At 72.9% G+C, this 57,385-nt stretch carries 51 protein-coding genes and 1 pseudogene (1 of these 52 running past the window's edge); 5 read left to right on the top strand and 47 right to left on the bottom strand.

Annotation, left to right across the window (positions count from 1 at the left end; translation table 11 throughout):
- Positions 1 to 133 precede the first annotated feature (133 nt).
- The 5 genes from ACIRVF_RS36240 to rpsB all read right to left on the bottom strand — a co-directional run bounded on the left by ACIRVF_RS36240 (position 134) and on the right by rpsB (position 5,172).
- Positions 134 to 1,381 carry a phosphatidate cytidylyltransferase gene (locus ACIRVF_RS36240; RefSeq protein ID WP_402828039.1) on the bottom strand — a complete coding sequence of 416 codons (1,248 nt, stop codon included), beginning with the start codon at positions 1,379 to 1,381 and terminating at the stop codon, positions 134 to 136.
- A gap of 299 nt (positions 1,382 to 1,680) precedes the next feature.
- Complete coding sequence (gene frr / locus ACIRVF_RS36245; protein WP_380417258.1) at positions 1,681 to 2,238, bottom strand: ribosome recycling factor; 558 nt, start codon at positions 2,236 to 2,238, stop codon at positions 1,681 to 1,683.
- Between the two features lie 96 nt (positions 2,239 to 2,334).
- Positions 2,335 to 3,099: a UMP kinase gene (gene pyrH, locus ACIRVF_RS36250; protein WP_030056790.1), complete on the bottom strand. Its 765-nt coding sequence runs from the start codon at positions 3,097 to 3,099 to the stop codon at positions 2,335 to 2,337.
- A 261-nt stretch (positions 3,100 to 3,360) separates the two neighbouring features.
- The gene (gene tsf / locus ACIRVF_RS36255; RefSeq protein WP_402827898.1) at positions 3,361 to 4,200 is read right to left on the bottom strand and encodes a translation elongation factor Ts; all 840 of its coding nucleotides are present in this window, start codon (positions 4,198 to 4,200) and stop codon (positions 3,361 to 3,363) included.
- A gap of 129 nt (positions 4,201 to 4,329) precedes the next feature.
- Positions 4,330 to 5,172, bottom strand: a complete 843-nt coding sequence (rpsB, locus tag ACIRVF_RS36260) for a 30S ribosomal protein S2 (RefSeq protein WP_402827901.1) — start codon at positions 5,170 to 5,172, stop codon at positions 4,330 to 4,332.
- A 1,041-nt stretch (positions 5,173 to 6,213) separates the two neighbouring features.
- Between rpsB and ACIRVF_RS36265 the strand changes: the two genes are divergently transcribed.
- Complete coding sequence (locus tag ACIRVF_RS36265) at positions 6,214 to 6,558, top strand: peptidoglycan DD-metalloendopeptidase family protein (RefSeq protein WP_402827903.1); 345 nt, start codon at positions 6,214 to 6,216, stop codon at positions 6,556 to 6,558.
- 117 nt (positions 6,559 to 6,675) lie between these two features.
- Here the strand turns inward: ACIRVF_RS36265 and ACIRVF_RS36270 are convergent, their stop codons facing one another.
- The 18 genes and pseudogenes from ACIRVF_RS36270 to proS form a co-directional block, all read right to left on the bottom strand.
- Entirely contained in the window at positions 6,676 to 7,260 is a 585-nt protein-coding gene (locus ACIRVF_RS36270; protein WP_402828042.1) for a TetR/AcrR family transcriptional regulator, read from the bottom strand.
- Between the two features lie 111 nt (positions 7,261 to 7,371).
- Positions 7,372 to 8,127, bottom strand: a pseudogene (gene whiG / locus ACIRVF_RS36275) (RNA polymerase sigma factor WhiG); the annotation flags it as partial.
- Positions 8,128 to 8,901: 774 nt separating this feature from the next.
- A complete protein-coding gene (gene dprA, locus ACIRVF_RS36280; RefSeq protein ID WP_402827905.1) occupies positions 8,902 to 10,161 on the bottom strand; it encodes a DNA-processing protein DprA in 1,260 nt (419 codons plus the stop codon).
- Positions 10,158 to 11,864 carry a YifB family Mg chelatase-like AAA ATPase gene (locus tag ACIRVF_RS36285; protein ID WP_402827907.1) on the bottom strand — a complete coding sequence of 569 codons (1,707 nt, stop codon included), beginning with the start codon at positions 11,862 to 11,864 and terminating at the stop codon, positions 10,158 to 10,160. The genes dprA and ACIRVF_RS36285 overlap by 4 nt, the downstream gene beginning before the upstream one ends.
- Before the next feature lies 1 nt (position 11,865).
- Positions 11,866 to 12,369 (bottom strand): YraN family protein, encoded by a 504-nt coding sequence (locus ACIRVF_RS36290; protein WP_402827910.1) that lies wholly within the window; start codon positions 12,367 to 12,369, stop codon positions 11,866 to 11,868.
- 168 nt (positions 12,370 to 12,537) lie between these two features.
- Complete coding sequence (locus tag ACIRVF_RS36295; RefSeq protein ID WP_030056781.1) at positions 12,538 to 12,864, bottom strand: DUF2469 domain-containing protein; 327 nt, start codon at positions 12,862 to 12,864, stop codon at positions 12,538 to 12,540.
- A 55-nt stretch (positions 12,865 to 12,919) separates the two neighbouring features.
- Positions 12,920 to 13,393 (bottom strand): NUDIX hydrolase, encoded by a 474-nt coding sequence (locus tag ACIRVF_RS36300; RefSeq protein WP_402827913.1) that lies wholly within the window; start codon positions 13,391 to 13,393, stop codon positions 12,920 to 12,922.
- A gap of 112 nt (positions 13,394 to 13,505) precedes the next feature.
- Positions 13,506 to 14,258, bottom strand: a complete 753-nt coding sequence (lepB, locus tag ACIRVF_RS36305) for a signal peptidase I (RefSeq protein ID WP_402827916.1) — start codon at positions 14,256 to 14,258, stop codon at positions 13,506 to 13,508.
- 145 nt (positions 14,259 to 14,403) lie between these two features.
- Complete coding sequence (gene lepB / locus ACIRVF_RS36310) at positions 14,404 to 15,408, bottom strand: signal peptidase I (RefSeq protein ID WP_402827918.1); 1,005 nt, start codon at positions 15,406 to 15,408, stop codon at positions 14,404 to 14,406.
- Between the two features lie 242 nt (positions 15,409 to 15,650).
- The gene (lepB, locus tag ACIRVF_RS36315; RefSeq protein WP_402827921.1) at positions 15,651 to 16,403 is read right to left on the bottom strand and encodes a signal peptidase I; all 753 of its coding nucleotides are present in this window, start codon (positions 16,401 to 16,403) and stop codon (positions 15,651 to 15,653) included.
- A gap of 265 nt (positions 16,404 to 16,668) precedes the next feature.
- Positions 16,669 to 17,634, bottom strand: a complete 966-nt coding sequence (gene lepB, locus ACIRVF_RS36320) for a signal peptidase I (RefSeq protein WP_402827924.1) — start codon at positions 17,632 to 17,634, stop codon at positions 16,669 to 16,671.
- A 77-nt stretch (positions 17,635 to 17,711) separates the two neighbouring features.
- Positions 17,712 to 18,062, bottom strand: coding sequence for a 50S ribosomal protein L19 (gene rplS, locus ACIRVF_RS36325; protein ID WP_030243502.1), 351 nt, complete (start codon positions 18,060 to 18,062; stop codon positions 17,712 to 17,714).
- Positions 18,063 to 18,216: 154 nt separating this feature from the next.
- The gene (trmD, locus tag ACIRVF_RS36330) at positions 18,217 to 19,035 is read right to left on the bottom strand and encodes a tRNA (guanosine(37)-N1)-methyltransferase TrmD (RefSeq protein ID WP_402827927.1); all 819 of its coding nucleotides are present in this window, start codon (positions 19,033 to 19,035) and stop codon (positions 18,217 to 18,219) included.
- Positions 19,036 to 19,178: 143 nt separating this feature from the next.
- Positions 19,179 to 19,739, bottom strand: coding sequence for a ribosome maturation factor RimM (rimM, locus tag ACIRVF_RS36335; protein WP_402827929.1), 561 nt, complete (start codon positions 19,737 to 19,739; stop codon positions 19,179 to 19,181).
- A gap of 209 nt (positions 19,740 to 19,948) precedes the next feature.
- Positions 19,949 to 20,188, bottom strand: a complete 240-nt coding sequence (locus tag ACIRVF_RS36340) for an RNA-binding protein (protein ID WP_030056773.1) — start codon at positions 20,186 to 20,188, stop codon at positions 19,949 to 19,951.
- A gap of 2 nt (positions 20,189 to 20,190) precedes the next feature.
- On the bottom strand, positions 20,191 to 20,619 hold the full coding sequence (gene rpsP, locus ACIRVF_RS36345) for a 30S ribosomal protein S16 (protein WP_196946892.1): 429 nt from the start codon (positions 20,617 to 20,619) through the stop codon (positions 20,191 to 20,193).
- A 462-nt stretch (positions 20,620 to 21,081) separates the two neighbouring features.
- On the bottom strand, positions 21,082 to 21,660 hold the full coding sequence (locus tag ACIRVF_RS36350; RefSeq protein WP_402827933.1) for a hypothetical protein: 579 nt from the start codon (positions 21,658 to 21,660) through the stop codon (positions 21,082 to 21,084).
- A 412-nt stretch (positions 21,661 to 22,072) separates the two neighbouring features.
- A complete protein-coding gene (gene proS / locus ACIRVF_RS36355; RefSeq protein ID WP_402827936.1) occupies positions 22,073 to 23,485 on the bottom strand; it encodes a proline--tRNA ligase in 1,413 nt (470 codons plus the stop codon).
- A gap of 382 nt (positions 23,486 to 23,867) precedes the next feature.
- Between proS and ACIRVF_RS36360 the strand changes: the two genes are divergently transcribed.
- Entirely contained in the window at positions 23,868 to 24,572 is a 705-nt protein-coding gene (locus ACIRVF_RS36360; RefSeq protein WP_402827938.1) for a class I SAM-dependent methyltransferase, read from the top strand.
- A gap of 264 nt (positions 24,573 to 24,836) precedes the next feature.
- On the opposite strand, the gene ftsH is transcribed toward ACIRVF_RS36360, so the two are convergent.
- The 7 genes from ftsH to ACIRVF_RS36395 form a co-directional block, all read right to left on the bottom strand.
- Positions 24,837 to 26,759, bottom strand: a complete 1,923-nt coding sequence (gene ftsH / locus ACIRVF_RS36365; protein ID WP_402827940.1) for an ATP-dependent zinc metalloprotease FtsH — start codon at positions 26,757 to 26,759, stop codon at positions 24,837 to 24,839.
- A gap of 209 nt (positions 26,760 to 26,968) precedes the next feature.
- Entirely contained in the window at positions 26,969 to 27,493 is a 525-nt protein-coding gene (locus tag ACIRVF_RS36370) for a GNAT family N-acetyltransferase (protein WP_402827943.1), read from the bottom strand.
- A gap of 113 nt (positions 27,494 to 27,606) precedes the next feature.
- Complete coding sequence (gene ffh, locus ACIRVF_RS36375; protein ID WP_402828045.1) at positions 27,607 to 29,172, bottom strand: signal recognition particle protein; 1,566 nt, start codon at positions 29,170 to 29,172, stop codon at positions 27,607 to 27,609.
- Between the two features lie 169 nt (positions 29,173 to 29,341).
- Positions 29,342 to 31,798, bottom strand: a complete 2,457-nt coding sequence (locus ACIRVF_RS36380; protein WP_402827945.1) for a [protein-PII] uridylyltransferase — start codon at positions 31,796 to 31,798, stop codon at positions 29,342 to 29,344.
- Positions 31,799 to 31,929: 131 nt separating this feature from the next.
- Complete coding sequence (locus ACIRVF_RS36385; RefSeq protein ID WP_270143771.1) at positions 31,930 to 32,268, bottom strand: P-II family nitrogen regulator; 339 nt, start codon at positions 32,266 to 32,268, stop codon at positions 31,930 to 31,932.
- The gene (locus ACIRVF_RS36390; RefSeq protein ID WP_402827950.1) at positions 32,265 to 33,665 is read right to left on the bottom strand and encodes an ammonium transporter; all 1,401 of its coding nucleotides are present in this window, start codon (positions 33,663 to 33,665) and stop codon (positions 32,265 to 32,267) included. The genes ACIRVF_RS36385 and ACIRVF_RS36390 overlap by 4 nt, the downstream gene beginning before the upstream one ends.
- A gap of 288 nt (positions 33,666 to 33,953) precedes the next feature.
- Positions 33,954 to 35,450: a tetratricopeptide repeat protein gene (locus tag ACIRVF_RS36395; protein ID WP_402828048.1), complete on the bottom strand. Its 1,497-nt coding sequence runs from the start codon at positions 35,448 to 35,450 to the stop codon at positions 33,954 to 33,956.
- 571 nt (positions 35,451 to 36,021) lie between these two features.
- Here ACIRVF_RS36395 and ACIRVF_RS36400 point away from each other — a divergent pair.
- A complete protein-coding gene (locus tag ACIRVF_RS36400) occupies positions 36,022 to 36,696 on the top strand; it encodes a bifunctional DNA primase/polymerase (protein ID WP_402827953.1) in 675 nt (224 codons plus the stop codon).
- A gap of 268 nt (positions 36,697 to 36,964) precedes the next feature.
- On the opposite strand, the gene ftsY is transcribed toward ACIRVF_RS36400, so the two are convergent.
- The 5 genes from ftsY to ACIRVF_RS36425 form a co-directional block, all read right to left on the bottom strand.
- Positions 36,965 to 38,176, bottom strand: coding sequence for a signal recognition particle-docking protein FtsY (gene ftsY, locus ACIRVF_RS36405; protein ID WP_402827956.1), 1,212 nt, complete (start codon positions 38,174 to 38,176; stop codon positions 36,965 to 36,967).
- A gap of 252 nt (positions 38,177 to 38,428) precedes the next feature.
- A complete protein-coding gene (gene smc / locus ACIRVF_RS36410; RefSeq protein WP_402827959.1) occupies positions 38,429 to 42,040 on the bottom strand; it encodes a chromosome segregation protein SMC in 3,612 nt (1,203 codons plus the stop codon).
- 157 nt (positions 42,041 to 42,197) lie between these two features.
- A complete protein-coding gene (locus tag ACIRVF_RS36415; RefSeq protein WP_270143783.1) occupies positions 42,198 to 42,401 on the bottom strand; it encodes a hypothetical protein in 204 nt (67 codons plus the stop codon).
- Positions 42,402 to 42,814: 413 nt separating this feature from the next.
- Positions 42,815 to 43,114: an acylphosphatase gene (locus ACIRVF_RS36420; protein ID WP_030288010.1), complete on the bottom strand. Its 300-nt coding sequence runs from the start codon at positions 43,112 to 43,114 to the stop codon at positions 42,815 to 42,817.
- Positions 43,115 to 43,234: 120 nt separating this feature from the next.
- Positions 43,235 to 44,578 carry a hypothetical protein gene (locus ACIRVF_RS36425; protein WP_402827962.1) on the bottom strand — a complete coding sequence of 448 codons (1,344 nt, stop codon included), beginning with the start codon at positions 44,576 to 44,578 and terminating at the stop codon, positions 43,235 to 43,237.
- A 305-nt stretch (positions 44,579 to 44,883) separates the two neighbouring features.
- Here ACIRVF_RS36425 and ACIRVF_RS36430 point away from each other — a divergent pair, with 305 nt between their 5' ends.
- The gene (locus ACIRVF_RS36430) at positions 44,884 to 45,804 is read left to right on the top strand and encodes a hypothetical protein (RefSeq protein WP_402827964.1); all 921 of its coding nucleotides are present in this window, start codon (positions 44,884 to 44,886) and stop codon (positions 45,802 to 45,804) included.
- A gap of 11 nt (positions 45,805 to 45,815) precedes the next feature.
- On the opposite strand, the gene mutM is transcribed toward ACIRVF_RS36430, so the two are convergent.
- From mutM to ACIRVF_RS36480, 10 genes are all read right to left on the bottom strand, one after another.
- A complete protein-coding gene (mutM, locus tag ACIRVF_RS36435) occupies positions 45,816 to 46,694 on the bottom strand; it encodes a bifunctional DNA-formamidopyrimidine glycosylase/DNA-(apurinic or apyrimidinic site) lyase (RefSeq protein ID WP_402827966.1) in 879 nt (292 codons plus the stop codon).
- 54 nt (positions 46,695 to 46,748) lie between these two features.
- Entirely contained in the window at positions 46,749 to 47,537 is a 789-nt protein-coding gene (gene rnc, locus ACIRVF_RS36440; protein ID WP_033354224.1) for a ribonuclease III, read from the bottom strand.
- A 20-nt stretch (positions 47,538 to 47,557) separates the two neighbouring features.
- Positions 47,558 to 47,731 (bottom strand): 50S ribosomal protein L32, encoded by a 174-nt coding sequence (rpmF, locus tag ACIRVF_RS36445; protein ID WP_030056747.1) that lies wholly within the window; start codon positions 47,729 to 47,731, stop codon positions 47,558 to 47,560.
- A gap of 2 nt (positions 47,732 to 47,733) precedes the next feature.
- Positions 47,734 to 48,402, bottom strand: coding sequence for a YceD family protein (locus tag ACIRVF_RS36450; RefSeq protein ID WP_402827970.1), 669 nt, complete (start codon positions 48,400 to 48,402; stop codon positions 47,734 to 47,736).
- 173 nt (positions 48,403 to 48,575) lie between these two features.
- Complete coding sequence (locus tag ACIRVF_RS36455; RefSeq protein ID WP_402827972.1) at positions 48,576 to 49,802, bottom strand: cell division initiation protein; 1,227 nt, start codon at positions 49,800 to 49,802, stop codon at positions 48,576 to 48,578.
- A gap of 208 nt (positions 49,803 to 50,010) precedes the next feature.
- A complete protein-coding gene (coaD, locus tag ACIRVF_RS36460; protein WP_402827975.1) occupies positions 50,011 to 50,502 on the bottom strand; it encodes a pantetheine-phosphate adenylyltransferase in 492 nt (163 codons plus the stop codon).
- 49 nt (positions 50,503 to 50,551) lie between these two features.
- Positions 50,552 to 51,136 (bottom strand): 16S rRNA (guanine(966)-N(2))-methyltransferase RsmD, encoded by a 585-nt coding sequence (gene rsmD / locus ACIRVF_RS36465; protein ID WP_402827977.1) that lies wholly within the window; start codon positions 51,134 to 51,136, stop codon positions 50,552 to 50,554.
- Positions 51,137 to 51,260: 124 nt separating this feature from the next.
- A complete protein-coding gene (locus tag ACIRVF_RS36470) occupies positions 51,261 to 51,794 on the bottom strand; it encodes a hypothetical protein (RefSeq protein ID WP_355674667.1) in 534 nt (177 codons plus the stop codon).
- A gap of 104 nt (positions 51,795 to 51,898) precedes the next feature.
- Complete coding sequence (recG, locus tag ACIRVF_RS36475) at positions 51,899 to 54,124, bottom strand: ATP-dependent DNA helicase RecG (RefSeq protein ID WP_402827980.1); 2,226 nt, start codon at positions 54,122 to 54,124, stop codon at positions 51,899 to 51,901.
- Between the two features lie 84 nt (positions 54,125 to 54,208).
- Positions 54,209 to 55,840 (bottom strand): DAK2 domain-containing protein, encoded by a 1,632-nt coding sequence (locus tag ACIRVF_RS36480; RefSeq protein ID WP_402827983.1) that lies wholly within the window; start codon positions 55,838 to 55,840, stop codon positions 54,209 to 54,211.
- 300 nt (positions 55,841 to 56,140) lie between these two features.
- Between ACIRVF_RS36480 and rpmB the strand changes: the two genes are divergently transcribed.
- On the top strand, positions 56,141 to 56,326 hold the full coding sequence (rpmB, locus tag ACIRVF_RS36485; RefSeq protein WP_014138233.1) for a 50S ribosomal protein L28: 186 nt from the start codon (positions 56,141 to 56,143) through the stop codon (positions 56,324 to 56,326).
- A gap of 145 nt (positions 56,327 to 56,471) precedes the next feature.
- Here the strand turns inward: rpmB and thiD are convergent, their stop codons facing one another.
- Positions 56,472 to 57,269, bottom strand: coding sequence for a bifunctional hydroxymethylpyrimidine kinase/phosphomethylpyrimidine kinase (gene thiD / locus ACIRVF_RS36490; RefSeq protein ID WP_402827986.1), 798 nt, complete (start codon positions 57,267 to 57,269; stop codon positions 56,472 to 56,474).
- Between the two features lie 23 nt (positions 57,270 to 57,292).
- Positions 57,293 to 57,385, bottom strand: the final stretch of a protein-coding gene (locus ACIRVF_RS36495; RefSeq protein WP_402827989.1) for an ATP-dependent 6-phosphofructokinase. 933 nt of this gene lie beyond the right edge of the window; only the last 93 of its 1,026 coding nucleotides appear in the window; its start codon lies beyond the right edge, outside the window; it ends in the stop codon at positions 57,293 to 57,295.

Below are 57,385 nucleotides of genomic sequence, written 5' to 3' on the forward strand. Positions count from 1 at the left end.
GGGGGGGGGGGGGGGGCCCGGCCGTCTGGGGGGTGGGGGGGGGTTGTGGTTGGGTGGGGGGGGGGGGGGCGCGGGGGGGGGGCCGGGGGGGGGGGGGCGGGGGGGCCCCCCCCCGCGGAACCGGGTCCGCGGGTCAGCTTCCGACGAAGGCGGCCAGCAGCAGCCAGACCACCGGGGCGGTCGGCAGCAGCGAGTCCAGCCGGTCCATGATGCCGCCGTGGCCGGGCAGCAGGGTGCCCATGTCCTTGATCCCGAGGTCGCGCTTGATCATCGACTCGCCCAGGTCGCCCAGGGTCGCGGTGACCGCCGCGCAGCCGCCCAGGATCAGGCCCTGCCACCAGCTGCCGCCGTCGATGATCAGCTGCATCAGCAGGGCACCCGCCAGCATCGACAGGCCGATGCCGCCGGCCAGGCCCTCGCGTGTCTTGCCGGGGCTGATCGTCGGGGCCAGCTTGGTCCGGCCGAACTTGTAGCCCACCGCGTAGGCGCCGGTGTCGCTGCAGATCGTGACGATCAGGAAGAGCACGATCCGCTGGGGGCCGTCGTCGGCGGCCAGCATCATCGCCACGAAGGTCGCCAGGAACGGCACGTAGAAGGCGGTGAACACGCCCGCCGTTATGTCCCGGAGGTAGTTCTCCGGCGGCTGGGCCATCCGCCAGACCATCACCGCCAGCCCGGTCAGCGCCAGCGAGGCAGCGGCCCACTGGACGCCGGCCCAGTAGCCGCAGGCGACCATCGCGACGCCGCCCACCACGAGCGGGACCAGCGGGGCCTTGATCTGCTTGCGCTCGGCGAGCCGGGAGGTCAGCTCCCAGCTGCCGACCGCCACCGCGGCCATCACGACGAACAGGAAGAGCGCCTTCACCACGAACAGCGAGGCGACGATCACCACGCCGAGGCCCACTCCCACGCCTATGGCGGCCTGGAGGTTACGGCCGCCGCGCTGCTTGCGCGGCTCCGGCTGCGGGGCGGGCTGGGCGGCCACTGGTGTCTCCTGCCCTGGATGGGACGACGGCACGAAGGCGGGCTGCCCGGCCGCCCGGTGGTGGCTCTGCGGCGGCGCGGGATGCACCGGAGCCCCCGGATGCGGCGGGACGCCGTGGCCGGGGGCGGAGGGGGCGTCGTCGGGTATCGCGCGCAGCACGACCGTCTCCGACGCGCCCGGCGGCGCCGGCTCGGGCCGCTCGTCCCGGAACAGCGGGCCACCGGATCGGCGACCGGCCTCCCGGGGCGCCCGGTCCGCGGCCGGATCGGCCGACCGGCCGGGGTCCGACGGCCGTCCGGGCGCCGCGTGCCGGCCGGGCGCCGACGGCTGACCCGGAGCCGGGTACAGGCCGGGCGCGCCGGGGTGCGGGCCGGGGTCGGCCGGTACGGGAGGCATGACCTGAGTCTCCTCCGCGTCGCCGCCCCAGTACACCGGAGGCTGCTGCGGGTGATCCGAACGGACGCCCTCGTCCCCCGGGACACCACCCGGCGCACCCTGGTGGGCGGCGGCCTGGCCGCCCGGGTGGCCGGGGTGCCCCGGGAGGGGCCGGCCCCGGTCCGGCGCCGGATGCTCGCCGTACCCCGGCGCCGGGTGGGCCGGGGTACGGGGTGCCTGCGGCTGCGGCGCCGGACGGTAGGGCTGGAACTGCTGGTCGGACGGGCCCCAGTAGCCAGGGGCGTCAGGGGCGTCGTTCATCAGACTTCGAGCAGCTCGGCTTCCTTGTGCTTCAGCAGCTCGTCGACCTGGGCCACGTACTTGGCCGTGGTGTCGTCGAGCTCCTTCTCGGCACGACGGCCGTCGTCCTCGCCGACCTCGCCGTCCTTGACCAGCTTGTCGATGGCGTCCTTGGCCTTGCGGCGCACCGAACGGATCGAGACCTTGGCGTCCTCGCCCTTGGTGCGGGCGATCTTGATGAACTCGCGGCGGCGCTCCTCGGTCAGCTCGGGCAGCACCACCCGGATGATCGAGCCGTCGTTCGACGGGTTCACGCCCAGGTCCGAGTCGCGGATCGCCTGCTCGATGGCCTTCAGGGCGGTCTTGTCGAACGGCGAGACGACCGCCATCCGGGGCTCCGGCACCGAGAACGAGGCCAGCTGGTTGATCGGCGTCACGGCGCCGTAGTACTCGGCGACGATCTTGGCGAACATCGCCGGGTGGGCACGGCCGGTGCGGATGGCCGCCAGGTCGTCCTTGGCGACGACGACGGCCTTCTCCATCTTCTCCTCGGCTTCGAGGAGGGTCTCTTCGATCACTGTGATCTCCCTGTCCGGTTCATCTGCTGTTGTCCCGACCGGTGTCGGCATCGGGGCCGGTCACGGCGGACGCCGTCCCGTACGGCTGGCTGCTGCTCAGGCCCGGACAGAATCCTGGCTGATGAGTGTGCCGATCTTCTCACTCTTCACCGCACGCGCGATATTGCCCTCCGCCAGCAGTTCGAAGACCAGCATCGGGAGGTTGTTGTCCTTGCACAGCGTGATCGCGGTGAGGTCGGCGACCTTGAGGTCGCGCGCGATGACCTCGGAGTACTCCAGCGCGTCGAACTTCACCGCGTCCGGGTTGGTCCGGGGGTCGGAGTCGTAGACGCCGTCCACGCCGTTCTTGCCCATCAGCAGGACGTCGGCGTGGATCTCCAGGGCGCGCTGGACGGCCGTGGTGTCGGTGGAGAAGTACGGCATGCCCATACCGGCACCGAAGATCACCACACGGCCCTTCTCCAGGTGCCGGACGGCGCGCAGCGGCAGGTACGGCTCGGCGACCTGGCCCATGGTGATGGCGGTCTGGACCCGGGTCTCGATCCCTTCCTTGACCAGGAAGTCCTGCAGCGCCAGGCAGTTCATGACGGTGCCGAGCATGCCCATGTAGTCCGAGCGGGCCCGGTCCATGCCACGGACCTGGAGCTCCGCGCCACGGAAGAAGTTGCCGCCGCCGATGACCACCGCGACCTCGGTACCGGCGCGGACGACCGTGGCGATCTCGCGGGCGATCGCGTGCACGACGTCCGGGTCGACGCCGAGCCCGCCGCCACCGGCGAAGGCCTCACCGGACAGCTTGAGCAGCACCCGGCGGCGCGAGCCCGCCTTCGGGTCCTGCGCGGTCTCCTGCGTCTCCTGCATGGACTTCTCCTTTTTGCACCTGCTGGCTCACAGGCCTGGGTGTGCGGATACCCGGCCTGCGCGTACACGCGAGGAGGCCACTGCCGCGGGAACCGGTTCGGTGTCCTGCACGGCAATGGCCTCCTCGTCGTTCATGGTGCCGAAGCGGCCCGCCCATGGACGGTTGGCGCTGGGTGAGCCCGTTCGGCGTTCCGCCCGCCCTGGTCAGCGGGCGGGGGCGGTTCCCAGCCTAGAGGGGCCGGGGACCAGGTGGAACGTGGCTCAGGCGCCGACGCGGAAGCGGGCGAAGCGCTTGAGGGTGACGCCGGCCTCGTCGAGGACCTTGGCGACGGTCTTCTTGTTGTCCTTCGCGAAGGCCTGCTCCAGGACGGAGTTCTCCTTCACGAAGCCGGTGACGCGACCCTCGACGATCTTCGGCAGGGCGGCCTCCGGCTTGCCCTCCTCGCGAGCGGTGGCCTCGGCGACGCGGCGCTCGTTCTCCAGCTCCTCGGCCGGGATGTCCTCGCGGGACAGGTACTTCGGCGCGAAGGCGGCGATGTGCTGCGCGACGTCCTTGGCGACCTCGGCGTTCTCCTTGTCCAGCTCGACCAGGACGCCGACGGCCGGCGGGAGGTCGGGGCTGGTCTTGTGCAGGTAGACCGCGACGAAGCCGTCACCGTCGAACTGGGCGAAGCGACGGAAGACGATCTTCTCGCCCAGGGTCGCGTTGGCCTCGTCCACGAACTGCTGGACGGTCTTGCCGGCCTCGATCTCGGAAGCCAGGGCGGCGTCCAGGTCGGCCGGGGCGCTCTTGGCGACGTGGGCGGCGATCGCGTCGGCGACCTCGACGAACTTGTCGCCCTTGGCGACGAAGTCGGTCTCGCAGTTCAGCTCGACCAGAACGCCGGACTTCTTGTCCTCGGCGATCAGCGCGGCGACGGCGCCGTTGGAGGCGTCGCGGCCCTCGCGCTTGGCAACGCCCTTCTGGCCCTTGATGCGCAGGAGCTCGACGGCCTTCTCGACGTTGCCCTCGGCCTCGTCCAGGGCCTTCTTGCAGTCCATCATGCCGGCGCCGGTGAGCTCACGGAGCTTCTTGACGTCCGCGGCGGTGAAGTTCGCCATGGTGTGAATCTCTTCTCGCGTCTCGCGTGTCTGCGTGGGGATGCGCCGGGCCCGATGGTTCGGCCCCGACGCGGGAGAGAGGGGCACCCGCCGGTGTCGTACCGGCGGGTGCCCCTCACCCTTGGTACGTCAGGCCTGCTCGGCCGGCGCCTCGGCGGCGGGAGCCTCGGCGGCGGCGGGGGCCTCCTCGGCCTTCTTCTCGCCCTCGATGAGGTCCTTCTCCCAGTCGGCCAGCGGCTGGTCGGCGCCCGGCTCGGCCTTGGTGTCGCCCTTGGCGACACCGGCGCGGGCCTTCAGGCCCTCGGCCACGGCGTCGGCGATCACGCGGGTCAGCAGGGTGACGGAGCGGATCGCGTCGTCGTTGCCCGGGATCTTGTAGTCGACCTCGTCCGGGTCGCAGTTGGTGTCGAGGATGGCGACGACCGGGATGTTGAGCTTCCGGGCCTCGCCGACCGCGATGTGCTCCTTCTTGGTGTCCACGATCCAGACGGCGCTGGGAACGCGCTGCATGTCGCGGATACCGCCGAGGGTCTTCTCCAGCTTGTCGTGCTCGCGCTGGAGGACCAGGAGCTCCTTCTTGGTGAGGCCGGAGCCGGCCACGTCCGAGAAGTCCAGCTCGCCGAGCTCCTTGAGGCGCTGCAGACGCTTGTAGACGGTCGAGAAGTTGGTCAGCATGCCGCCGAGCCAGCGCTGGTTCACGTAGGGCATGCCCACGCGGGTGGCCTGCTCGGCGATGGCCTCCTGGGCCTGCTTCTTCGTGCCGACGAAGAGGACGCTGCCGCCGTGGGCAACGGTCTCCTTGATGAACTCGAAGGCGCGGTCGATGTAGTTCAGCGACTGCAGCAGGTCGATGATGTAGATGCCGTTGCGCTCGGTGATGATGAAGCGCTTCATCTTCGGGTTCCAGCGGCGGGTCTGGTGACCGAAGTGGACGCCGCTCTCCAGCAGCTCCCGCATCGTGACGACGGCCATGGCCGTTCTCCTCAGGTGTTACGGCCCGACTGCGGCGGTCCCGCGGGGGTTTCCCGTTGGGTGATCGCCTACGGCCGGGTCAGGCTCGGTTTGTCCGTGGCGGCCAGGTGACAGCCACGCCTGACGCCCCGATCGTGCCGAGCCGCTTCCACCCGCTCGGTCCGGGGACCGGTCGGGCTCGGCGGACCGAGCGGCACTCGCACCTGGCGGGGCTGCGGACGAACCGCGTCCGACCGCCGGTGGCGGGGCGTGCGAAGTCGACCCGGTGGACCGGGTCGCGTGTGAAGTGTACGGGAAGCGCCGAGCGGCGAGCGACTTCGCGGGCGCCGGAAGGCCCGCGGCCGGGGTGTGGCCGCGCTGTGGCCGGAACCTCTGCGGGGCTCGCGGCGGAGCTCACGGCGGAGCTCACGGCGGAACCGCTGCCGGGCCAGGGAGGGCCGGTGGGGAGCTTGGGAACGGCTGCGGCGGGCGAAGCCGCGGAGGGTGGAGAGCGGTGGCCGACTGGTCGGCGGTCTGCCCGTTGACCGGTCCTCGTATGCCGTTTGTACACCGGATGGCGGTGTCCGTACACCCGTCCGGGGGATGGCGCACGGAGACGGGGGCGGTTTGTCCACAGGAATCCGGAAGTGGGTGGTGCGGGAGGCGAGGGACGACCAGCCTCGGGGCATGACTGGGCGCAGTGAGGTGCGAAGCGGGGTCCGCGGGGTGCGCGGCGGGGTTCGCGGCTGGGTCCGTACCCGGCTTCGAAGCGGGAATCGAAGTAGGAATCGGCGGGCGTGCACCGGGATGGTGGTGGGGGTGACGCTCACTCTGATGGGTGTCGTGGGGGTGCCCGGGGCGGGATGGGCAGCCGGGGGTGCGCCGACTGGGGGTGCGGCGGCCGGGGGTGCGCCGACTGGGGGCGCGGCGGCCGGGGGTGCGGCGGCTGGGGGTGAGGGCTCTTCCCGGGGTGCGGCGCGGGCCTGGCCGGTGGGCGGGCCCGAGGGGGTGGTGGGGCGGTTCGAACCACCTGCGAAGCCCTGGGCGGCCGGACACCGGGGCGTGGACCTCGCCGCCGCGCCCGGGGTGGAGGTGCGGGCCGCGGCCGCCGGGGTGATCACGTTCTCCGGGCTGGTGGCGGGGCGGCCGGTGGTGACCGTCTCCCATCCCGGTTCCGGGACACCCCCGCTACGGACCACCTACCTGCCCGTCACCGGCACCCTCCCGGTCGGCACCGCGGTGGCCGCCGGGCAGGTGGTCGGGCGGCTCGCCCCGAACGGGCGGCACTGCCGGGAGCGCGACTGTCTGCACTGGGGGCTGTTGCGCGGCGGCCACTACCTCGACCCGTTGGCCCTGCTCGGCACGGGTCGAGCCCGCCTGCTGCCGCTGGGCGGCGCGGGGTCGTAGGGGCGGGGCACGGGGGCGGGGCCGTAGGCCGGGGGCGTAGCCGCAGGGGCTTCATGGGGCAGCTGGTCGGAACCCGGCCGCGGTTCAGCCGCGGTTCAGCCGCGGTTCAGCCGCGGTTCAGCCGCGGTCGAGGCCGTGGAGCGCCAGGGCGACGGCGGCGTCGGCGACCGCCTCGGCGGACTCGACCGGACAACCCCCGCGGTCCCCCGCGGCGAACTGCTCGGCCCGGCGGACGGCGGCCTCCACCACTCCCTGCAACAGTGCGGCGGCGAGCCTTGGCTGCTCGTGGCCGAGGTCCTCCAGGGCCTGGACGACCAGCCCGACGAGTCCCGCGTGCGCGGCCCGGATGCGCTCGCGCGCGGCCTCGTCGAGTTCCACCGCCGAGATGGCCATCACCGCGCGGTGCCTCGGGTCCCCGGCCAGTGCCAGCTGGCCCCGGACGTACGCCTCGATCCGCCCGGCGGCGGTGTCGCAGCTCGCCATTCCGGCCTCGATCTCGGCCGCCCAGAGCGGGAAGTCCACCTCACACAGCGCCTCGACGACGGCGGCGCGGGAGCGGAAGTACTCGTAGACCGAGGAGCGCGCCAGCCCGGTGCGGGCCGCGAGGGCGGGGAAGGTCAGGGCCTCCATGCCGCCCTCGACGAGCAGGGTGCGGGCAGCGTCGAGGAGGGCTGCCCGCTGCAGCTGGCGATGCTCGGCCACCGTGGCCGCTCGGATCTTCGGCACGCTCCCACTGTACGGAGCCCTACCTGCGGCCGATACGGCGCCGCGCATTCAGGCGAGGGCGGGCCCGCAGGGCGGCCCCGGCGCCGGCTACCGGATGTCCGAGAGCTTGGCGCGCAGCTGGAGGACGGACTTGGTGTGGATCTGGCTCACCCGGCTCTCCGTCACCCCCAGCACCTGTCCGATCTCGGCGAGGGTGAGGCCCTCGTAGTAGTAGAGCGTCACCACGGTCTTCTCCCGCTCGGGGAGGGTGTTCACCGCCTGGGCCAGCAGCCTGCGCAGCTCGCGGTCCTCGGCCACCTCGACCGGATCGTCCGCGCCGTGGTCCTCCAGGGTGTCCATCAGGCTCAGCCGGTCGCCGCCCTCCCCCACGGGGTGCAGCAGCTCGTCCAGGGCCACCACGTTGGCGAGCGACAACTGACTGAAGATCGCGTGCAGGTCCTCGATCGCGATGCCCATCTCTGCCGCGACCTCGGGGTCGTGCGGCGTCCGGCGCAGCCGGGCCTCCAGCGTCGCGTACGTCCGTTCGACGGCCTTCGCCTTCTGCCGCACCGAGCGGGGGATCCAGTCCAGGGCGCGCAGCTCGTCGATGATCGCGCCGCGGATGCGGCTGATCGCGTAGGTCTCGAACTTGATGGCGCGGTTGATGTCGAACTTCTCGATCGCGTCGATCAGGCCGAAGACTCCGGAGGAGACGAAGTCGGCCTGCTCCACGTTGGAGGGCAGACCGACCCCGACCCGGCCCGCCACGTACTTGACGAGTGGTGAGTAGTGCAGGATCAGCTGCTCCCGCAGCCGCTGGTCGCCGGTCTCCTTGTACGAGCGCCAGAGCTCTTCGAGCGCGCTACGCCCCTGGGCGCCGGTGTCCCGGGCGGCCGAGCCCGTGCCCTCGCCCTTGCCGTCGCCTGCCCGTTCCCGGCGGAGCCGGGAGACGGGTGGGGAGGTGGCGTCCGGTGCGGGAGCGCTCGACGGCAGCCGGGGAGCGCGCTCCACGGCCGCACCGCCGGGCGCGTCCGCCTCGGCGACCGCCCCCGCACCGTGGGGCGCTCCGGTGCCGTGCGCCGGCTCGGCGTCCGGTGCCGCGCCGGGGTGGGCGGCGCCGGAGCCGGGCGCGGTGTCAGCGCCGCGTGCGGCGTCAGCGCCGTGGGCAGCGTCAGCGCCGGGCGCGGTGTCAGCGCCGTGGGCAGCGTCAGCGCCGGGCGCGGCGTCGACGTCCCTGGCCGTGTCGGCCGGCTGCCCCGGCACCACCGTCGGCCGGCCGCCCTGGCGCGACAGGCCTCCCATCGTCCCCGCCGACTTGGGCGGGAACTCGGTCACGGGGCGCCGCTCGGTGCGCGGCCCTCCCGAGGACCGGGCGCCACCGGTCACTCTGTGTCCGGGAATGTGTGTGGGCATACGTTGGTCTGCGCCGTTCTGCCGAGTCATGTGCTGATAGGGAAGGCATGTGGAGCGTAGCGTGACCGACTCGCTGCAAAGCGCTACCGCCGCTCGGTCGTCCCTCGATCCGGTGGCCTTGGCCCACCGGATCCGGCCACACGAGCGGAAGGACCTGATCAGCAGGTCAGCCGGGCCGTTCCGGCCCGCCTCCCCCGGGCGCACCCGTGTTCGCTTCTCCGATGATCACCTCCTCCGCACCACGCGCCAGTGCGCACCGTGCCGCTCCACGAAGCCGAGCGAGACCAACTCGTAGAGCCGCTGCAGGACCTCGTCCGGCGGGAGCCCGGACTGGCGGGCCAGTCGCTCGACCGGAGCGCCCTCCGCCGTGGCCGGGACGGCCTCCAGGACCCGGGCCACCGCCGGCTCCAGCAGGTCCCGTGGCAGCACCGGGCCGCTTCGCTGCGGAGCCAGGTCGTCCCCGATCGCACCGACCAGCTCGGTGACCTCGGTCGCGTCGGTGACCAGCGTGGCGCCTCCGCTGCGGATCAGGGCGTGCACCCCTGCGGAGAGCTCCGAGGTGACGGGGCCGGCGACGCCCATCGTGTGGCGGTTGAGGTCGCGCGCCCGTCTGGCCGTGCTCAGGGCTCCGCTGCGCAGGGCCGCCTCGACCACCACGGTGCCCCGGGTCAGTGCTGCGATGACACGGTTTCGGAGCACGAAGCGGAACCGGTTCGGATGCTCCCCGGGCGGGAGTTCGCTGACCAGCAGGCCTTGGACGCCGATCCGCCGGATCAGTGCGGCGTTCCCCTTCGGGTAGGCCACGTCGACGCCGCAGGCGAGCACGGCGACGGTCATCCCGCCGACGGCCAGCGCCCCGCGGTGGGCCGCCGCGTCGATCCCGTACGCGGCTCCGGACACCACGACCCAGCCGCGCTCGGCCAGCTGGGCCGAGAGCTCGCCCGCGACATGGGCGCCGTAGGCCGTGCAGGCCCGCGAGCCCACCACCGCCACCGAGCGGAGGGCGAGCAGCCGCAGTGAACCGGTGCCGGTGGTCCAGAGCCCGATCGGGCGTCCGTCGCCCAGGTCGTCCAGTTGACTGGGCCATTCGGTGTCCCCCGGAATGATGAAGCGTCCACCGGCGTCCCGTACCCGTTTCAGGTCGTCCGCCGGGGCCAGGCCCGGGAGCCGTGCCTGGTAGCCGGCCAGCCGGGCGGAGTCCAGCCCGGGATGGTCGGGGACGGTGCCGTCCCGGATCGCCCGGACCACCTCCGCGGCCGGGAGTCGACCGAGCCAGCGGCCGACCACCGCGTCGCCCGGTTCGCTGAGCCGACTGAGCAGGGCCCGGGCGAGACGCTCCGGTTCCTGGCCGGCCGACGGGCCGGTGGCGGCCGGTCTTGCCGCCCGGGATGCCTGCGGTGCCTGCGGTGCCTGGGATGCGTGCAGTGCCTGCGGTGCCTGCGGTGCTTGGGGTGCCTGAGCCGCGTCTCCCAACAGCTGGTTCATGCCGCCTCCTCGTCGTTCGCAGAGGGTTTCGTCCCCGCTGCGGGCCAGTCGTCCGGGCCGCTCCGGCGCTGGGCCGGGATGCTCCCGAGTCGGCCGGGGACGCGTCCGGAGAGCGGGAGCCCCTGCTCGACGCCGGTGCGCAGGACCAGGGCGGTACGCACGTCCTGTTGGTCCGGTCGGTCGCGGCCGGCCAGATCGGCGACCGTCCAGGCGACCCTCAGCACCCGGTCCAGGCCCCGGGCGGTCAGCAGGCCGCGTTCCAGCTGACGCGCCACGTCGTTGAGCGCGCCGTCCCCGAGCTGCCACCGGGTCCGCAGCTCGTGGCCGGGCACTTCTGCGTTGGTCCGCCAGGGGGTGTGCTCCAGCCGGGCCGCCGCGCGTTCCCTGGCGGCCAGCACCCGGGCCGCGACGGTCCCGGTGCTCTCCGCCGTGGCGTCCCGCTCCATGAGCTCGATCCTGGTCACCGGGGCGACCTGGACCTGGAGGTCGACCCGGTCCAGCAGCGGCCCGGAGAGCCGCCCCTGGTACCGGCTGACCATGGCCGGAGTGCACTCGCAGCCCTCGCCCCGCCGCGAGTACCGGCCGCACGGACAGGGGTTCGCCGCCAGGCACAGGAGGAACCGGGCCGGGAGCCGGAGCGATCCGGCCGAACGGGCGATCACCACCTCGCCCGACTCCAGCGGCTGGCGCAGCGCGTCGAGCACCCGCACGGGGAACTCGGGCGCCTCGTCCAGAAAGAGCACGCCCCGATGGGCGAGGGACACCGCGCCGGGTCTCGGCAGGCCGCTCCCGCCACCGACGATCGCGGGCATCGTGGTGGAGTGGTGCGGGGCGCAGTAGGGTGCGCTGTCGATCAGTGGGCGCCCGGCCGGGAGCAGGCCCGCCACCGAGTGGACGGCGGTGACCTCCAGCGCCTCCTTCTGGGTCAGCGGCGGGAGCAGCGAAGGCAGCCGCTCCGCCAGCATCGTCTTGCCCGCGCCCGGCGGGCCCTTGAGGTAGATGTGATGTCCTCCGGCGGCGGCGATCTCCAGGGCTCGCCGGGCCTCGTACTGACCGGCCACGTCGGCCATGTCGAGGCGCAGCGTCCGGTCGTCGGGCAGGCCCCGGACTCCCGCGCTGGGGAGCATCAGGCCGGCCATCAGCGGATCCGGTCGGCCGCCCATCGGGTCGGGCGGCTCCTCCGGTTCCGCCGCCCCGGTCAGCACGGCGACGAGCTGGCGCAGGCTGCGGACCCCGATCACCGTCACCCCGGGAACGAGCGAGGCCTCGGGTGCCGTCTGCTCGGCGACCACGACCCGTTCGTACCCGGCGTCGGCGGCGGCCAGCACCGACGGCAGCACCCCGCGGACCGGCCGCACCCGGCCGTCCAGCCCCAGCTCGCCGATGAGCAGCAGGTCGGCGATGGCGGAGGGGTCGAGCCGCTCGGCCGCGGCCAGCACGGCACAGGCCACCGCGAGGTCGAAACCGCTTCCGCTCTTGGGGACCGAGGCGGGGCTGAGGCCGACGGTCAGCTTGCGCTGGGGCCAGGCCTCCCCGCTGTTGCAGACCGCGGCGCGGACCCGGTCGCGGGCCTCGGTCAGCGCCTTGTCGGGCAGGCCGACCAGGGTGAACGCGGCCACCCCGGGCTCCAGATCGGCCTGGACCTCGACGATCACTCCGTCGACCCCGACCAGCGCGACGGAACAGGTGCGGGCGAAGGCCATCTCAGACCACCCCCCGCAGGTGGTCGACCAGGGCCGCACCCCGCGCCCGGTTGACCACGGCGACCAGGTCGATCCGCACCCCTCCCGGCGGGGCGGGCGGCCACTGCGGATCGGACGGCCCGGGGTCGTACCCGGGCCCGGCCAGCCGGGCGAAGTGCCCGGGCCAGCGTTCGGCCAGCCAGCGCTCGGCGAGCCGTTGCAACCGGGCGGCCTTGGCCCGGTCGATGGCCTCGCTGGGTTGTTGGAAGCCGCGCTCGGAGCGGGTCTTCACCTCGCAGACGGCGACGGTGTCGCCGTCGAGGGCGACGATGTCCAGCTCGCCCTCGGCGCAGCGCCAGTTGCGGTCGAGGATGCGGAGCCCGGACTCCGCGAGGTGACGGGCGGCGACCCGCTCCCCGTAGCGGCCGAGCCCGTTCCTGGTGCTGCGGTCCGGCTCGGCTCCGGCGTCCGCCCCGGTTGCGGCCGCGTTCGGTACGGCCTGGTCCTGCACGACGGTGTTCTGCACGATGACCACCTCCGCCGAGGAGGCTGCACCACCGTGCGGGCCGGGGTCGGGAAATTCCGTTTCCCTGTGGATAACTCCGGCCTGTGGATAACTCTTGTCACCCGCAGGGGTGAGAAGCCCCCGCCGGGCGAAATTCGGCTGGACAACGCGGGACGGGGTCGTCCAACGTCAGTTCCCGAAGCCGGACTCGTCCGAGGGCAGCTCCAGATCGCTCTTCGCGAGTTCCTCGATGTTCACGTCCTTGAAGGTCAGCACCCGGACCTTGCGGACGAACCGGGCCGGCCGGTACATGTCCCAGACCCACGCATCCGCCATCGACACCTCGAAGAACACCTCGCCCTGGACCGAGTGCACCTGCAGCTCGTAGTCGTTGGTGAGGTAGAACCGTCGCTCGGTCTCGATCACGTACTTGAACAGGCCGACGACGTCCCGGTACTCCCGGTAGAGCTTGAGCTCCATCTCGGTCTCGTACTTTTCGAGATCTTCGGCACTCATCCAGGCGTCCCCTCAACTTGTCACGTCCACCCATTGTGGACCACCGCACCCACGCTCAGAGCCGTACCGGATCGACCGGCGGGCCCTCCGCCAGCAGTCGCCCCAGGAAGTCCGCCAGCCCGGCCGGGTAGACCGTCTCGGCCGTCCCGCGCAGTTCCTCGACCGTCCACCAGCGCGCCGCGAGCAGCTGGGCGTGCTCGTCCTCGCCCATCCGCGAGTGGTCCAGACCCGTCTCCGTGGTCCGGGCCAGGTGGAACCACTGTTCCTGCTCGTAGCGCTTTCCCCGAAAGGAGAACGACACCGTGCCGTACGCCACCAAGGGCCCTAGGTCCACATCCCGCAAGCCGGTCTCCTCCGCGAGCTCCCGCTCGGCCGCCTCGCGCACGTCCTCCCCCGGCTCCAAGCCGCCCCCGGGCGTGAACCACCACGTCTCGTCGGGCACCGCCGGGTCGGCGCCCAGGAAGAGGAGGATGCGGTCCAGCCCGTCCAGCAGCAGGATCCGTGCGGCCCTGCGGCGCTGTGCAGTCATGGCAGCGCTCCACGCTCCTTCCGTTCGCATCGGTGGCGCTACCGATCCTGCCACCCGGCGCGTCCGTCCGGGGCGATGTTCGGCAGAGCGGGCCGGCGGGCGACGGCCGCGCTCAGGAGCTGCGCCCCCGGATCCGGCGTGCCAGGCCCGCCACCCCGCCCACCGCCGAGGTCACGACGATCAGCGCCGCGCCCGCAACGCTCGTGTAGGCGGCCGGCGCCAGCGGCCCGGGACCGGTGGCCTTCGGGCCCGCGAAGCCGTCGAAGGCCGTGGTCCGGTCCAGCAGGCCGGCCCGGCCGAAGGGCAGCAGGGTGGCCTCGACCCTGGCCTCGACCTCGGTGGCCGGGACGGTCCCGCCGTCGACCTCCAGATGCGTGCGGGAGTCGAGCGAGCCGACCCGGTTGTCGCCGAGCAGGAACAGCCGTCCCTGCGGCACCGTCACGCTGAAGGACTCGCCCTGGCGGCCCTGGCTCGCCAGGTACGGCTCGTCCACCGGCTTTCCGTTGACCGTCAGCCGGTGGTCGTCCGCGGTGGTGGCGACGGTGTCACCGCCGACCGCCACCACCCGCTTGACCATGAGCTCTCCGCCCCAGGCCTGGTCGCGGAAGACCACCACGTCGCCCCGGCCGATCGCACCGCCGTCGGTCTTGCGGGCGAGCACGGTGTCGCCGGCCTGGAGCGTCGGGTGCATCGAGGCGGTGGGGATCTTGTACGGCCGGTAGTCGACCGCGATGAGGGCGAAGCCACCGATCATCATCAGCAGCCCGAGCGCGAGCGCGATGCCCTGCAGTACCGCGGCGGGCCCGCGGCGGGGCCGGGCCGACGCCTCCGGATGGTCGGCCGACTGTTCCACGACACTGCTCATCGACACCGTCCACCTCTGGCCGACCGGAGAACACCACTGGCACGCCGGTGGCTCGGGCGCGAACGCCGACGGGCCGTGGCACGTCCGAGCAGATTACTCGTCGGTACCACGGCCCGCGCAAGAGTCGGGGGCGACCAGATGGAGCTCAGGACACCCTCCGGCGCTCCTTCCGGTTCCGCACCCGACGCACCAGCGGAAGCAGGGCGACGGCACCCACCACACCGACCGCGGGGGGCGCGACCGGCAAGGCCGCCGCCAGGCCCTTCTGGTCGAAGGTGTCCGGCACCGGGAGCGTGGACCAGTGGCTCACCGGCCAGGCCACCACGAAGGCCCGCCCGATCACGTTGTCCACCGGCACCGTTCCGCCACCCGGCTGGTCCATGTGGAAGCGGGAGTCCAGCGAGTCGGCGCGGTGGTCGCCCATCACCCAGATCCGGCCGTTCGGCACCTTCACCGGGCCGAAGGGCTGGGTCCCGCAGGGGGTGTTGCCCGCGTAGATGTACGGCTCGTTGAGGGCGACACCGTTGACCTTGACCGGTCCGTCGTCCTTGCACTCGACGGTGTCGCCGCCGACCGCGATGACCCGCTTGATCAGGTCCTTCTCGTTGGCGGACGGCATCAGCCCGACGAAGCTGAGCACGTCCTGCACGCCGCGGACGAAGGAGTTGCTGCTCTGCTGGGTCGGCTCGTCGTTCAGCCAGCCGCCCGGGTCGTGGAACACCACGACGTCACCGCGCTCGGGCTCGGATCCGAACCAGGGGGTCAGTTTGTCCACCAGCACGCGGTCGCCGACCTGCAGGGTGTTCTGCATCGACTCGGACGGAATGGAGAACGCCTGGACGAAGAAGGTCTTGATCACCAGCGCGAGGATCAGCGCGATGCCGATCAGGATCGGCAGCTCCTTCAGGAAGGAGCGCTGCTTGCGCGGCTTGGCCGGCGCCTCCGAACCCGACTCGTCCACCTGCTCGCCCTCCGGCCGCTGCGGCTCCGAAGGGCGGTCCGCCCCGGTGCCGTGCTCGTCAGCGTTCTGGGCGGCCGCGTCCTCGACCGCCGCCGACGGTGCCGAGGACTCGGCGGCCCGGTTCACCCGGCCGCCCGGGCCCTCGGGTTCCCCGGCACCTGAGCGGGCACCGATCACCAAATCCCCCACAACGTCTCCTCCCTGCTGTGCGGACGCCCGCGCGCCCGCGCTCAGAGTGCCGCACAGCGGGCACCACGCTCGCCACGACCGTGAACGCCTCGGGGTTGCCCACGGCGGACTTCCCTGACACCAACCCGGCCTCGACGCACGGCCGGGACCACTCCCGGCCGCACCTGCACTTCTCTATCACTCCAGGGCATCCGGCTCGCGGTTCCACACGCGCTGTCCGGCCGTCCAACGGCCGAAGCGGCTCACTTCGGAGGCCGCCCGGGCCGGCGAAAGACGAGCGGAAGGATGCCCAACACACCCATAACGAGCGGAGGTTCCGTTGGAACCGGCCCAACGCCCATCGATTCCGGCGTAGTTCCGCCGGGCTGCGACGTCGCGGCGAGAGAGGAGAGTGAACTCGGCTCATCGAGTTGATGGAAGCGGTCCAGCGGCCAGGCGATCACGAACGCGCGACCGACCACGTCGGTCAGCGGGACGGTGCCCTGCCCCGGATTGCCCATGTGGAAGCGGGAGTCGGCGGAGACGTCCCGGTGGTCACCCATGACCCACAGGCGCCCCTTCGGCACCGTCACCTTGAACGGCTGCCGGGAGGGCGGGTTGCCCGGCGCGAGGTACGGCTCCTCCACCGGGTGGCCGTTGACGGTGAGCCGCCCCTGCGCGTCGCAGCACTCGACGGTGTCCCCGCCGATGCCGATCACGCGCTTGATCAGGTCCTGTTCGTTGTCGGACGGCAGCAGTCCGACGAAGGTCAGTGCCTGCTTGGCGCCGCTCAGTACCGGACCGTCGTGGGACGGCTTGCGATCGCTCTCCAGCCAGCCACCCGGGTCCTTGAACACCACCACGTCGCCGCGCTGCGGCTCACTGCCGAACCAGGGGGTCAACTTGTCCACCAGCACCCGGTCCCCGACCTGGATGGTCTGCTCCATCGAGCCCGAGGGGATCACGAACACCTGGATCATGAAGGTCTTGATCACCAGCGCCACCAGCAGGGCCACCAGGATGATCAGCGGGAACTCCCGCAGCAGCGAGCGCTTGCGACGGCGGGCCGCCCGCCGGGCACTGCGACGGCGCTCGGCGCGGCCTCGGACCGGTGCGACCGACGCGGCCGGCTCGGCTGGATGCGCGGAATCCACGGGGTCGAAGGACCCGACGGAACGGACGGGCCCGGCCCCGGTCCGACCTGCCCCGCTCTCGCGCTCGCCCGCACCTCCCCGCCGCTTCGGCTCCGGCTCCGGGGCCGGGCGGTCGGTGACCCGCCCCCTACCCCTGGTTCCCATGACCACCCGTTCCCGCGACCGCGGTGAAGGCCGAGGGCCGGTCCAATCCGGTCAGGCGCGAGAACGGGTACACCACCCAGTCCGCCCGCCCGATCACCTTGTCCTCGGGCACGAAGCCGCCACCGGGCTCCCCGAGGTGGTCGCGCGAGTCCCGGGAGGCGCTCCGGTGGTCGCCCAGCACGAACAGCTCGCCACCCGGCACCACCACGTCGAAGGCCACGTCGGACGGCTGGTCTCCCGGGGCCAGATAGGAGGCCTCGTCCACCGGTACGCCGTTGACGGTGAGCGGCGCACCCGGGCCGGTGCTCCGCACCCGGTCTCCGCCGACGCCGATCACGCGCTTGACGTAGACCGTGTCCCCGGCCGGGACCAACCCGAGGTCCCGGCCGACCGAACGCACGTTGTCCCAGAACCCCGGCTGCTCGGCCGACTCGGGGAGGAAGCAGCCCGTTCCGTCGAAGACCACGATGTCGCCCCGCTGGGGGTGGCCGCCGAAGGCGTAGGCGAACTGGTTGGCGATCAACCGGTCGCCGGGCTGCAGGGTGTCCTCCATCGAGCCGGAGGGCACCGTGAAGGGCCGGGCGACGAACGCGTTCACCAGGAGCAGGGCCGCCAGGCAGATCCCGGCCAACAGCAGCAGGTCCCGGGAGCGCGAACGCCCGGGCTCGGACTCGTCGTCCTCGTCACCCTTCTCCGCCGCCTCGGACTGCTCCTCGGACTGCTCCTCGGGCCGACCGTCGGACTGCTCCTCGGGTCGGTTCTCACCCTGCCCGGGCACCGAGCCGTCGGCCGGCGGCACACCATCGCCCGGCACTGGACCGCCGCCCGGCGTCGCCTCCCGTTCCGGGGACGGCTCCGGCCCGGAAACGACCGCGGACCGCGACAGCGAGTCCGCACCGGTGGGTACGGGACTGCTGTCGCGGTCCGCGGGTGGTTCGTGCGTGCTCATCGGGCGCTGAGCTTACCTTGCGGTGGCCCGGCCCTTCTGAGCGCTCCGATCCCCCGGCGTGGCCGGGGGCCGGTGGATCAGCGGTCGCGCTTCTCCTTGATCTTCGCGGCCTTGCCGCGGAGGTCACGCAGGTAGTACAGCTTGGCGCGGCGAACCGCACCGCGGGTCACGACCTCGATCTTCTCGACGACCGGGGTGTGCACCGGGAAGGTGCGCTCCACGCCGACGTTGAAGCTGACCTTGCGAACGGTGAAGGTCTCACCGACGCCGGCGCCGTGGCGGCGGATGACGACGCCCTGGAAGACCTGGACACGGGAGCGGTTGCCCTCGATGACCCGGACGTGAACCTTCAGGGTGTCACCGGCGCGGAAGGCCGGGATGTCGGTGCGCAGCGAGGCCGCGTCGACAGCAGCGAGCTTGTTGCTCATGTTGCTCTCCATCGCAGGCGCCACGGGCCGCCCACGGAAGTTCGTCACAATGGGGTCTGCTGCGGGCCGCATCGGCTGGCGGCGATCCCCCCGTGGCGGGGGCGCCGGTCCACGTGCTCCCTACGGAAGGGAACCAGCGACAGACAGCAGCCGCCTATTCTTCCACACCACCGGCCGCGGACCGAAATCGGCCGAGCTCCTCGTCCCAGGCCAGGCCCAGGGCGCTGAGCGCCGCCCGGTCCTTCTTGTCGAAGGCGCCGTACCGCCAGCGGCCGACCAGGTCGGGCCGGTTGGCCAGGGTGCGGGCGAAGGCCTGCTCCCGACGCCAGCGGGCGATCTTGCCGTGGTTGCCGCTGAGCAGCACCTCCGGCACGGTCCGGCCGCGCCATTCGGCGGGCTTGGTGTAGACCGGGCCCTCCAGCAGGTCGGCCATCGCGCCCGGTGCGAAGGAGTCGTCCCGGTGGGACTCGGCGTTGCCGAGGACGCCCGGCAGCAGCCGGGCGATCGCCTCGACCATCACCAGCACCGCGACCTCGCCGCCGGCCAGCACGTAGTCGCCGATCGAGGCCTCGACCACCGGCATGCGGGTGGCCGCTTCCTCGATCACCCGGCGGTCGATGCCCTCGTACCGGGCGGGGGTGAACGCCAGCCAGGGGCGGCCGGCCAGTTCCTGGGCGAGCTCCTGGGTGAACGGACGCCCGCTCGGGGTGGGCACGACCAGGGTCGGCACCTCGCCCGCCGGTCCGCCAGCCACGACCGCGTCCAGCGCCTCGCCCCACGGCTCGGGCTTCATCACCATGCCGGGGCCGCCGCCGTACGGGCTGTCGTCCACCGTACGGTGCACGTCGTGGGTCCATCGGCGCAGGTCGTGGAGGTGCACGTCCAGCTGACCGCGGGCCCGGGCCTTGCCGACCAGCGAGATGTTCAGCGGCTCCAGGTACTCCGGGAAGATCGAGACGACGTCGATCCGCATCCCGGACCGGACGCCAGCCGCCGCACCGACACCCGCCCCAGCGCCAGCACCCGCACCCGCACCGGGACCGACACCCGCACCGGCACCCGAACCGGCACCAGCGCCCTCGTCCTGACCGGCGCTCCCGGCGGTCTGCTCGACGGTCACTCCGACTCCTCCGGCTCCTCCGACGCGTTGCCGACGACCTCGGCCTGGTCGGGGTCGATCAGCCCGGCCGGCGGGGTGATCACGGCCCGCTGGTTCTCCAGGTCGATGGTCGGCACGATCTGGGTCACGAAGGGCACCAGCACCTCCGTCCCGTCGGCCTTCTTCACCGTGAGCAGGTCCTGGTACGGCAGGTGGACGACCTCGGTCAGCTCACCGACCGGGGTGCCGTCGAGCAGCACCACGTCGAGGCCGATCAGCTGGTGGTCGTAGTACTCCTCCGGGTCCTCCGGACGCTCCTCCGGGTCGACCTCGGAGATGAGCAGGGTGCCCCGCAGCGCCTCCGCCGCGTTGCGGTCCTTGACGCCGGCGAAGCGCAGCAGCAGTCGGCCGCTGTGGACCCGGCCGGACTCGACGGTCAGCGGTCCGGCCGAGGCGGGATCGGTGAGCAGGACGGCACCGGGGCCGAGCCGGAGTTCCGGCTCGTCGGTGCGGACCTCGACACTGACGTCCCCCCTGATGCCGTGGGCGCGGCCGATCCTGCCGACGACGAGCTGCACGGTGATCGTTCTCCTGGAGTTGCTGAGCGAGAAGGCTGAGACGGGTTGGGCTGAAACAGGTGTGACCTGAAACAGCTGTGCGCTGAGCGGGTGTGCGCTCAGACACGGGGAGCTGAGACGGGTGAGCAGCGACAGCCAGCAAAAAAGGCCGACCGGGACGACATGCGTCCCGGTCGGCCTCAAGCCCGACGGCTGAACGAGCAGCTGCGTCAGCGAATGTTGTCCACGTCGACCAGGTCGACCCGGACGTTGCGACCGCCCAGGGCGCCGACCACGGTGCGCAGTGCGCGCGCCGTGCGGCCGCCCCGGCCGATCACCTTGCCGAGGTCATCGGGGTGCACCCGCACCTCGATGGTGTTGCCCCGACGCAGGTTGCGCGAGCGCACCTGCACCTCGTCGGGGTGCTCGACGATGCCCTTCACCAGATGGTCGAGGGCGTCCTCGATCACGATCAGGCCTCGGCGGCGGCGTCGGCCTCAGCCTCGGCCTTGTCCGACTTCTTGGCCTTCGGGGTGATGGCGACACCGGTGGTGGCGTCCTCGAAGCCGGCGACGGCCTTCGCGAACAGGTGCGAGAAGTCCTCGACCTTGGGCTCGGCGACCTTCAGCGGCTCCGGAGCCGGCAGGCCCTTGAACTTCTGCCAGTCGCCGGTCAGCTTGAGGATGGCGAGCACCGGCTCGGTCGGCTGGGCGCCGACGGACAGCCAGTACTGGGCGCGGTCGCTGTCGACCTCGATCTTCGAGGGGTTGTAGGTCGGCTGGTAGATGCCGATCTCCTCGATCGCGCGACCGTCACGCTTGGTGCGGGCGTCGGCGACGACGATGCGGTAGTGCGGGGAGCGAATCTTGCCGAGACGCTTCAGCTTGATCTTGACTGCCACGGGAGTGGATTCTCCTGGTGTTGACGTGGGTGAGCAGCCTCGCCGTCCGCGTGGGGTTGCGGGGCAGGCCGTTCAAGGGACACGCCAGCCGTAGGAGAGAGGGGTCCTGCCCGGCTGCCGAGTACTCAGCTGTCCATTCTGCCATACCGGCGCGGACGCTCTTCACTCGACCGCTACGGGGAAGCCGCAGCGCAGGGCGCGCGGGGAATGCCGGCGCAGGGCGCGAGGAGGCCCCGAGGCGGGGCACCGACGCGGCGCGCGCCGTTCAGGGCCCGACCGGGAGCCCCCGCTCCCGGTCAGCCCACAGACTCACCCGTGTCACCGATGTCACTGTCCAGGCCACCGGCGTCGACACCCCGGTCACCGGCGTCACCGCCAGGTCACCTGCGTCAACGCCACCGGCGCCGATCACCCCGGCCGTACCGACTGCCCGCACAGTCGCCGACCGGTCCCGGCCCCGGATTACGCGATCTTGAACGGCTGCTGGCACGCGCCGCAGACGATGGACGCCTGCGCGAGCACCGACGGCACGACCCGGACGTTGCGTCCGCAGCCGCAGACCGCCTTGACCCGGACGCCGCCCCCGGAGGAGCCGTGCCGGGCGGCAGGCCCGCGGAAGGCGCGGTTCGTGCCGTCGCCGGTCACCGCTTCCTGGTGCGCGCCCAGGGCGCGGTCCAGGCGCTCGATGGTCTCGGCGTAGCGCTCCTGCGTCTCCTTGAGCATGGTCACCTGGGAGAAGCCGCTGCTGGCGTGCGGCTCGACCGGGTGCGCCAGGCCCAGCTCGGAGGCGAGCATCAGGAAGCGCCGGTTGTGGTAGCGGCCGGCCCGCGAGGTGTCCCGGATGTCCCGGGCCGCGGCCAGACCATGGGCAGCCTCGTGGAGGAGCCGCTCGAAACCGAGCCGCGTGCCACAGGCCGAGGAGGACTCGCCGATCAGCGCCTCGGGCGAGGCGAGGTCGGGGAGGTCCTGGTGGTAGGCCTGGATGTCACTCCAGGCGGCGGCCAGTTCGGCCGCGAGGACGAGGGGCTGTGTCGTGCTCACGCTAGACCAACGATGCAGGGCGAGCCGATGTTCCGCATGTTCCCGTTCTCCGGGAATTCCCAGGGAACTCCCAGGAATGCGCGACTGTGCGCGAATTGCGCGTTCCGGATCTGACGCAAGACCAACCCCCTGCCGGTTTCGGCCCGTCGCAGCGTCGGCGGGCCTCGTGAATTCCACCCGGGAGCGGGCTGTCGCTCCCTGGACGTACGGCCCGTGGACCCGCCGAAGTTGACAGGGCCACGGGCCGTACACCGTACCGCTATTCCGTTAATACCGGCAGTTGACCGGCCAGTAGGGATGTCCGCTTCCTGGACGCGTCCGGCAGAGTTACCGGATTCTTACCCACCCGCATTCCGGGCAAATGTCGCCGGTAACGGTCATTACCCGCCGACGACCGACAGGACGGCCGACATCAGTACGCACGCGCGACGATCGCGATATTGCCGTCCTGGTCGTCCGCCTGCGGCACCGAGCCGTCGGCCGCGACGATGCAGCGCACCGTGACGCCCTGCTCGGCCAGCTTGGCCTCGCCCTCGGCGCCGAGGTCGGCCCAGGAGATCCGGCCCCAGCCGGTCGCGGCGGCTTCGACGGCCTCGTCCAGGGTCTTGACATCGACGGTGCGGGCCTCGCGGCGCTCGCGGGACTGGCGCAGCAGTAGCGCCTGGTCCTCCTCCAGGATGCCCGGCAGCAGCGCGGCCAGGGCGTCGATGGAGACCGGCTCCTTGCCGCCCGGGATGCGGCGGGCCAGCATCGCGGTGCCGTTCTCCAGGTCGCGCGGACCGACCTCGATGCGCAGCGGAACGCCCTTGAGCTCCCAGTCGACGGCGCGGCGGCCGAACGGGGTGTCGGTGCGGTCGTCGACCACGACGCGGACGCCGGCGGCCTCCAGCTGGGCGCCGATCTCGCGGACCTTGGCGATGACCGCGTCGTCGCCCTTGATGGCCAGCACCACGGCCTGGACCGCGGCCAGGCGCGGGGGCACCCGCAGGCCGTTGTCGTCGCCGTGGGACATGATCAGGCCGCCGACCATACGGGTCGAGACGCCCCAGGAGGTCTGCCAGACGTGCTCGCGCTCGGCGCCCTGCAGCTGGTAGGTCGTGTTGAACGCCTTGGCGAAGTTCTGGCCCAGCTCGTGGCTGGTGCCCATCTGCAGCGCCTTGCCGTCGCCCATCATGCCCTCCAGGGTGAGGGTGTTGATGGCGCCGGCGAAACGCTCCTTGGCGGTCTTGCGGCCGAGCACGACGTCGATGCCGAGCACGTTGGTCATGAAGTCGCCGTAGACCTGCGTGTGGATCATCGACGCGTAGTCGCGGGCGTCCTCGTAGGTGGCGTGGGCGGTGTGGCCCTCCTGCCAGAGGAACTCGGTGGTGCGCAGGAAGACGCGCGGGCGCAGCTCCCAACGGACCACGTTGGCCCACTGGTTGATCAGCAGGGGCAGGTCGCGGTGGCTCTGCACCCACTTCGAGAAGTACTCGTTGATGATCGTCTCGGAGGTGGGCCGGACGACGACCGGCTCCTCCAGCTGCTTGCCGCCACCGTGGGTGACCACCGCGAGCTCGGGGGCGAAGCCCTCGACGTGCTCGGCCTCCTTGGTCAGGTAGGACTGCGGGATGAACATCGGGAAGTAGGCGTTCTGGGCGCCCGCCTTCTTGATGCGCGCGTCCATCTCCTGCTGCATCCGCTCCCACAGGCCGTAGCCGTACGGTCGGATGACCATGGTGCCGCGCACCGGACCGTTGTCGGCAAGCTCGGCCTTGTTGATGAGGTCCTGGTACCAGCGCGGGAAGTCTTCCGCCTGAGGGGTGAGAACGGGTGCCTTAGCCATGGGCGGAATGGTACGGGGATCGACGCCCTCACTTCGAATCGCCATCACACCTGCGGGAAGGGAGGGACGGCCGCGGCCGTCCCCCCGCCGCCCGCAGGGGGCGCACGACCGCGACGCTCGCGCACCACCCTGCACCCCTCTGGACGCCGGGCCCGACCCGCTGTTGGCTGGAGTGGGGCGGGACTTTGGGGGAGCCGTAGCAGCACACCGAAGGACCGGATGGGAGGCCGCGATGGCTTCAGCTCGGACGACCGGCACGACCGCACGACCAGCGGACGCGCGACCAGCGGACGCGCGACCGACGGGCGCACGACCGCACCACCCGCAGCAGGGGCCCGCCGGGCCCGCGCGGGCGCGCGACTGGGCGGAGATCCAGGAACGCATGCTGGTGCCGCTCTACGAGGCGGTGTACGACCGCCTGGAGGTCGGCCCGGCGAGCAGCGTGCTGGGTCTGGGCTGCCGGTCCGGACTGGCCCTGCTGCTCGCCGCCGGGCGGGGCGCCCAGGTCTCCGGGCAGGAGCCGCGGGAGGAGCTCCGCGAGCTGGCCCGGGGGCGTCGGCTGCGGGTGTGCGCGGGGGCCCGGCCGACCGCCGCCGTCCCCCGCTCGGCCCATTCCCTGGTGACGGTTTTCGACCAGCTGCCCGGGGCCGCCGATCCGGGCCGGGTGGTCGCCGAGGCCGCCCGGCTCACCCTCCCGGGAGGACACGTGGTGCTCGCCGCGTGGGGCCCGCAGGAGCGCTGCGAGAGCGCTCCGGTGCTGGACGCGGCCCGCCGGATGGCGGGGCGGACCACCGCGCGGGACCCGTTCGAGCTGAGCGCGCCGGGCGCACTGGAGGACCTCCTCGTCCCGGTCGGCCTGCGTCCGGCCGGGAGCGGGCGGGTCAGTTGCCCGTTCGCCTACCCGGACCTCGACAGCGCGGTGCGCGGTCTGCTCTCCACCGGGCTGTTCGAGGCGGCCGAGGAGTTCTCCGGTGCCCCGCTGGTGGCCAAGGAGCTGGAGGAGGCGCTGCAGCCGTACCTGCGCCCGGACGGCTCGGTCCGGATGGAGAACGTGTTCCGCTACCTGGTCGCCGAGCGACCGCGCTGAGGACGGCAACGTACGAGGACGGCGCCGTACGAGAACAGCGAGCTACGAGGACGGCGAGCTACGAGGGCGGCGGCATACGAAGACAGCGACGAACGACGCCGCACGGAGCCGAGCACACCGAGTCGAGCGCACCGAGCTGAGGAGACCGAGCCGGGCACCCGAAACCGGGGGCGCCCGCCACCACGGCGGGCGCCCCCGGCCCCGCGCCTCACGCCCCGCGCCCCCGGCCCCGCGCCCCGTGCCTGTCGCCTGTCGCCTGTCGCCTCACGCCTCCGCGTCGGACGCCCCCCGCGGCACCCCCGCCGCCCGGTAGGCCGCCTCCTCGTCCAGCGTCTCCGCCTCCAGCAGCGCCGCCGCCAGCGCGTCCAGCCGGTGCCGCTGCTCGGTCAGGATCCGCACCGCGTCCTCGTAGCACTCGGCGACGATCCGCCGGGCCTCCTCGTCCACCGCGTCCAGCGTGGTCGGCGCCGCCGAGAGCCCGTACGCGCCCTGCGCGTCAGAGGGCACCGCGGTGAGCCGGCCGACCCGCTCGCTCATCCCCCAGCGCCCGGCCATCCCGCGGGCGATGTTGGTGACCTGCTCCAGGTCACTCTCCGCGCCGGTGGTGATCACCCCGTAGACCACCTGCTCGGCCGCCATCCCGCCCAGCGCACCGATGATCCGGCCGCGCAGGTAGGGCTCGGTGTACGAGTAGCGGTCGTTCTCCGGGGTGGAGAGGGTGACGCCGAGGGCGCGGCCGCGCGGCACGATGGTGATCTTGCGGACCGGGTCCGCGCCCGGCTGGAGCATGCCCAGCAGCGCGTGGCCGCTCTCGTGGTACGCCGTCCGTTCACGCTCCTCCTGCGGCATCACCAGCGGCCGCACGGCGCCGAGTTGGACCTTCTCCAGGGCGTCCGAGAGGTCCCGTTCGTTGACCGCCTCCTGCTCCCGCTTGACGGCCAGCAGGGCGGCCTCGTTGACCAGGTTGGCGAGTTCGGCGCCGGTCATCCCGGGGGTGACCTTGGCCAGCTGCTGGAGGTCGGCGTCGCCGGCCAGCGGGACGGTCCGGGTGTGGATGCGCAGGATGGCCGCGCGGCCCTCCCGGTCCGGCGGGCTGACGGTGATCCGGCGGTCGAAGCGGCCGGGACGCAGCAGGGCGGGGTCGAGCACGTCGGCCCGGTTGGTCGCGGCGATCACGATGACGCCCTCGGAGCCGGTGAAGCCGTCCATCTCGGTGAGGATCTGGTTGAGCGTCTGCTCGCGTTCGTCGTGCCCGCCCATGCCGCCGCCGGCACCGCGCTGGCGGCCGATGGTGTCGATCTCGTCGATGAAGATGATCGCCGGGGCGACCTTGCGGGCCTCGGCGAACAGTTCGCGGACCCGGCTGGCGCCGACGCCGACGATCATCTCGATGAACTCGGAGGCGGAGGCGGAGAAGAACGGCACGTCCGCCTCGCCGGCCACGGCCCGGGCCAGCAGGGTCTTGCCCGTCCCGGGCGGGCCGCTGAGCAGGACCCCGCGCGGCATCTTGGCGCCGAGCCTGCGGTACCGCTCGGGGTTCTTCAAGTAGTCGACGACCTCGGTGAGTTCGGCCTCGACCTCGTCGATGCCGGCCACGTCGGCGAAGGTGGTGCGCTTGCCCTGCTCGGCGGTGACCGGCTTGGGCGGGGCCTTGCGGCCGAGCGGTCCCGCGCCCAGGCCGCCGGACATCCGGCGGGCGAGCAGCACCCAGATGAAGACCAGCAGCAGCATCGGGGCGAGCGAGAGCAGCAGGTTGGTGAGGAAGCTGCGCTGCTGGACCGGCGAGGTGGCGGTGACCTCGACGCCCTGCTGCTGCAGGGTGGTCCACAGGTTGTCGCCCGCGAAGGAGGGGCGCTGGGTGTCGAACTCCGTGTAGTCGCCCTTGCCTCCGTCGGGCTTCGGCTGGGCGCTCTTGAGGGTGCCCTCGATGGCGTCGCCCTTGGCGTAGATCTTGGTGATGTTGCCCTTGTTCAGCTGGTTGTTGAACTCGGTGTACGAGATCGTGGTGGCGCCCTCGTTGCCGAAGAAGGACAGCAGCAGGTCGGAGATCAGGAACACCACGAGTGCGGTGAGGATGAGGCCCGTCCAGCCGCCGGGCATCCGGCGGCGGGGCGGCTGTGGGGGCGGGGCGCCCTCGGACCGCCAGGGCTGGTCGGGCGTCTGGCGCGGCGGCACGGGTTCGGTCACCCACCGGACGATACGGACAGGCGCTCGGGCGGGCCAACCGCAACGCCGCACCGAACCGACCGTACGGCCGCACCCATGCCCCCCGACCAGCGGATATGCCGCACCGTCGACTGTCGGAGCGCACCGCCGGCCACCCCTCCGCGATCAGCCCGCGCCGCCCGGCCGCCCCTTGGGGGCCAGCCCCGTGCCGCCCGGCCGTCCCTCACCGATCAGCCGGCCGCGCCCGGCCATTCCTCGGCCGTCAGCGCGAACCGCTCGTGGTCCCGCCAGTCCCCCTGCAGGAACAGCATCCGCGGGGTGAAGCCCTCGTGCCGGAAGCCCAGCCGCTTGGCCAGCGCGATCGAGCGCTCGTTCTCCGGCTGCACGTTGATCTCCAGCCGGTGCAGGCCCAGCCCGCCGGCCGACTGCGGGGCGAAACAGCGGTCCAGGATCAGCCGCAGGCCCTCGGACATCCGCCCGGTGCCGGCGTACGGCAGGTAGGAGTCGTAGCCCAGCGCGGCGTTGCAGAACCGGCCCATCACGATGTTGGCGACGTTCACCTTGCCGACCAGCCCGCCGGTGTCCCGGTCGAAGATCAGGAACGTGCGCAGGCTCGCGCCCTGGCGGCTCAGCAGTTCCGGCAGCCCGTCCGGCTCGACCGGGTTCCACCGCCCGATGTGCTCGGCGGACCGACGGACCGCCTCCGCGTACAGAACCTCGTCCTCGGCCCTCGGGGCCCTGATCATCACTCGCATGCCGACATCATCGGACACGGCGGCGCTCCCGGACACGGCACCCGCCTCGGACACCCGATCGGCCCGCCGCCCGGCAACACCGGACGACGGGCCGATCAGGACCCACCGAGGACTTACAGCATGTCCTTGAACTCCTTGGGCAGCTCGAAGTCGGCCGGGCCCTTGCCCGCGCCGAGACCGAAGGCCCCGCCGTCGGCCGGACCCTGGCCGCCGCCCGCGCCGAGCGCGCGGCGCTCGGCGGCCGCGGCCTCCTCCTGCGCGCGCTTCAGCGGGTTGCCGCTCTTGCGCTTGCCCTTGGCCTGCGGGGCCTTCTTGCCAGACTTCTTGGCGCCGCCGCCCATGCCCGGGATCCCCGGCATGCCGGGCATGCCCTTGCCGGAGGCCATCGCGGACATCATCTTGCGGGCGTCGAAGAACCGCTCGACCAGGTTCTTGACCTCGCCGACCTGGACGCCCGAACCCTTGGCGATGCGGGCCCGGCGGGAGCCGTTGATCAGCTCCGGCTCGGCGCGCTCGGCCGGGGTCATCGACTTGATGATCGCGCCGACCCGGTTGACGTCCTTGTCGTCGATGTTGTTGATCTGCTCGCGGATCTGGCCCATGCCGGGCAGCATGCCGAGCAGCTTGGAGATCGAGCCCATCTTCTGGACCTGCTCCAGCTGCGACAGGAAGTCGTCCAGGGTGAACGCCTTCGGGCCGCCCCGCAGCTTGGCGGCGATCTTCTCGGCCTCGGCCTGCGAGAAGGTCTGCTCGGCCTTCTCGATCAGCGAGAGGACGTCACCCATGCCCAGGATGCGCGAGGCCATCCGGTCCGGGTGGAAGGCGTCGAAGTCGTCGACCTTCTCGCCGTTGGAGGCGAACATGATCTGCCGGCCGGTGACGTGCGCGACCGACAGGGCGGCACCACCGCGGGCGTCGCCGTCGAGCTTGGAGAGCACCACGCCGGTGAAGTCGACGCCGTCGAGGAAGGCCTGCGCGGTGGTGACCGCGTCCTGGCCGATCATCGCGTCGACGACGAACAGGACCTCGTCCGGGTTGACCGCGGCGCGGATGTCCGCGGCCTGCTGCATCAGCTCGGCGTCGATGCCCAGACGGCCGGCGGTGTCGACGATGACGACGTCGTACTGCTTCTGCTTGGCGTACTCGATCGAGTCCTTGGCGACCTGCACCGGGTCGCCCACGCCGTTGCCCGGCTGCGGGCCGTAGAAGGCCACGCCGGCCCGCTCGGCGACCACCTGCAGCTGGTTGACGGCGTTGGGGCGCTGGAGGTCACAGGCGACCAGCAGCGGGGTGTGCTTCTGCTTCTTCAGCCAGGCACCGAGCTTGCCCGCGAGGGTGGTCTTACCGGCACCCTGCAGACCGGCGAGCATGATGACCGTCGGGCCGCTCTTGGCGAAGCGCACCCGGCGGGTCTCGCCGCCGAGGATCGCGATGAGCTCCTCGTTGACGATCTTGATGATCTGCTGCGCCGGGTTCAGCGCGCCGGAGACCTCGGCGCCGAGCGCCCGCTCCTTCACCTGCTTGATGAAGGCCCGGACGACCGGCAGCGCGACGTCCGCCTCCAGCAGTGCGATGCGGATCTCGCGGGCGGTGGCGTCGATGTCCGCCTCGCTCAGGCGGCCCTTGCCCCGGAGGTTCTTGAACGTCGCTGCGAGGCGATCGGAAAGGGTGTCGAACACGTCGGCGCGGGTCCTCTGCGGCATCGGTATCGGTACGGTCGTCGTCCCCCAGGGTATCCGGCCACCCCGGGTACGGTCTCCACCCCCGTGCAGAAGGCCCGGAACCGGGACCCGAACCGGGCCCGGGACCGAACCCGGAGCAGCCCTGGTGCAGCCCCCGCGCCACCCCTCAGCCCAGCACCGCCCGGACCGCCGCCGCCACCTCCCCCGCCCGCCCCGCGGTGAGCGGACGGCCCGCCGGATCGGTCAGGTAGAAGGAGTCGACGGCCTCCGCCCCCAGCGTGGACACGTGGGCGGTGCGCACCCGGACGCCCGCCCCGTCCAGCGCCCGGCCGATCCGGTGCAGCAGCCCGGGGGCGTCGTGCGCGCGCACCTCCAGCACCGTCGCGGTGGCCGAGGCCACCGCGGGCGCCACCGCGACCAGCGGCGGCGGGGTGGGGATGCCCTTGCGGCGCGGGGCGGCCGCGTCCCGCTCGGCGAGGCGGCGGGAGACGTCCAGCGAGCCGTCCAGCGCCCGGCGCAGGTCGGCGCGCAGCCGGGCCGCCTCGGGCAGCTCCCCGAACTCGGCGGCCACCCGCCAGGACAGCAGCAGCACCGGGCCGGAGCCGACCGGGTCCAGCTCGCGCAGGCCCGCCGAGCGGACGGTCAGCCGGTGCAGCGCCAGTACGCCGGCCACCGTCCCGAGCAGTCCGGGCCGGTCCGGGACGGCGAGGGTCAGTTCGACGCCCATCGGCCCGGTGCCCGGGTCCGCGCCCTCGGCCCGGGCCAGCAGGGACAGCGCGGGGCCGCCGGTGCGGGAGGCCTCGACCGCGAGCCGCTCCTGCTCGGCGCTCGGCGCGGCTTCCACCGGCGCGGCCCCTCCCCCGGCCAGCTGCGCGGCGGCCCGGACCACCAGACCGTCCACCAGCGAGGCCCGCCAGCCGCTCCACGCCGCCGGGCCGGTGGCCAGCGCGTCCGCCTCGGTGAGCGCGTGCAGCAGTTCGAGCTCCGGCAGGGTGCCGACCGCCTTGGTGATCGTTTCGACAGTGGCCGGGTCGTCCGGGTCGCGCCGGGTCGCGGTGTCGACCAGGGTCAGGTGGTGGCGGACCAGCACCGCCAGGGTCTCGGTGTCCTCGGCGGGGAAGCCCATCCGGGCGGCCAGGTCGCGGACGATGACCTCGCCGGCCTCGCTGTGGTCGCCGGGCCAGCCCTTGCCGATGTCGTGCAGCAGCGCGGCGACCAGCAGCAGGTCCGGCCGGGCCACCCGGCGGGTCATCGCGGCGGCCCGGACGGCCGTCTCCACCAGGTGCCGGTCCACCGTCCAGCGGTGCACCGCGTTGCGCTGCGGACGGCAGCGCACCCGCTCCCAGTCCGGCAGCAGCCTGGTCACCAGCCCCTCGGCCTCCAGCGCCTCCCACACCGGGACGGCCGCCTCCCCGGCGCCCAGCAGGGTGACCAGCTGCTCGCGCGCCTCGTCCGGCCAGGGCACCGGCAGCGGCCGGCACTCGGCGGCCAGCCGGCGCACCGTCGCGTAGGAGACGGTCAGCCCGTTCTGCGCGGCGGCGGCCGCGGCCCGCAGCGGCAGCACCGGGTCGGTGGCCGGGCGGGTGCCCTGGGCGAGCACCGCCTCGCCGTCCTGCTCCACCACGCCCTCGGCGAGCGGGCGGCGCGCGACGGCGCCCCGCGCCACCGCGCCGGTGCCGCGCCGGGCGCCGGTGAACGGGAAGCCCAGCCGGCCGGTCCGGCGACCCCGGGCGGAGCGGGCGGCGAGCACCCGGTCCACCGCCCGCCAGGTGACGTCGCTCGCGTAGGCGACGGTCCTGGCGGCTTCGTAGACCTGGCGCAGCAGGGTGTCGGCGTCCAGCACGCCGAGCCGCTCGGCGACCTGGTCCTGGTCCTGGAGGCTGAGCCGGTCGGTGGCGCGGCCGGTGACCAGGTGCAGCGCGTCGCGGACGTCGGCGAGCCGCAGCGCGGCGGCGGCCAGGCCGTCCCGGGGCGCGTCGGCGAGCCAGGTCGCGGCGACGGCGTCGAGCGCGACCAGGTCGCGCAGGCCGCCGCGGGCCTCCTTCAGGTCGGGCTCCAGCAGGAAGGACAGCTCGCCGTGCCGCTCGGCCCGCTCCCGGCCCAGTTCGCGCAGCTCGGGCAGGCGCGCGGGGGCGTTCGCGCGCCAGTCGGTGAGCACCGCGGAGCGCAGCGCGGCGGTGAGCGCCCCGTCCCCGGCGAGGTGGCGGGCGTCCAGCAGGCCGAGCTGGGCCTTGAGGTCGGCGGCGGCCACCGCCCGGGCCTCGGCGGGGGTGCGCACCGAGTGGTCGAGCCTGGCGCCCGCGTCCCAGACGGGGTACCAGATCCGCTCGGGCAGGTCGGCGGCGATCGGGCCGTCGTGCAGCAGCAGCACGTCGAGGTCGCTGCGCGGGGACAGCTCGCCCCGGCCGTAGCCGCCCACGGCGACCAGCGCGACGCCGGACGGCGGGGCGCCGGCCGCGGCGAGCAGCCCGGCCAGCCAGTCGTCGGTGAGCCGGGCCAGCGCGGCGCGGCGCGGGCAGCCGGTCAGCCCGGGCCGCTCCAGCAGCTCGGCCCGGGCCGCGGCGTGGGCCGGGGGGTCCGAAGGGTCGGGGGTGCCGGAGGGGGGGCCGGTCTCGATGGTCATGCGCGGGGTCCCGTCCGTGGTGCGGGTTGGTCCTGGACGCCCGTACGGCCGCGGCGGCGGCCCGGGCGCCGGTACGCCGACCGGCGGACCGCGCCCCGGGGAGGGGCGGGCCCGCCGGACCGCTCAGTGCGTCACAGGGCGTCGGGTCCGCGTTCGCCGGTGCGGACCCGGACGGCGGTGTCGACCGGGATGCTCCACACCTTGCCGTCGCCGATCTTCCCGGTCCGGGCGGCCTTCACCAGGACGTCGATCAGGTCATCGGCGTCCTCGTCCTCGACCAGGACCTCGATCCGGATCTTCGGGACCAGGTCCACGGTGTACTCGGCACCCCGGTAGACCTCGGTGTGGCCGCGCTGGCGGCCGTAGCCGCTGGCCTCGGTGACGGTCAGGCCGTGGACCCCGAAGGCCTGCAGGGCGGCCTTCACCTCGTCCAGGCGGTACGGCTTGATCACGGCGGTGATGAGCTTCATCGGGCGTCGACCTCGGTCTTCTCGGCAGTCTTCTCGGCGGACTTCTCAACGGACTTCCCGGCGGGCTCGCCCGCGGCCTTCGCGGCGGGCTTCCCGCCGGGCGCGGAGCCGGGGCCCGAGGACGGGAGCGCCCGGGCCAGGCCCGCACCGACGGCGCTGAAATCGTAGGCGGACTCGGCGTGTTCGGCCTGGTCGATGCCGGCCACCTCGACCTCCTCGGGGACCCGGAAGCCGACCAGCTTGTCGACCGCCTTGGCCAGTAGCCAGGACAGCACGAAGGAGTACGCCGCGACGACCGCCACGCCCAGCGCCTGCTTGCCGAGCTGGCCCAGCCCACCGCCGTAGAACAGGCCCTTGGCGGTCTGGCCGACCCCGCCGGTGGCGAACAGGCCGATCAGCAGCGAGCCGACCGCCCCGCCGACCGCGTGCACGCCCACCACGTCGAGCGAGTCGTCGAAGCCCCAGCGGTACTTGAGCGAGACGGCGGCGGCGCAGACCGCGCCCGCGATCAGGCCGATCGCCACCGCGCCGAGCGGGCTGACCGAACCGCAGGCCGGGGTGATCGCGACCAGCCCGGCCACCGCGCCGGAGGCGGCGCCCAGCGTGGTGAACGCGCCGTGCTTGAGCTTCTCGAAGACCAGCCAGCCGACCAGCGCCGCGCCGGTGGCGACCTGGGTGTTCACCATCGCCATCGCGGCGACGCCGTTGGCGGCCAGCGCCGAGCCCGCGTTGAAGCCGAACCAGCCGAACCAGAGCAGCCCGGAGCCGAGCATCACCAGCGGCAGGCTGTGCGGGCGCATCGGGTCCTTCTTGAAGCCGACCCGCTTGCCCAGCACCAGGCAGAGTGCGAGGCCCGCCACACCGGCGTTGATGTGCACGGCCGTGCCGCCGGCGAAGTCGATCACGCCGTTCCGGTCGCCCAGCCAGCCGCCGTTGCCGTTGTCGACGAAGAACACCCAGTGCGCGACCGGGAAGTAGACGACCGTCACCCAGAGCGCGATGAACAGGCCCCAGGCGGCGAACTTGGCCCGGTCCGCGACGGCGCCGCTGATCAGTGCCGGGGTGATGATCGCGAACATCAGCTGGAAGACCGCGAACGCCGTCACCGGGATCGACCCGGACAGCTCGTTCAGCCCGATGCCGCGCATCCCGAGGAAGTCCAGGTTGCCGATGAGTCCGGCGAAGGCGTCGGGCCCGAAGCTGAGCGAGTAGCCGTAGAGGACCCAGAGCACGCTGACGATGCCGAGCGAGAGGAAGCTCATCGCCAGCATGTTCAGTGTGCTCTTGGCCCTGACCATGCCCCCGTAGAAGAAGGCCAGGCCCGGGGTCATCACCATGACCAGGGCCGCACTGATGAGCACGAAGGCGGTGTCGCCCGCGCTGAAGCCGTCCGGCATCGGCGTCTCCTCTGCGTGAAAGCCGCTCCACCCCCGGGTACCTGTCCCGTGCCACCCGGGGTGTCGGCGATGAACAGGAGAGTGCCGAAGGCTGGTTTCGGCCAGTGCGGCCGGTTGTTTCACGGCCGTGACGCGTGCGACGCGCGGGTTACGGGCACGTGAACCGCGGCCCAGCCACTGGGCCGGATGGGTTACCGTGCCGCCGCACCGCACAGTCCGTCGCCGAAAAGGCCACCGACCGTGACGGCGGCGGCCGTCACGGTCGGTGGAGTCCCCGCCGGGGGTCGATCAGACGACCGAGACGAACTCCGGAATGTCCTGGACCACCCGCTCCTTGAGCCGGCTCACCGCGTCCACGCCCAGGAACCGGGCGGACGCCGCCTCCGTGGTCTTGCGGACCCTGGAGTTCAGCCGCTCCGAGCGCACCTTGGTCGCGATGTCCACCGCCTGCTCGGCGTACCGGACGGCCTCCTCGGCCTCCTTCTGCAGCAGGTGCACGCTGGCCATGCCGATCAGGTTGAAGGCGTACGAGCGCACGTGGTCCTCGTCCTGGCGGAACAGGTCGACCGCGCGCTCCATCACCGGCGCCGACAGCGAGGCGTACAGCTGGGCGTTGTCCGAGTGGTACGCCAGGTCGCGGTACGAGTGGGCGTTCTCGGCGTTCAGCTCGGCCGGCGAGAAGAACTTCAGCCAGTCCGGATCGCCGTCCCCCTCGCGGATGTCGGTGAAGGTGTCCTCGGCCAGCCGGATCGCCCGGGCGCAGCGGTTGACCTCGCCGATAGTGGCGTAGGCGCGGGCCTCCATCGCGTACAGCAGGGACTGCTGGCGCGGGGTGGCGGTGTCGCGGCTGCCGTACTGGGCCAGGTGGATCAGCTCCAGGGCGTCCTCGCCCCGGTTGAGGTGGATCATCTGGCGGCTCATGTCGGTGAGGATCAGCGCGCCGAACGGGCGGTCGCCGGCCTCCTTGGCCGCGTGCAGGGCCAGCACGTAGTACTTCTGCGCGCTCGGGTGCATCCCGACGTCGTAGGACATCCAGCCGGCCAGGTGGGCGAGCTCGGCGGTGAGCCGGAACAGCCGCTTGGTGGTGTCCTCGTTGTACGTCTCCTGGAGCAGGTCGGTGACCTCGTGGAGTTGGCCGACCACGGCCTTGCGGCGCAGCCCGCCGCCGTTCTGGGCGTCCCACTGGCGGAACATGACCGTGGTCTGCTCCAGCAGTTCCAGCTCGGGCTCGGAGAGCCGGCCGGTGAACGCCTCGCCGCCGTTGGCCGCGGTGAGGATCGGGGTGGGCACGCCGGTCGGGCCGGGGGTGAGCCAGCGCTGCATCGGCTCGATCAGCGCGGCACCGGCGGTCAGCGCGAGCGAGGTGCCGAGGAAGCCCCGGCGGTTGAGCATCAGGTCGCTGCGGGAGTAGTCGCTGATCAGCTGGACGGTCTGCGGTCCGCTCCACGGCAGGTCCACGCCGCCGCCGACGGTGGAGACCGGGATCGCGGCACGCAGGCCGAGGTCCTCGATCGAGACCACCGAGCCGAAGCGTTCCGAGAACAGCTCCGACATGATCTTGGGGATCGGCTCCCGGGGCTGCTCGCCGTCGAGCCAGCGGCGCACCCGGGAGGTGTCGGTGGAGACGTGGTGGGCGCCGATCTGCCGGGCGCGGCGGTTGACCTGGCGGGCCAACTCGCCCTTGGACCAGCCGCTGCGGGCGAACCACGTGGTCAGCTTCTCGTTGGGTTGCTTCTCTGCCATGGGAACGTCCCCATCCCGCCCGGCCCCTGCGGGGCCCCCGATCGTGACCGCCCGACGGTTGCGGGCTCTTGCCAGACGTGCCGTGCCTGAGGTGTTGCGTACCGCCTCGTCGTACTGTTGTGCCATCGTCGTGGACGGTGCGTCAGATCCCCAACTCCCGTTCCCCGACGGCCCGGAGCAGGAGCACGGCGACGTCCGTGTGCTGAACGTAGTGCCCCCGGAGGCACCCGTGGGAGCGGCCCTGGCGAAACGCCACCTTTCGCCACCCCCAGGAGTGAACCGAAGCATGGGGGCACACGCTTCACTGGATAGTCGCGACGGTCCGGCATATGCGGGCCGCCAAGTCCCCCGGCCAACCCCGGAAGACCCGGCAGACCCCGCAATCGACCGCAGTCACAAGCGATTTCGCCGTCCACTCGGGACGGCAGCCGCCTCACGCACCCGACGATCCGGCATCGGCGCCGCCCCCACAAGGCGGCGCCCGAGGCACACCATCGCAACAGGCGCACGCCAAGCGCTGCGCGCCGCCACCGCACCACGCACCACGCAACGGACAATCAACACACAGTCACCATCCCGTAACCATCGGCAACGAGAACCTGTTGGGGGAGGCATGGACAACCTGTTCGGCGAACTTCGACTGGGGCACCTGCGGCTGGCACCGCTGGGCGCGCGCCGCCGCACCAAGGTCACCGCGTCCCAGGCCGCCGCGGAGTACACCGGCCGCTGGGGCTGGACGGTCGCCGCCGGCACCCCGGCCGCCGGCGCCACCGCCCCGACCCGCTGTCCCTGCGGCTCCCACCGCTGCGCCGCACCCGGCCTGCACCCCGTACCTGGTACGGCGGGCCGGACCGCCGCCGGCGCCGAGGGCTCGGTGCTGTTCCCCACCGGCCGCGCCTTCGACGTGCTGGACGTCCCCGAGCAGGCCGGCCTCCAGGCGCTGGTCCGGCTGGAGCGGATGGGCACCCAGGTCGGCCCGGTGCTCGCCCCGCCCACCGGCCGGATGCAGTTCCTGGTCGCCGCCGGCACCGCCCGCCGACTGCCCGACCTGCTGTACCGAATGGGCTGGGACGACGCCGCGCTCGACCTCACCTGCCACGGCGAGGGCAGCTACGTCGCCGCCCCGCCCACCGTCCTCGGCGAGCTCGGCCCGGTCCGCTGGCTGCGCCGCCCCACCCGCGACAACGCCGGCTGCCCGCCCGAGGCCCGGCTGCTGCTCGGCACCCTCGCCTACGCCTGCCACCGCAGCCGCGAGCGCACCGCCGAGCCCGCGTGGATGGCCTCGTGACTCGCCCGCTCGCCCCCGGAGCGCTCTGACCCGGCGCCGACGCCCGTCGCTTTGACGCCCATCACTCCGACGCCCGTCGCTTTGACGCCCATCACTCCGACGCCCGTCACTCCGACGCCCGTCGCCCGTCCTCACTCCGGCGCTCGTCCCTCCTCTGTCGCTCCTCCCTCTCGGCACCGGCGCGCCCCTACGACCCGGGGCGGTAGCCCGCACACGCGAAAGGGCCCGCCCCCGAAGGAGCGGACCCTCACCGGCGGGGAGACCCCGGTCAGTCCCCGATCAGCGCGTCCACGAACGCACCGGGCTCGAACGGCGCCAGGTCGTCCGCGCCCTCGCCCAGACCGATCAGCTTGACCGGCACGCCCAGCTCGCGCTGAACCGCGACCACGATGCCGCCCTTGGCGGTGCCGTCCAGCTTGGTCAGCACGATGCCGCTGATGTCCACCACCTCGGCGAACACCCGGGCCTGGATCAGACCGTTCTGGCCGGTGGTGGCGTCCAGCACCAGCAGCACCTCGTCCACCGGGCCGTGCTTCTCGACGACCCGCTTGACCTTGCCCAGCTCGTCCATCAGGCCGGTCTTGGTGTGCAGTCGGCCGGCGGTGTCGATCAGCACGGTGTCCGCGCCCTCGGCGATGCCCTCCTTGACCGCGTCGAAGGCGATCGAGGCCGGGTCGCCGCCCTCCGGGCCGCGGACGGTGCGCGCACCGACCCGCTCGCCCCAGGTCTGCAGCTGGTCCGCGGCGGCGGCCCGGAAGGTGTCGGCCGCGCCGAGCACCACCTTGCGGCCGTCGGCGACCAGCACCCGGGCCAGCTTGCCGGTGGTGGTGGTCTTGCCGACGCCGTTGACGCCGACGACCAGGACCACGGCCGGGCCCTCCTCGTGCTTGGTCGAGCGGACGGTGCGGTCGGCGTCCTTGCCGACCAGCTCGACCAGCTCCTCGCGCAGCAGGCCGCGCAGTTCGTCCGGCGTACGGGTGCCGAGCACCTTCACCCGGGTGCGCAGCCGCTCGACCAGCTCCTGGGTCGGGGCGACGCCGACGTCCGCGGTGAGCAGGGTCTCCTCGATCTCCTCCCAGGTGTCCTCGTCCAGGTGTTCGCGGGAGAGCAGCGAGAGCAGGCCCTTGCCGAGCGAGTTCTGCGAGCGGGAGAGCCGGGAGCGCAGCCGGACCAGCCGGCCGGCGGTGGGCTCGGGGACCTCGATGGCGGGCGCCACCTCGGCCTCGGCCGGGGCCTCGACCTCGACGACCTCGGGGGCCTCGGGAAGCGGCACCTCCTCGACCGTACGGCGCGGCTCCTCGGTCGGCGGCGCGGCCTCCTCGCCGACCTGGGGCTCCTGCGGGGTGGTCTTCGGCGCCGTGATGACCGGCGCCTGCGACTTCGGGGGCAGCTGCCGGCGTCGTCTGCCGGAAACGACGAGGCCCGCGATCGCGCCGATGGCGATCACGGCGATGACTACGGCAAGGATCACGTATTCCACATCTATCTCCTTCGTTGGGTCCCTCGATCGAGTGATCCTTCGGTCACCGACGCACGAGCGTCCCCGCCTCCCATACGCCGGCCCATGTGCCGTTCGGCACCGGTCAGGGCTTGGCCGTCACGAGGTCGTCCGACGGCTGAGTGAGAAGCCCCCTCGCGTGCGAGGGGGAGGAGTCACAACGCCCACCAGTATCCGTGATCTGGGACGACCGAGGGCATCTGCCCCGACATCGGCCGAGGAATCTCGGTCCGTCTACCCAGAGGCACTGGCCTCCTCGTGCTGCCGAGGGAGCACCGCACGCGACCCGCGTTCCCGGTGCTCCTCGCGCAGTCGCTGGCTGATCACCTGGGAGATCCCGTCCCCCTTCATGGTCACGCCGTACAGTGCGTCGGCGGACTCCATGGTCAGCTTCTGGTGGGTGATCACGATCAGCTGGGAGCTCTCCCGCAGTTCCTCCATGATCCCGATCAGGCGGCGCAGGTTGGTCTCGTCCAGGGCCGCCTCCACCTCGTCCATCACGTAGAACGGGCTGGGCCGGGCCTTGAAGATCGCCACCAGGAGGGCCACCGCGGTCAGCGAGCGCTCGCCGCCGGACAGCAGCGACAGCCGCTTGACCTTCTTGCCCGGCGGCCGGGCCTCCACCTCGATGCCGGTGGTGAGCATGTTGTCCGGGTCGGTCAGCACCAGCCGCCCCTCGCCGCCCGGGAAGAGCCGGGCGAAGACGCCCTCGAACTGGGCGGCGGTGTCGTGGTACGCCGAGGTGAACAGCTGCTCGACCCGCTGGTCGACGTCCCGGACGATGTCCAGCAGGTCGCGCCGGCTGCGCTTGAGGTCGTCCAGCTGCTCACCGAGGAACTGGTGGCGCTCCTCCAGCGCGGCGAACTCCTCCAGCGCCAGCGGGTTGACCTTGCCCAGCTGCTGGTACGCCTTCTCGGCCGCCTTCAGCCGCTTCTCCTGCTCGGCCCGGACGTACGGGTACGGCTCCCCCGGCTCCTGCCCCTCCTCGGGGGTGGACGGCGGGACGGGCCGGTCCGGCCCGTACGAGGCCAGCAGTTCGCCCCCGTCGATGCCGAACTCCTCCAGCGCGCGGGCCTCCAGCTGTTCGATCCGCAGCCGCTTCTCCGCCCGCAGCACCTCGTCCCGGTGCCCGGCGTCGACCAGCTTGTCCAGCTCCTCCTTGAGACCGCGACCGTGCTCGCGGTGCTGCCGGAGCTCGGTCTCCCGCTCGGCGAGGGCCTGCTCGACGGCCGCGCGCCCGGCGTCGGCGCGGGCCAGCGAGACCTCCAGGCAGGCCAGCAGCTGCCGGGCGCCCGCCGCGACGGCGTTCGCCACGCGGGCGTCGTGCTCGGCGCGACGGCGCCGCTCGGCGGCCCGGGCGCGCGCCTCGCGTTCGGCGCGGGCGGCCCGGTCCAGCTGGTCGGCCCGGCCGGCCAGGGCGCGGACCCGCTCCTCGTGGGTGCGCACCGCGAGCCGGGCCTCCAGTTCGGCCTGCCGGGCGGCGGAGGCCGCCTCGGCGAGGCGCTGCCGCTCGGCCTGGTCCGGCTCGTCCTCCCCCGCGTCCGCCGACTCCTCGGCGGCGGCAAGCCGTTCGGCCAGTTCCTCGGCGGCGGCGAGCAGTTCGGCCAGGCCCTGCTCGGCCCGGGCGGCGGCGGCCGACAGCCGCTCGGCCTCCCCGGCGGCGGCGCGGGCCTGCCCGCCGAGCCGGCCGAGGGCACCGGCGACCTGGGCCCGGTCCTTCTCCGCCTGCCGCCGCAGTTCGCCGAGCCGTTCGAGCTCGGCCGCCGACTCCCGCCGCAGTTCGGTGAGTTCGGCCAGCCGCTCGGCCGACTCGGCGCAGCGCAGGGCGAGTTCGTCGATCTCGCGGGAAGTCCGGTCCACCGCCGCCCGGGTCTCCAGCAGGCTGGGGGCACCTCCGGATCCGCCCTGGGCGAAGCCGGTGCCGAGCCGGTCGCCCTCGATGGTGACGGCGGACAACTCGGGGCGTTCGGTGACCAGTCGCAGCGCGTGGTCCAGGTCGGCGACCACCGCCACCCCGGCCAGCACGCCTCGCACGGCGGCGAGCAACTCGGCCGGGCCGTCCACCAGTTCGGCGGCCCAGCGGGCTCCGTCGGGGAACTGACCCTGGCTGCAGGGAACTTCCGGGGCACCCGCGACCAACAGCGCGGCCCGCCCGGCGTCCTGGGCCCGCAGCAGCCGCAGCGCCGCGGCGGCTGCGGACGGCGAGTCGACGGCCACCGCGTCGGCGGCCGCCCCGAGCGCGGCGGCGAGCGGCACCTCGTAGCCGGTCTCGATCCGCAGCAGCGCGGCGGCCGGGCCGAGCAGTCCGGTGAGCCGCTCGCCCGCGTCCAGCAGCGCACCGGTGCCGTCCTTGCGGCGCAGCCCGAGCGAGAGCGCCTCGTGCCGCGCGATGAGCCCGGCCCGCTCGCGCTCGGCCGCCCCGGCCGCGTCCCGGGCGGCGGACAGCTCCCGTTCGATCTCGGCCAGCCGGACCCGGGCCCGTCGGTGCCCCTCCTCGGCCCGCTCGTCGTCCCCGGCCAGGCCGTCCACCTGGTGCTGGAGCTCGTCCAGTTCGCCCTGCGCGGCCTCGGCGCGCAGCAGCGCCTCGTCCCTGGCCTCGATGAGCCGGCCGATCTCGGCCTCGGCCGAGCCGGCCCGGGACCGGGCGGCGGCGGCCTGCCCCTGCAGCCGGGCCAGTCCCTCGCGGCGGTCCGCGATGGCGCGGGCGGCGTCCCGCAGCCGGTGTTCCTCGGCGGCCAGCCCGCGCTCCAGCTCGCCCTTGCGTTCGACGGCCTCGGCCAGGGCGTACTGGGCCTCCTCCAGCGCCTCGGCGAGGGCGGCCTCCTCCTCGCGGACCCGTTCGGCCTCGTGCTCCAGCTCCTCCGGGTCCCGGCCGCGCCGCTCCTCGGCCGTGCCCCCGGCGAGGGCGTGCCGGGCCCGGGCTTCGGCCAGCCCGATCGTGCCGCGGGTGCGTTCGGCGAGCGCGGAGAGCCGGTACCAGGTCTGCCGGGCGGTCTCCAGGCTCGGGCCGAGCTGCTGGACCTGCGCCTCCAGGACCCGTTCGCGCTGCACCGCGCGGGCCAGTTCCTGTTCGACGGTGGTGCGGCGCAGCCGCAGCGCGAGCTCGTCGGCGACCTCTGCCTCGACGGCCCGGCGGAGGGTGAGCAGGTCGTCGGCGAGCAGCCGCAGCCGGGCGTCGCGCAGGTCGGCCTGGATGCCGGCGGCGCGGCGGGCGATCCGGGCCTGCCGGCCGAGCGGTCCGAGCTGGCGGCGCAGTTCGCCGACCAGGTCCTGGACGCGGTTGAGGTTGGCCTGCATCGCGTCCAGCTTCCGCAGCGCCTTCTCCTTGCGCTTGCGGTGCTTGAGGACGCCGGCCGCCTCCTCGATGAGGGCGCGCCGGCCCGCCGGGTCGGCGTGCAGGACGGAGTCGAGCCGGCCCTGTCCGACGATGACGTGCATCTCGCGGCCGATGCCGGAGTCGGAGAGCAGTTCCTGGATGTCCAGCAGGCGGCAGGGCTCGCCGTTGAGGGCGTACTCGCTGCCGCCGTTGCGGAACATGGTCCGGGTGATCGTCACCTCGGAGTAGTCGATCGGCAGGGCGCCGTCGCCGTTGTCGATGGTCAGGCTGACCTCGGCGCGACCGAGCGGGGCGCGACCGCTGGTCCCGGCGAAGATGACGTCCTCCATCTTGCCGCCGCGCAGCGACTTGGCCCCCTGCTCGCCCATCACCCAGGACAGCGCGTCCACCACGTTGGACTTGCCGGAGCCGTTCGGTCCGACCACGCAGGTGATGCCCGGCTCGAAGCGCAGGGTGGTGCTGGAGGCGAAGGACTTGAATCCGCGCAGCGTCAGACTCTTCAGGTGCACGCGGCCGGTCTCCTCAATCGCTCACGACGGGAACCGACTGTATCCGGAGTCCGACACGACGAAGGGACGCCACATCAGGGCGTCCCTTGCAAAGCTGCGTCCCTTTCGGGGCGGCTCAGTGCACAGCGGCGTCGATCTGTGAGGATCGGGGCGGGGCTCAGGTCAGAGCCGGCTCCCGCTGATCCAGATCGATGCTGTTGAGCAGCGAGTGCTCGCCAGCGACAGCGGTCAGAGCGTCGTTCTCAGCCTGCATCCGAAGAAGCTCGGCTTCAAGGTCCTGGACGCGCTGCTGAAGCCGCCGCATCTCGGAGAGCATTCGCGGGTCGGGGCCGCCGACGTACCCGAGAAGCGCCTTTGCCATGATGAATGGTCCTCCACGCTGAGTGACCGAACCGGAACGGTACAGGTCTAGGGGGAAGGGGGACGCACGCGCGGCGCGCACCCGGAAGTGCTGGCTGGGCACTACGGCACATCCACCGTGAGCTGGGCTCACGAGGGCATGCGCCTACCGGAGAACGCGATCGTGTGCGCGGGCTTCAAGCGTCTCACCAAAGACGGTACGGGTCAACACGATCACCGCACGCTACCGCGCCCCTGTCACCTGCCCGGCGGTGTCGTCACGCCTGGGGGGTCTCGGGCCCGGGTCCACCACGTGCTCGTGGATCATCGTTCGATGCGGAGTCAACCACGAGTCTGCCCGAATGGCAACCGTATGACACCGACGGTTGCCGATCATTTCCGCGGAGGCGCGGCGCGGGGCCGCGAACCCGGGGCTCAGCGGATCTCGAAACCCTCGTAACCTGCGCCGACGGCCGTCCAGATCTCGGTCACACCGCTCACCGCACCGGGCGTGTCGGGGCCGCGCAGCAGGGCCAGCAGCAGCTCGCAGTCGGCGGCCAGACCCTCGGCCACCACCTGCACCCGGCCGTCGCCGAGGTTGCTGGCGTACCCGGTCAGGCCGATCTCCAGCGCCCTCGCCCTGGTCCACCAGCGGAAGCCGACCTGCTGGACCTTCCCCCGGACCCAGGCGGTCACCCGGACCGGTTCATCACTGTGGGCATCGCGACCGTGCATGCCCCTGACCCTAACGGGCCGCGGTGCCGGTCACAGCTCCGCGGGGTCCCCGGCCGGGCGTGCGAACGGCCCCGCCGGAGGAACCGGCGGGGCCGTTCGGATCGGGCCCGGATCAGCGGATCACCAGTCGTCGCCACCGCCGCCGAAGTCGCCGCCACCGCTCCAGTCGCTGCCGCTGAAGTCGGCGGCGTTGAAGTCGGCGCCGGTGTAGTCGCCGCCCTCGTACTGGTCCTGGTAGCCGCCGTGGCCGCCCTCCATGATCGGCGCCGCGGCGTAGGCCGGGCCGCTCATCATCGAGCCGAGCATGGTGCCGACGAGCAGGCCCGGCAGCAGACCGCCGCCGTCGAAGCCGCTGTAGTAACCGCCCGCGTACGGCGCGTAGGCCGGGCCGGCGTTCCAGTACGGCTGCGGGCCGTGCTGGGTGTCGACGGTGCGCACCGCCGGGTCGAGGCCGGCCGCCACCCGGTCCGCGTCGGCCTGGCAGACCGGGACGGGACGGGCGGAGCCGCCGGCCGGGGCCCAGTCGACGTCCTTGACGGACGGGCCGTGCCGCGGGTCCATGAAGCACGGGGGGCGACGCTCGGGCAGCGGGCGCTTCTCACGCCGGGCGGCCAGGGTGGCCAGCTGGAACCGGCCGTCCTCGATCGCCTCGGTGACCTGCTTGACGTCCTCGGGCTTCTTGGCCTCGTCCATCAGCCGCTTGGACTTCTCGTACGAGTCCAGCGCGTGGCTGTAGTCGGTGCGCTGGGCGTCGTCCGCGTCGGGCGCGGCCGGGTTGAAGTCGAGCCGCTCCAGCTCCACGCCGAAGGCGGTGATGTCCTCGTCCACCACGCGGCGCAGCTGCTCCAGCTCGGCGCGGGCCTGCTCCTCCTTGCGCTTCTTGGCGCGGCGGAAGAGGAAGAAGACACCGGCACCGGCCAGGGCCACCAGCACGACCGGGATGATCACCCAGGCGATCGAGGTGCTGTGGTTGACCCCGGTGCCCTTGGTCTGCGGGGCGGCCTGGTCGACGAAGTCGTTCAGGGTGGCGTTGATGTCGCCCTTGTCGGCGCGGCTGACGGCGCCCCCGATCCGGTCCGCGACGCCGGGACCCATCGCGCCGCGGTCGGAGCGGGCCATGAAGCCGCTGGTGCCCCGCCAGACGCCGTAGACGCCGTCGATGCCCACCAGGGTGCGCAGGTCCGTGAGGACGGTGTCCTTGTTGGCGGCGTCGGGGACGACAGCGATGAAGATCGGCTTGTCGGCCTTCTCGATCTTCTTGGTCAGCGCGTCCGCCTGGGCCTGACTGAAGCGGTCCTGCATCGTCGGGGCGACGTAGACCTGCCCCTTCTTCAGGGTGGCCGCGGCGTCGCTCAGCCCGCCGGCGGCGGAGGCCGCCGGGGCGAACAGCATCAGCAGCCCGAGCAGCGCCGCCACCAGGGCAAGTGGCCCGGCGCCCCGGGAACGTCGTGCAAGGGTTCTCATGTCCCCGACGCTACCGTGACGGGCGTCAGAGCACGGCATACCCTTCGCATACTGGTTATGACAAGATTCCCCGCCGTCCGCCGGGTCGGCTCCCCTTCTCGCGGATGAGATTTCCCCGAGTGAACCCTGAGACGGGTGGGAGGCGGGAACCGCGGGTAGCGGCCGGACGTACGTCCCGGCGGGCCCGGGCGGTCCTGGGGCGAGGCCGAGGGGGCGTCCCGACGCTACCGCGCGAACGGGCACACTGGTCCCGGACCACAGGTCCCATTACCTTTTCTTGACCCAACACCCGATCGGAGCGCTCGGTGATCATCGGCCTCGTCACGGCCGTGGCGGCATCCGCCTGCTACGGCACCGGCTCGGTCCTGCAGGCCGTCGGATCCCGCCGCTCGGCCCGGGAGGAGGCGGCCAAGGGCGCCACCACCTCGACCACCGAGCACGGCGGGCCGAGCCTGTCCTCCACCGCCAAGGCCGCCGTCACCTGGGAGTTCATCCTCGGCTCGGTGCTCGACCTGGTCGGCTTCGGGCTCGGCGCGCTGGCCGCGCGCCTGCTGCCGCTGTTCCTCTCCCAGACCATCATCAGCGCCAACCTGGTGATCACCGCGGTGCTGAGCATCAAGCTGCTGGGCATCCGGCTCAAGCAGCTGGAGTGGGCCTCGATCGGCGTGCTCTGCTCGGCCCTGGTGCTGCTGGCCGTCTCGGCCGGCCCCGAGGGCGGTCACCACGCCTCGATGGCCTTCCACTGGGGCCTGCTGATCATCACCACCGTGCTGCTGGCCGGCGGCAGCCTGCTGGTGCGCCGGATGGGCTCCAAGGGCGCGATCGTCGCCGGTCTGCTCTCCGGCCTCGGCTTCGGCGGCCTGGGCGTCGGCGTGCGGATCCTGAACGGCCTCGACCCCTTCCAGCTCGGCACGCTGCTCTCCGACCCCGCCCTGTACGCGGTCCTGGTCGGCGGCCTCGGCGGCATGTACGTGCACACCGTGGCGCTGCAGATCGGCTCGGTCAACGGCGCCACCGCCGCGCTGGTGGTGGGCGAGACGGTGCTGCCCGGCGTGGTCGGCGTGCTCTGGCTCGGCGACTCCTCCAAGGCGGGCCTGGGCTGGCTCGGCGTGGTCGGCTTCCTGCTCGCCGTGGTCTCGGCGGTCGGCGTCGCCTACTTCGGCCAGGGCGACCACGGCGCCCTGAGCGAGGCGTCCGCCGAACACCCGGAGCTCGCCCACAAGTAGCGGCGCGGCCCTCAGCCCCCGCTGCGCAGCCGCGGCACGCGCTGGCAGCGGGGGCAGAAGTAGCTGGAACGGTTCATCCAGGCGGCCCGCCGGATCGCGGTGCCGCAGCGGCGGCAGGGCTCGTGCTCCCGGCCGTAGGCGTCGAGGTCGCGGGAGAAGTAGCCGCTCTCGCCGTTCACGTTGACGTACAGGCTGTCGAAGCTGGTGCCGCCCACGGCCAGCGCCGCCGTCATCACGTCCCGGGCGTTGGCCAGCAGCAGCGCGGCCTGCGGGCGGGTGACGGTCGCGGTCGGCCGGTCGTAGTGCAGCCCGGAGCGCCACAGCGCCTCGTCGGCGTAGATGTTGCCGACTCCGCTGATCAGGGTCTGGTCCAGCAGCGCGCGCTTGACGGTGGTGCGCCTGGCGCGCAGCGCGGCCACGAAGGCGGCGTCGTCGAAGCGCGGGTCGAGCGGGTCTCGGGCGATGTGCGCGATGGAGACGGGCGTGCCCTCCGGGTCGCCCTCCTCGGCCTCCTCGACGGCCAGGCCGCCGAAGGTCCGCTGGTCGACGAAGCGCAGCTCGCGCCCGCCGTCGGTGAAGCGCAGCCGGACCCGCAGATGGGTCTCGTCCGGTACCGACGGGTCCTGGACGAGCAGTTGGCCGCTCATCCCGAGGTGGCCGATCAGCGAGAACCCCGTGCCGCTGCCGCCGAGCGGCACCCAGAGGTACTTGCCGCGGCGCCGGGCGGCGCCGAGGGTGGTGCCGGTCAGCCGGGCCGTGAAGTCCGCCGCTCCGGCCGGCTGGCGGCGCACCGCGCGCGGGTGCAGCACCTGGACCTCGCCGACGGTCCGCCCGGCGACCCAGTTCGCCAGACCGCGACGGACGACCTCGACCTCGGGGAGTTCGGGCACGGGAAAGGGCCTCCTGCTTCGAAGGGATCGGCAGGAGTGAAGGCTACTTCTTCGTCAGGCGCCCGCGGGCAGCCGGTCGGCGTACTTCTCCTTGATCGCACGCCAGGCGCTCTCGGCGGCCTTCTGCTCGGCTTCCTTCTTCGAGCGGCCGACGCCGCTGCCGAAGTCCTCGCCGGCCACCCGGGCCGCCGCGGTGAAGGTCTTCTCGTGGTCCGGGCCGGACTCCATGACCACGTACTCGGGCACTCCGATGCCCACCGAGGCGGTGAGCTCCTGGAGGCTGGTCTTCCAGTCCAGGCCGGCACCCAGCTGAGAGGACTCCTCGATCAGCGGGTCGAACAGCCGGTGGACGAACTCGGTCGCCGCCTCCAGACCGCGGTCCAGGTAGATGGCCCCGATCACGGCCTCGACGGTGTCGGCGAGGATCGACGACTTGTCGCGGCCGCCGGTGCCCTCCTCGCCCTTGCCGAGCCGGATGAACGCGCCGAGGTCCAGACCCCGGCCGACGTCCGCGAGCGCGCGGGAGTTGACCACCGCGGCGCGCAGCTTGGCGAGCGTGCCCTCCGGGACGTCCGGATGGACGCGGTAGAGGGTGTCGGTCACCACCAGGCCCAGCACCGAGTCGCCGAGGAACTCCAGGCGCTCGTTGGTGGGCAGACCCCCGTTCTCGTACGCGTACGAGCGGTGGGTCAGGGCACGTACCAGAAGGGCGCGCTCAAGCGTGTACCCGAGGCGCCCTTCCAGGACGTCGTATTCGGTCGAAGCCGGCCCGCCGGCCTTGCCGCTGCCCGAAGAACCCTTCGAGGCAGAGGACGCCTTGCGGGTGGAGTTACCGTCCGACATCGATCCGTGCACCCCGCCGATCAGACCGAGAGGACCTGGCGACGGTTGTACGTGCCGCAGCTCGGGCACGCGATGTGGCCCAGCTTCGGCTCGTGGCAGCGGTCGCACGCCACGAGGGCCGGAACAACGGCCTTCCAGTTGGACCGGCGGTGGCGCGTGTTGCTGCGCGACATCTTCCGCTTCGGAACAGCCACGGCTACTTCTCCTGGTTCTCGGCGAGACCCTCACGGGTGTCGCTGTTCTTGATTCCCCGCCGCAGATCAGCGGCTTCGCCACGGGCCTCTTCGCCGGAGTCGGCGGAGAGTCCCTGCAGAGCCGCCCACCGGGGGTCGACGGCGTCGTGGTGGTGCGCCGGGTCGTCGCTCAGGCGCGCTCCGCACTCGGAGCACAGGCCCAGGCAGTCTTCCTGGCACACCGGCTGCAGCGGCAGTGCGAGCACCACCGCGTCACGCAGCACCGGCTGGAGGTCGAAGAAGTCGCCCTCCAGGCGGTAAGTCTCTTCTTCCGAGTCCTCGTCGAGGTTCTCGGTCCCGGTGGTCCGGGCGCGGTGACGCTCGTCGGACTCCGGGTAGTAGTACAGCTCCTGGAAGTCCACGTCGATGTCGAACTCGACGGGCTCCAGGCACCGGACGCACTCGCCCTCGACGTGGGTCTCGGCGGTGCCGGTGACCAGCACGCCCTCGACCACGGACTCCAGGCGGAGCTCCAGATCGATCGGGCTCTTCTCCGGGACGCCGATCACGTCGATGATCCCGAAGCCCTCGGGGGCCTCCAGGGTCCGGCTCACCTTGCGCATCGCGCCCGGACGACGGCCCAGCTCGTGCGTGTCGAACACGAGGGGGTCGCGGTGGTCGAGGCGGTTCAAGGTGTCCTGACTTCCATAGGAATCAACGCTGTGGTCCCCATCACCGGTCGACCTTGCGCGGGCAAGCCGACAGCCGGACATGGGGATGCCGGAGTGGTCAGACTACCGGAGTCTCCGGCCAGGCCCAACTTCGGTCCCGTCAGGAGACTCCCGCGCAGTCCCGTCGGCGCCGCTCAGCGGCCGCCGAGCTCCCGCAGCCGGGTCATGTCGATCATGCTGGTGTCGAAGAAGCTGGTCTCGTCCAGGCCCTGCTGCTGGTGCGGCACGGCCGGGGGCAGGGCGGGCTGCTGCGGGTAGTTGTAGCCGTCGTACGGCTGGGCCGCGTAGCCGTCCTGCTGCTGCGGATAGCCGTAGGCGTCCTGCTGCTGGCCCTGGTGCTGCTGGCCCTCGTAGTGGGGCTGCTGCGGGTAGCCGCCCTGCTGGTGGCCCCACTGGGTGTTGTAGGGGTCGCCCTGGACGGCCGGGTCGAAGCCGCCGCCGTACACCTCGGCGTACTGCCCGACCTGGTGCTGCCCGGTCTGGTGGCCGCCGTCGTGGGGCTGGCCGCCCTGGTGCTGGGCGGCGGCCGCGTACTGGTCGGCGCCGGGGGCCTGCCAGCCGGCCGCGGCCGGGGTCTGCTCGGGCCAGGTCTGCTGCTGCGGGACGTCCTCGCGGTACCAGGCGATGTCGGAGCCGTCGGCCTCGTCCTCCGCGGCGAAGCCGGCGGCCACCGCCTCGGCGCGCTCCTTGGCCTGCTGGGCCTCGTCGGCGGCGGCCAGGTAGGCGCCCAGCTCGTCGATCGGCTTCTTGCCGAGCAGCTTGTCGCGGCCCTTGCCGACCGCCTCCAGGGTGGCGCTGAGCACGTTCTCCAGGGTGGCCAGCTTCACGTCGACGTACTCGTCGACCTCGGGGCTCGGGGTGGTCCGCTGCGGCCGGAACTCCTCGCCGTCGCCCTCGCCCTCGATCTCGAAGGCGCCGGAGTCGCCGCGCAGCTTGATCCGGCCGCGGCCGACCGCGCCGAGCGTCTTGGTCAGCACGACCTCGAAGTTGGCGAGCTTGCTGTCCACGTAGTCGTCGGCCTCGGCACGCTTGGCGTCGACCTCGGCGCGGGCCTCGGCCAGGATCCGGTCGGCCTCGGCCTGGGCCCGGCGGACCACCTCGGTGTCGGAGATCAGCGAACCGCGCTCGGCGTGCGCGCCCTGGATGATCCGGTCCGCCTCGGCCTGGGCGCCGGCCACCACCTGCTCGTGGTCGGCCATCACCGACTGGGCCTGGGCGAGTTCGGCGGGCAGGGCCGCCTTGAGGTCGTTGAGCAGGCCGATCAGTTCGGCCCGGTTCACCACGCAGGAGGCCGACATCGGCATCGAGCGGGCGTTCTCGACCGCCGCCACGATCTCGTCGACCTTGTTCTGCACGTCCACGGGGCTTCGTCTTTCCGTGTGCCGCCGACGGTCCGGCGGAGGCAGGCCCGGCGCGGTGGACCTCACCGCAGGGCAGGAATACAGACTTTACGGCCCCCGTGCGGCGACCTCACAACGCCTGAGCCGATCCCGCCGCCACGACTGCGGACAAGCCGTGACGAACCGGCAGAAAAGGACGAACCCCGCCGCCGGGCCCCACGGCCGCGCCCTACTGCTCGGCCTTGCGCTCCGCGATCCGCTCGACCAGCCGGCGGTGCACCGTCTCGGGCAGCAGGTGCGAGACGTCGCCGCCGTACGAGGCGACCTCCTTGGCCAGCGTCGAGGAGAGGAAGCTGTACGTCGGCGAGGTCGGCAGGAACAGCGTCTCCACGCCGGTCAGACCGTTGTTCATCTGGGCCATCTGCAGCTCGTAGTCGAAGTCGCTGACCGCGCGCAGCCCCTTGATGATCGCGGGGATGCCGCGCTCCCGGCAGAAGTCCACCAGCAGGCCGTGGTGCGACTCGACCACCACGTTGCCGAACTGGGCGGTGACCTCCTCGATCAGGGCGATCCGCTCCTCGATGGTGAACATGCCCTGCTTGTTCCGGTTGATCAGGACCGCGACATGCACCACGTCGTACAGCTTCGAGGCCCGCTCGATGATTTCGAGGTGGCCCTTGTGGATCGGGTCGAACGAACCGGGGCAGACGGCTCGGCGCATGACGTGTGTGCTCCCTCGTGGGGTGACGGCTGCTGCGGGCCGCGGCCCGCTACTCGTGATCGCTGGCCCCGGCGGCGGCGCGACCGTACCAGAGCGTGCCCTCGCCGTAGCGGCGGGAGCGCAGCACCTCGAAGCCCTCGGGCCAGCCGAACTCTCCGCCACGGGTGCTGCGCTCCACGGTGACGAGTGCGTCCTCCGCGAGCCAGCCCCCAGCCGACAGTGTGATCAGCATCTCGCGCAGTTCCTCGTCCGTCACGGCGTACGGCGGGTCGAGGAAGACCAGGTCGTAGGGGGTCTGCGGGGGCGGCCCGGCGATCACCTTCTCCGCCCTGGCGGCCCGCACCTCGGCGCCCGGCAGACCGATCGTCCGGACGTTCTCCCGGATCACCCGGGCCGCCTGGCCGTCCGCCTCGACCAGCAGGACGTGCTCGGCGCCGCGCGACAGCGCCTCCAGGCCGACCGCGCCCGAGCCGCCGAACAGGTCCAGCATCCGGGCCCCCTGCAGGGTGCCGCGGAACGCCTCCAGCGTGGAGAACATCGCCTCCCGGGCCTTGTCGGAGGTCGGACGGGTGCCCCGGCCGGGCGGTACGGCCAGCCGGCGGCCGCCGGCCGACCCGGCGATCACGCGGGTCATGGTGGTGGAAGGTCCTTTCGTCGCTGCCCGACCACGCTATCCCGCTCACCGCGCCGCGCTCACGCCGAACCCCCGCGGCCCGGCGGGGGCGTCCCCGCCGGGCCGCGGTCACGCGCTCGGGCGGTCAGCTCGCCTCGGAGCCCGCCGACTGGGCCGGGACCGCCGCGCCGAGCAGGGCCGGGGAGGCGTAGCGGGACCAGGACAGGCAGCCGTCGGGCGGGCAGAACTCGGGGCGGCGCGGGTCGTGCCCGAGCTCGCGCAGCTTGGTCCGGACGGAGTCGGGGGTGCGGCCGAAGCGGGCGGCTATCCGGGCGACGGTCTCGCCGTCGTGGAAGCGCCGGACCAGCTCCTCCTCGTGCTGCGGCACCCAGGGGGCACCGTGGCCGGGGTACAGCTCGCGCAGCACGTCACGGTCGGGGATGGGCTCGGAGACGTCGGCGACGATCGCCAGCGCCCGCAGCGCGCGGTTGAGCGCGATCCGCAGCGAGGCGACGTCCTCGACCGGCAGGCGGAGCTTGCCGGAGGCGAGCGGCGCGGCCGCCGCACCCTCGCGCCAGCCGGTCAGGGTGAGGGTGACCTCGCGGTCGTCGTCGCTGGCGAGTTCGATCCGGAAGACCTTGTCGCCCAGCGGGAGCTCGTTGAGATGACGGAATGCCATGGCAGGACCCCCAAGTGTCGCGCCAGGTACGCACCTTGAGGGTGCGCCCTGAACAACTCCATTCTCTCGCGGGGGTCTGACAGTCCGGCCTCGCCGAGCCCTGCTCAGCCCTTCTCCATGTAGGCCGCGCGGTCCTCGTCGAGCAGGCTCTCCAACGCGGTGCGCAGCTCCGGGTGGGCGGCCAGGTCCGGGTCCTCGGCGACCAGCCGGGTGGCCTCGGTCCGGGCGGTGAGGATGACCTCCTCGTCCTCCAGCACCGAGAGCACCTTGAGCGACGACTTCACCCCGGACTGCGCCTGGCCCAGCACGTCGCCCTCGCGGCGCTGTTCGAGGTCGATCCGGGAGAGCTCGAAGCCGTCCAGGGTGCCGGCCACCGCGTCCAGCCGGCCCCGGGCGGGGCTGCCCCCGGGCATCTCGCTGACCAGCAGGCACAGGCCCGCCGCGCTGCCCCGGCCGACCCGGCCGCGCAGCTGGTGGAGCTGGGAGACGCCGAAGCGGTCGGCGTCCATGATGACCATCACGGTGGAGTTGGGGACGTTCACGCCGACCTCGATGACGGTGGTGGCGACCAGGACGTCCACCTCCCCCGCCGCGAACCGGCGCATCACCTCGTCCTTGGCCTCCGGGGCGAGCCGGCCGTGCAGGATCTCCACCCGCAGGCCGCTCAACGGGCCCCGCACCAGCATCTCGGCGGTCTCCACCACCGAGAGCGGGGGCCGCCGTTCGTCGCTCGCGGCGCCGGCGTCCGCGACCTCCTCGAAGTCCTCCTCGGCCGCCCGGCGCTTCTTCTTCGCGCCCTTCGGGTCGACGGCCGGCTCCTCGTCCCCGATCCGGGGGCAGACCACGTACGCCTGGTGGCCCTTGCCGACCTCCTCGCGGACCCGCTCCCAGGCCCGGGTGAGGAAGTTGGGCTTCTCCAGCGCGGGCACGACGTGGGTGGAGATCGGCGAGCGGCCGGCCGGGAGCTGGTCCAGGACGGAGGTCTCCAGGTCCCCGAAGACGGTCATTGCGACGGTGCGCGGGATCGGGGTGGCGGTCATCACCAGCAGGTGCGGCGGCTGCTCGCCCTTGGCGCGCAGGGCGTCCCGCTGCTCGACGCCGAAGCGGTGCTGCTCGTCCACCACGACCAGGCCGAGGTCCTGGAACTGGACCTTGTCCTCGATCAGCGCGTGGGTGCCGATCGCGATCCCGGCGTCCCCGCTGGCCATGTCCAGCAGCGCCTGGCGGCGGGCCGGAACGCCCATCGAGCCGGTCAGCAGCACCACCCGGGTGCCGAGGTCGGAGCCGCCGAGCATGCCGCCCTCGGCGAGGTCGCCCATCATCTCGACGATCGAGCGGTGGTGCTGCTGGGCGAGCACCTCGGTCGGCGCGAGGAGTACGGCCTGGCCGCCGGCGTCCACCACGGCGAGCATGGCGCGCAGCGCGACGAGGGTCTTGCCCGAGCCGACCTCGCCCTGGAGCAGCCGGTGCATCGGGTGCTCGGTCGCCAGGTCGGCGGCGATCTCGGCCGAGACCTTCTGCTGCCCCTCGGTGAGGGTGAACGGCAGCCGGGCGTCGAAGGCGTCCAGCAGTCCGCCCTCACGTGCCCTGCGCGGCTTGGCGGGCAGCGCGGAGTCCGCGGCCCGGCGCCGGGCGAGGGCGACCTGCAGGACGAAGGCCTCGTCCCAGCGCAGCCGGCTCTGGGCGCGTTCGCGGTCGGCCTGGCTGCGCGGGCGGTGGATCAGTTCCAGCGCCTCGGGCAGCGGGATCAGGTCGTGCCGCTCGCGCAGTTCGGCGGGCAGCGGCTCGCCGACGTCGCCGAGGTGCTTGGTGAGGGCGGTCTCGATGCAGATCGACAGCTTCCAGCTGGGCATCTGCGCGCTGGCGCCGTACACCGGGATGAGCCGGCCGGCGAACTGCTTCGCCGCGTCCGACCCGGCGTCCTCGTCGAGCAGCTGGTAGTCGGGCGAGACCAGCTGGCGGGTGCGGTTGAAGACCCCGACCTTGCCCGCGAACAGGCCCTGGGCACCGGCCTTGAGCTCCTTCTGCCGCCAGCCCTGGTTGAAGAAGACCAGCGAGAGCCGGCTGCGGCCGTCGGTGACGACGACCTCCAGCCGGTCGCCCTTGCGGCCGCGGAACGGGATCAGGGTGACCTTCTCGATCCGGGCCAGCACGGTGACGTGCTCGTCGATCTCCAGCTCGTCCAGGCTGGTGAGCTGGCCGCGTTCGACGTAGCGGCGCGGGTAGTGGTGCAGCAGGTCCCCGACCGTGCGCAGCTTGAGGCTGTCGGCGAGCACCTTCGCGGTGCGGTCGCCGACGAGCTTGGTCAGTGGTTCATCGAGAGCGCCCATCAGGCCCTTGTTTACACCAAGGCACCGACGGACATCCGCCCGCTCGCCTCCGGGTCGTTCATGTCCGGTGCCGACGGTCGGCGCTCATTCGACCCCGATGAGCAGCGGCGTGGACTCCTGCCCCCCGTGGAACACCACCGAGTCCACCTCCGGCCGTTGCTGGCGGACGTGCGCCACCAGCCGGTCGGCGAGCGCCCGGTCGGCGCCCTCTCCGAGGATCAGGGTGACGAGTTCGCCGCCCGCGCCGAGCATCCGGTCCAGCACGCTCTCGCCGACCTCGGCCAGCCCGGCGCCGATCACCGCGACGTCGCCGTCGATCAGGCCGAGCACGTCACCGGCCTGGCAGACCCCGGCCATGGTCCAGGACTCCCCCTCGGCGACGGCCAGTTCGGCGTACCGGGTGGCCCCGGCGGCGGAGGTCATGGCGACCACGTCCTCGTCGAAGCGCCGCCCGCCCTCGTGCACCGCGAGTGCCGCGAGGCCCTGCACCGGCGAACGGGTGGGCAGTACGGCGATCCGCACGCCCTCCTCGCGCAGCTGGTCGGCGGCGGCCCCGGCGGCGGCGCGCAGTTCGGGGTCGTTGAGCAGCAGGACCACCTCGCGGGCGGCCGAAGCCCGCACGGCGTCGGCGAGTTCGGCGCTGGCCGGCCGGCGGTCCGGGTCGGCGTGCAGGACGACGGCGCCGGCCTGCTCGCACAGTTCGGCCAGCCCCTCGCCGGAGACCACGGAGAGCACCGCGCGGGCCCGCTCCTCGCGTTCGCCGCGCTCGGCGGCGCTGCCGGCCCGGGCGGCGGCCTCCGCGAAGTGGGTGATCCGGATCTGGTGCGGGCGCCCGGCCTCGACCCCGGCCTCCACGGCGGCGCCCGCGTCGTCCACGTGGACGTGCACGTTCCACAGGCCGTCGCCGCCGCCGATCACCAGCGAGTCGCCGAGCCGGCCGAGCCGCTCGCGCAGCCCGGGCAGCGCCGCGTCGGGCGCGTCCAGCAGGTAGATGACCTCGAAGGCGGGGTGGCCGGGGCCGGGCGGCCGCAGGTGCACCTCGCAGCTCTCCACCGCCCGGACGTCCCCGCGCAGCGCGACCGGTCCCATCGGCTGCTGCCCGGCGACGGCGTCGGCGAGCGCTCCGAGGACGGCCACCAGGCCGCGGCCGCCGGCGTCCACCACCCCGTTCTCGGCCAGCACCGCGAGCTGCTCGGGGGTGTGGCGCAGCGCGTCCCGGGCGGCCCGGTGGGCGGTGTCGGCGACCTGCGCGAGCCCCTCCCCGGCCCGTACCGCCTCGCGGGCGGCGACCCGGGCGACGGTGAGCAGGGTGCCCTCGACGGGCTCCGCGACGGCCTGGTAGGCGGAGTCGGCGGCCTGCTGCAGGGCGGCCCGCAGCTGGTCGGCGCCGCCGCCCTCGGCGAGCTTCTCGGCGGTTCCGCGCAGCCACTGGGCGAGGATCACCCCGGAGTTTCCGCGGGCGCCGACCAGCGCGCCGCGGGCCATCGCCCGGACGGTGTCGGCCAGTCCGGGGGCCGGGGCGGCGGCGGGGTCGGCGAAGCGGCTCTCCACCTCGGCGGCGGCGGACTCGACGGTCAGGTAGAGGTTGGTGCCGGTGTCGCCGTCCGGGACCGGGTAGACGTTGAGCGCGTCGATCTCCTTGCGGGCCTGGCCGAGCGCGCGCAGGGCGAGCTGGCACCAGGTGCGCACGGCCGGGGCGTCGAGCGTGTGCAGCACCAGGTCTCCTCCGGATGGGACGCCGTCATGGCCTGTGCGGCCGCACCGCACCGGATGCGGCGGCGAGGGGTGGTACCGGCAGGTTATCGGGGGCCGGGGAGGGGTGCCCGGACCGGCGACCGGAGCGATCACTCGGCCGGTCATGGTAGTTTCGTGGGACGGAAGCAAGCGTTGTATGCTCTTCCGGTTGCCTGGAACCGTCCAGGCTCACCCCCCTGGTCCGGTCTGGTTCACGCGAGTGCTCCGGTGGGTGGGCGGGGTTTTCGAAAGTAACTGATCTGAAGTCTTGGAGTGACTCCTGTGGCTGCCAACTGCGACGTCTGCGGCAAGGGGCCGGGCTTCGGCAACAGCATCTCCCACTCTCACCGCCGTACCCCCCGTCGTTGGAACCCCAACATCCAGACGGTGCGCGCTGTGATTGGGCGGACGCCGAAGCGGCTCAACGTCTGCACCTCGTGCATCAAGGCCGGTAAGGTCTCGCGCTGACGCGCAGACCGGCATGCCGGTCCTCCAGTGAGTCGGTTCATCCCCGGATGGGCCGGCTTCGCTGTTTCCGGGACCGGTCACGCTTTCCGGACGCACCGGTGATGGGCGGACCCCCTCCAGGGGCCCGCCCATCACTGCGTTCCGGTCAGCGCCAGCGCCAGGCGTGGTCGACCGGGCCGATCCCGGCGCCCAGGGCGAAGCCCCCGGCGATCGCGCCGGTGATGTACTCCTTGGCCGAGCCGACCGCCTCGGGCAGCGGCTCGCCCTTGGCCAGGCCGGCCGCGATCGAGCTGGCCAGGGTGCAGCCGGTGCCGTGGGTGTGCCGGTTGTCGTAGCGCGGCGCGCGGTACCAGTGGACCTCGCCGGGCCCCCCGTACAGCAGGTCGGCGGCCTCGCCCTCCAGGTGGCCGCCCTTGACCAGCACCCAGCGCGGCCCGAGGTCCAGCAGCGCCGCGGCGGCGGCCAGCATCTGGGACTCGTCCTCGACGGTCCGGCCGGTGAGCTGCGTCACCTCGTGCAGGTTGGGGGTGACCACGGTGGCGACCGGCAGCAGCTTCTCCCGGACGGTGGCCACCGCCTCGGCGGCCAGCAGCGCGTCCCCGTGCTTGGAGACGCCCACCGGGTCGACCACCACCGGGGCGTCCACCCCGGAGAGCAGGTCGGCGACGGTCTCGACCAGTTCGATCGAGGCGAGCATGCCGGTCTTCACGGCCTGCACCCCGATGTCGTCCACCACGCTGCGGAACTGCGCCCGGACGGCCTCGGCGGGCAGTTCCCAGTAGCCCTGGACGCCGAGCGAGTTCTGCGCGGTGACAGCAGTGATCACGCTCATGCCGTGGACGCCGAGGGCGAGCATCGCCTTGAGGTCGGCCTGGATGCCGGCGCCGCCGCCGGAGTCGGAGCCGGCGACGGTGAGCACGCGGGGAGGTGCGGTGGAGGACATGCGCCCAACCTACCTCCGGCGGTTCAGAGCACGGCCTCGGACTCCGCCCAGCGGTTCTCCGGCACGGTCTTCAGCCTGGTCACCGCCTGCCCGATCGGCAGCAGCTCGATGCCGGT

Source organism: Kitasatospora sp. NPDC101157, assembly GCF_044768255.1.
Taxonomy (GTDB): Bacteria; Actinomycetota; Actinomycetes; order Streptomycetales; family Streptomycetaceae; genus Kitasatospora.

Coding starts and splice junctions, on each gene's coding strand:
- tsf (WP_402827898.1), bottom strand. CDS start 4,200: ATGGCGAACTTCACCGCCGCGGACGTCAAGAAGCTCCGTGAGCTCACC.
- ACIRVF_RS36415 (WP_270143783.1), bottom strand. CDS start 42,401: ATGGCAAAGGCGCTTCTCGGGTACGTCGGCGGCCCCGACCCGCGAATG.
- thiD (WP_402827986.1), bottom strand. CDS start 57,269: ATGTCCTCCACCGCACCTCCCCGCGTGCTCACCGTCGCCGGCTCCGAC.
- ACIRVF_RS36240 (WP_402828039.1), bottom strand. CDS start 1,381: ATGCCTCCCGTACCGGCCGACCCCGGCCCGCACCCCGGCGCGCCCGGC.
- rplS (WP_030243502.1), bottom strand. CDS start 18,062: ATGAGCAACAAGCTCGCTGCTGTCGACGCGGCCTCGCTGCGCACCGAC.
- trmD (WP_402827927.1), bottom strand. CDS start 19,035: ATGCGGATCGACGTCGTCTCGATCTTCCCGGAGTACCTGGAGCCGCTG.
- recG (WP_402827980.1), bottom strand. CDS start 54,124: ATGGGCGCTCTCGATGAACCACTGACCAAGCTCGTCGGCGACCGCACC.
- rpsB (WP_402827901.1), bottom strand. CDS start 5,172: ATGGCCGTCGTCACGATGCGGGAGCTGCTGGAGAGCGGCGTCCACTTC.
- coaD (WP_402827975.1), bottom strand. CDS start 50,502: ATGCGCCGAGCCGTCTGCCCCGGTTCGTTCGACCCGATCCACAAGGGC.
- ACIRVF_RS36390 (WP_402827950.1), bottom strand. CDS start 33,665: ATGCCGGACGGCTTCAGCGCGGGCGACACCGCCTTCGTGCTCATCAGT.
- lepB (WP_402827916.1), bottom strand. CDS start 14,258: ATGAGCAGTGTCGTGGAACAGTCGGCCGACCATCCGGAGGCGTCGGCC.
- ACIRVF_RS36360 (WP_402827938.1), top strand. CDS start 23,868: ATGCTGGTGCCGCTCTACGAGGCGGTGTACGACCGCCTGGAGGTCGGC.
- dprA (WP_402827905.1), bottom strand. CDS start 10,161: ATGAACCAGCTGTTGGGAGACGCGGCTCAGGCACCCCAAGCACCGCAG.
- ACIRVF_RS36285 (WP_402827907.1), bottom strand. CDS start 11,864: ATGGCCTTCGCCCGCACCTGTTCCGTCGCGCTGGTCGGGGTCGACGGA.
- ACIRVF_RS36295 (WP_030056781.1), bottom strand. CDS start 12,864: ATGAGTGCCGAAGATCTCGAAAAGTACGAGACCGAGATGGAGCTCAAG.
- ACIRVF_RS36470 (WP_355674667.1), bottom strand. CDS start 51,794: ATGGCATTCCGTCATCTCAACGAGCTCCCGCTGGGCGACAAGGTCTTC.
- ACIRVF_RS36425 (WP_402827962.1), bottom strand. CDS start 44,578: ATGAGAACCCTTGCACGACGTTCCCGGGGCGCCGGGCCACTTGCCCTG.
- ACIRVF_RS36370 (WP_402827943.1), bottom strand. CDS start 27,493: ATGCGAGTGATGATCAGGGCCCCGAGGGCCGAGGACGAGGTTCTGTAC.
- ACIRVF_RS36380 (WP_402827945.1), bottom strand. CDS start 31,798: ATGACCATCGAGACCGGCCCCCCCTCCGGCACCCCCGACCCTTCGGAC.
- ACIRVF_RS36300 (WP_402827913.1), bottom strand. CDS start 13,393: ATGACTGCACAGCGCCGCAGGGCCGCACGGATCCTGCTGCTGGACGGG.
- ACIRVF_RS36420 (WP_030288010.1), bottom strand. CDS start 43,114: ATGCACGGTCGCGATGCCCACAGTGATGAACCGGTCCGGGTGACCGCC.
- rsmD (WP_402827977.1), bottom strand. CDS start 51,136: ATGACCCGCGTGATCGCCGGGTCGGCCGGCGGCCGCCGGCTGGCCGTA.
- ACIRVF_RS36385 (WP_270143771.1), bottom strand. CDS start 32,268: ATGAAGCTCATCACCGCCGTGATCAAGCCGTACCGCCTGGACGAGGTG.
- pyrH (WP_030056790.1), bottom strand. CDS start 3,099: ATGCAGGAGACGCAGGAGACCGCGCAGGACCCGAAGGCGGGCTCGCGC.
- lepB (WP_402827924.1), bottom strand. CDS start 17,634: ATGAGCACGCACGAACCACCCGCGGACCGCGACAGCAGTCCCGTACCC.
- proS (WP_402827936.1), bottom strand. CDS start 23,485: ATGGCTAAGGCACCCGTTCTCACCCCTCAGGCGGAAGACTTCCCGCGC.
- rnc (WP_033354224.1), bottom strand. CDS start 47,537: ATGTCGGACGGTAACTCCACCCGCAAGGCGTCCTCTGCCTCGAAGGGT.
- ACIRVF_RS36400 (WP_402827953.1), top strand. CDS start 36,022: ATGGACAACCTGTTCGGCGAACTTCGACTGGGGCACCTGCGGCTGGCA.